Genomic DNA, 57,671 nt, shown 5'->3' on the forward strand with positions numbered 1-57,671 from the left:
TTTGGCCACAGCCAACGGAGCGCAGGCAGTGAGGGGCACAAAGCCGATCTCCAAGTTGATCTTTTCCAAGCCATGCCTGGCCACCACAGTGCTGCGGCGAGCACGCCATTGCTTAATCCGTTTTTGTTGGTTCAAAAAGTAGATGATCTCGCTGCGGTAGCTGTAGTAGCTGGGATGGTTGACCACCTCCAGCCGACGGCGGGGCCGAGGAATATCAATGGTCAAAATGTTCCCAATTCGGGATCCCGGCCCGTTGGTGAGCATAACCACACGATCTGACAGAAGAACCGCTTCGTCCACATCGTGGGTGACCATGAGGGTGGTCATCTGATGTTCTTCGCAGATGCGCATTAACTGCTCTTGCAAGTTCCCGCGCGTGAGCGCGTCCAAAGCGCCAAACGGCTCATCCAGCAGCAACACTTTGGGCCGCAAAGCCAGGGCACGGGCAATGGCCACCCGCTGCTTCATACCCCCGGACAATTGGGCTGGGGGCTTATCTGCTGCGTGGCGCAAGCCCACCAGATCGATGTGCTCTTCCACGATCTGCTGACGCTCGGCTGGAGAATGCTTTTTAAGAACGGCATTCACCGCTAGCGCAATGTTTTGCCGAACCGTTAGCCAAGGCAAAAGCGAGTAATGCTGAAACACCACCATGCGATCGGGGCCGGGAGCCGTAATGGTATGTCCATCCAAAGCTACGATCCCCCCCGTAGGCAAAGACAGCCCCGCCACCATGTTCAATAGGGTGGATTTGCCACAGCCGGAGTGGCCGATTAAGGAGACAAACTCCCCTCGATGGATTTGCAGATCGATCCCTTTCAGAGCAAGGTATTCCTGCCCTCCGGGCAGAGGAAAAGATTTTTCCACCTGCTCTACACTGACCAATACAGACACAGAAAGCCTCCCAACCTATCACTCATCTAGCCTTAAGCCAACCAAGCACTGACAACACATCATTGGTTGGCTATCTTGTTTTGCAAAACAGACATCAGGCGATCCAAAAGCAATCCCACCGCTCCGATGTAGATGACGGCAACGATGATCTCCGTAACGTAGTTCTGCTGGTAGGCATCCCAGATGAAAAAGCCGATCCCCGGCACACCCGACATCACAATCTCTGCGGCAATAATGGCCAGCCAAGACAGGCCGATGCCGATGCGCAGACCTGTGAACATGTAGGGCAGGGCTGAGGGCAGCAACACCTTAAAAAAGAAGTCCACTTTGGAGAGCTTGAGCACTTTGGAGACGTTGATGTAGTCTTCCGGGATCTGTCTCACCCCCACAGCCGTGTTGATGAGAATGGGCCAAATTGAGGTAATAAAAATAACGAACAGGGCAGCCGGCTCATTGCGTTGCAAAGCAGCCAAAGATATGGGCACCCAAGCCAAGGGAGCTACCATGCGCAAAAATTGGAAAATGGGATCCAAAGCTCGGTTGATCCACACACTGCTTCCCACCAAAATGCCCAACGTGATGCCCACCAAAGCGGCACTGCAATAGCCGATGGCCACCCTTTGTAGGCTGGCCAAGGTTTGGCGCAGCAGCCCTTGGTCGAGGTCGCTGTTGCGATACAAAGGATGCAGGATCAGATATCGGCTGCGCTCGTCCATCCACACATCCCAGGGCCCCGGCAGCCGAATAAGGTTGGCACTGGCCAAGAGCTGCCAGATGAGCAGGAATCCAACAATACCCACCACAGGGGGGAGAATCTGATCTCGGTACTTCGCCAAATCGAGCTTCGCTGCCGAAGACTTTGCCGGAGAAGAAAGTGTCGTCGTCATAGCTCCTAGAGGAGGATAGGGTTTTACAAGGTTCTCTGTTGTCGCGCTCTCAGAACATTCCAGCCGCAGGGTTCTACAACGTGTTGGAAACAGAGCATGAACTGGGATTGGCCTTGCCTTTTCCTTGGAGGGGCAAACACAGGGATTGCAAACTCAACAAAACTCTCACGACAATTAGAAAGCTCAGCGCCTCCACGGCTATCGAGAGAATGAGCTTGTCCCAGCGGGGCTGGGCCGGCCTCTCAAAAGGAGGATCCCTGAAGAGTTCGCGCGGAACGTGAAGTAGAGCCAACATAGCCGATCCTCAACATAGCATTCAAAGTTATTCAAAAAGTGCGAGGCTCATAGCATCCATCAACTTTTCATCATTTGGGCAGAAAGCTCGGCACAGCTTTTTTCGACCTCGTGGGATCCCGCAGGTAGGCAGGATCCCTGTTGTGCAAGAGATGCGTCTGTGTTGGCCGGGGTTGATATTAGACCCTTTTGATTTTCAGGCTGTTCAGGTAAGCCTGCGGATCCTGTGGGTCAAACACCACACCGTCAAAGAAACGCTCTGTTCCCCGCGAGGTGTTGTTGGGGATGTTCTTCACCCCCAGTGCCTGGGCGGCCTCACGCCAGAGATCTTCACGGTTCACTTCATCCACCAGACGACGGGCGGTATCCAGATCGGTCAGGAAGCGAGCGTGAAAGCCCCAACGCAGGGATTCCGTCAGGAACCAAAGGTCATGGCTCTTGTAGGGATAAGAGACGCTGCCCCGACCATCTTCCCAGTACAAGGGCCCGGCGTTGAAATCCTGGACAGCCGACTTGCCGTCTCCCAGTTCGTACTTGCCCTGAAAAGGAGGCGTGAGAATTTCAACCGGCACATTTAGGTAGGCACGGCCTGAGAGAATGCGGGCCAATTCTTCTCGGTTGGCCGGATCGTCGCACCATTGCTGCGCTTCCATCACCGCCATCAAAGTGGCTTGTGTGGCCCTGGGGTTTTGCTCTACCCAATCGGCGCGAATGGCCAAGTATTCTTCGGGGTGAAAGGGCCAAATCTGTTGGGTAAGGGCCGCGATGAACCCAATTCCATCCGCCACAATTCGGTAGGGCCAGGGATCCCCAGTGCTGAAAGCGTCCATGGTGCCATTGCGCATCCCCTGCACCGTCTCGGCAGAGGGCACCGTCAGGAGGTCAATGTCTTGATCCGGATCCACTCCCCCGGCGGCAAGCCAGTAGCGGATCCAAAAATCTTGATTGGCGTTGGGGAAGGTATAGGCAGCTTTGAACTTGCGCCCGTTGCTGGCGCTGAAATTTTTGATGTAATCCGCGGCTCCCGAGATATCCAGCCCCAAACCCTTGCCAACATGCATTCCAGCAATGGCAATTCCGTTGCCTTGGGTGATCAACTGACACAGAACTGCCATGCGCACCGGCTGATTGTTGGTGATGGCGCCAATGTGGATCATGTGAGGCATCGGCATCTGCCACATGCCGCCGTCAATGCCCCCACCTGCTGAGCCGATGACCACGTTGTCACGGGCTGCCGGCCAACTGGCCTGCTTTAACACCTCTACACCGGTCATGCCGTGCTTGTCGAAAAAGCCCTTCTCCTTGGCGATGATCAGGGGGGCAGACTCCACAATCGGTATAAAGCCTAACCTGAGATTGGGGGTTTCTGGGCCGCTGGCCTGGGCAACCCAGTAGCCTGTGCTGGCCCGTGCTAAGCTGCCACTCACGAGCCCACCCACTGTGGCCGCACCCGCAGACAGCAAAAAGTTACGACGTGATGTCATGCTCACCTCATCGAAAGAGTATCTAAAGGCAAGAAGGAAGCTTTCCAGTTCAAGTCGCCTGACCCATGGATTTCCTTGGTGAAATCTCAAGAAATCCTTAAGCCTCAGCTCGGTTGATATCCTAAGAGCAAATGAACATAGAAACAATACAATTGTTGTTTTGGTAATCATAAACTTCCATCTATCATTGTTGCGATGGCTTAGGTCTCAATGGCGCTTCCTTCGACGACGGCTTGCTCTGGGCAAAACAGCTCAACAGATTGGGGATCCCTGCCCCATGCCGGCTACCACTGGGATGGCTGCACAGAGCGGTTTTTTGAGGGTTGGTATAGCCGGGTAACGTTGCCCGGGGATCCGCCCATCAGCTTTGCCTTCATGTACGCCATCGATCCCAAGCGCGGGGGCATGGCGCAGGTGTTGGGGCCGGAGGAGGAGTTGCATTGGCGCACCTTCCCCAATCCCCGCCGCTTTTGGGCCAGCTCAACCCATCTGGCCTTGGGGCACTCAGGGATCCCAGGCCCCGGCTGTCGCGGCCTTCAGGATCCCTTCACCTTCTTCCAGCGCACCGCCAGCGGCTACCAATACACCGCCCACCTCAACCAGGGGATTTTGCCGGATCCCTTGGTCTCTGAGCCTATTCGCTGGCTCTACCGCATTCAACCTCGTTTTGCCTATGGGATCCCACCCCGAGCCACCATGGGAGCCTGGTCTTATCTGCCCATCTTTGAGCCGGGCTGGCAGATCCTCATGAGCCATGGCTTGGCCACCGGCTGGGTGGAGTGGAGAGGCAGGCGCTATGCATTTCAGCAGGCTCCCGCCTACGCCGAAAAAAATTGGGGCCAAAGCTTTCCTCGCCGCTGGTTTTGGATCCAGTGCAACGCCTTTCCCCAACATCCCGGCCTTAGCCTCACCTGTGCCGGAGCTGAGCGGCAGGTGCTCACCCGCCCCGAAGAAGTGGCCCTGATCAGCTTGCATGGGTGGGGATCCCAGCCCTTTTTGGAATGGCGGCCTGGGCAAGCTCATCTGACTTGGCAAGTGGATCCCTGGGGATCCTGGCGAATCTGGGGAGAAAGTGCCCTCTGGTGTATTCAGCTAGAAGGGCACACGCGGCGGCCTGGCCAAACTGTATTCGCCCCTGGCCCAGAAGGGATGCAGCGCAACTGTCGGGATACCCTGGCAGGACATCTGCACCTGCAGCTTTGGCAGCGCAACGGCCAAGTCTGGACGCCGGTGATCAAGGCCACCAGCCCCCAAGCCGGCCTGGAAGTGGGGGGAGAAGTCCGGCAACCTTGGCAAGGGCAATGTTAACGCTGGCGGATATCTACACCCCCGTTGGACTTTCCAAAAAACGCTCTTGTGCTAGAATGCCTAAGCCACATTGATAGATGTCCATCTCTGTCTCTGGATAGTACTGGATAGTATCTGAGTAACTATGGACAGATAGTATGGACAGACAGTCAACCGTGGTTGGCCCGCCCCTTTTGCGCCTGTAGCTCAGTGGACTAGAGCACGTGGCTACGGACCACGGTGTCGGGAGTTCAAATCTCTCCAGGCGCGTTTTGGCCCCAGACAGCTTCCGTCTGGGGTATTTACCGTCCCTTGGTTTCGCCAGAACTTGTGCTAGGATTACCCCTATCAAGTCCGCCTTGATGCAGGCGTAGGGAGCCCGAGGATCATGTTTGAACGCTTTACAGAAAAAGCCATCAAGGTGATCATGCTGGCCCAAGAAGAAGCCAGACGGTTAGGTCACAATTTCGTTGGCACCGAGCAAATTTTGTTGGGGTTAATCGGCGAGGGCACTGGGGTCGCCGCCAAAGTTCTCAAGTCCATGGGAGTGAACTTGAAGGACGCCCGCATTGAAGTCGAGAAAATTATCGGTCGGGGATCCGGTTTTGTGGCCGTCGAGATCCCTTTCACTCCCCGCGCCAAGCGAGTGCTGGAACTCTCCCTAGAAGAGGCCCGCCAGCTCGGCCACAACTACATTGGCACTGAGCACCTGCTCCTGGGCCTGATCCGAGAAGGGGAAGGGGTGGCAGCCCGCGTCTTGGAAAACCTGGGGGTGGATCTGTCCAAGGTGCGCACCCAGGTGATCCGCATGTTGGGCGAGACTGCCGAAGTGACGGCAGGGGGGGGATCCTCCAGTCGCACCAAAACGCCCACCCTGGACGAATTCGGCTCCAACCTCACCCAACTGGCCCAGGAGGGCAAGCTGGATCCGGTGGTCGGTCGGACGCGGGAGATCGAGCGGGTGATCCAGATCCTGGGCCGCCGCACCAAGAACAACCCCGTCCTCATTGGCGAGCCGGGGGTAGGCAAAACTGCCATTGCCGAAGGCTTGGCCCAGCGCATTGTGCAGGGGGATGTGCCGGATATTTTGGCCGACAAGCGGGTGATCAGCCTGGATATTGGTTTGCTGGTGGCCGGCACCAAGTACCGCGGCGAGTTTGAAGAGCGCCTCAAGAAAATCATGGATGAGATCCGCAATGCCGGCAACATCATCCTGGTCATCGACGAGGTACATACCCTGATCGGGGCCGGGGCTGCCGAAGGGGCGATTGATGCCGCCAACATCCTCAAGCCTGCTTTGGCCCGCGGCGAGCTGCAGTGCATCGGCGCCACCACCCTGGATGAGTACCGCAAGCACATCGAGCGGGATGCTGCTCTGGAGCGCCGCTTCCAGCCCATCATGGTGGGCGAGCCGACGGTCTCCGAGACCATCGAGATCCTGTTTGGCTTGCGGGAGCGCTACGAGCAGCACCACAAGCTGAAGATCTCCGATGCCGCCTTGGATGCGGCAGCCAAGCTGGCCGACCAGTACATCTCCGACCGGTTCTTGCCAGATAAGGCCATCGATTTGATCGACGAGGCTGCTTCGCGGGTGCGCCTGATCAACTCTCAACTGCCCCCGGCGGCCCGGGAGCTGGATCAAGAGTTGCGGCGAGTGCTCAAGGAGAAAGACGCTGCGGTGCGGGCCCAGAACTTCGACAAGGCTGGTGAGCTGCGGGATCGGGAGATGGAGATCAAGCAGCAGATCCGCGCCATTGCCGCTGCTAAGAAGGCGGAAGAAAGCAGCCGCAGCGAGATGCCCGAAGTAACCGAAGAGGACGTGGCCCAAGTGGTCAGCGCCTGGACGGGGGTGCCGGTGGCCAAGCTGACCGAGAGCGAGTCAGTGAAGCTGCTGAACATGGAAGAAACCCTGCACCAGCGCATCATCGGCCAAGACGAAGCGGTGCGGGCGATCTCCCGGGCCATCCGCCGCGCTCGGGTGGGGCTGAAAAATCCCAACCGCCCCATCGCCAGCTTCATCTTCTCCGGCCCAACAGGGGTGGGCAAAACCGAGCTGACCAAGGCTTTGGCAGCCTACTTCTTCGGCTCCGAGTCAGCCATGATCCGCCTCGACATGTCGGAATACATGGAGCGGCACACGGTCAGCAAGCTGATCGGATCCCCGCCGGGGTATGTGGGCTACAACGAGGGAGGTCAGCTCACCGAGGCGGTACGCCGTCGCCCCTACACGGTGGTGCTCTTCGACGAGATCGAGAAGGCGCACCCGGATGTGTTTAACCTGTTGTTGCAGATCCTGGAGGATGGCCGCCTGACCGATGCCAAAGGCCGCACGGTGGACTTCAAGAACACCTTGTTGGTGATGACCTCCAACATCGGCTCGAAGGTGATCGAGAAGGGCGGTGGCAGCCTCGGCTTCGAGTTCAACACCAACGACGAGGATGCCAACTACAACCGCATCCGCAACCTGGTGAACGAGGAGCTGAAGCAGTACTTCCGTCCGGAGTTCCTCAACCGCGTGGACGAGATCATCGTCTTCCGGCAACTGACCAAGGATGAGGTGAAGCAGATTGCCGACATCCTGCTCAAGGAAGTGTTTGACCGCATGACGGAGAAGAAAATCCGCCTTACGGTCAGCGACCGCTTCAAAGACTTGGTGGTGGAGGAGGGGTATAACCCCAGCTATGGGGCACGCCCGCTGCGCCGCGCCATCCAACGCTTGCTGGAAGACATCCTGGCGGAAGAAATCCTGACCGGGCACGTCCGAGAGGGATCGGAGGTGCTCATCGATGTGGATGAGGAGCGCAAGCCCAAGGTGTTGGTCACGGAGCCGGAGCGGGTTCTCTTGCCTCAAGGGGCGGAGTAAAGCTGGCCTTGGGATCCCCAGGTTCCGGTTGCCCAGACTGCAAGGGATCCGTTGGGATGCTGCGGATCCCTTGTGGTCCTCAAGTGTTGTTTTTCTGGTGTTTTTCAGTTGAACAGACCCAGGCGTAGGAGATCTCTGGCATGGTGCAATCGACCTACTACTACTATGGCGGCGCTCCGGTTCGTACCCCACCCCCAGATTTGGCTTCGCTGCTGCTGCAGGAGCGCATTGTCTACCTGGGCTTGCCCCTTGCAGAGGAGTCGAATGCCAACGTCACCAAGCTGATCATCGAGCAACTGCTGTATCTGCAGTACGAGGATCGGGAAAAGCCGATCAAGATGTACATCAACTCGACGGGCACCTATAACTACGACACAGCGGCCTTTGCCATTCTGGACACCATGAACTACATCAAGCCGCCTGTGCATACTATCTGCATCGGCAATGCCATTGGGATGGCGGCCATGTTATTGGCAGCAGGAGCCAAAGGATTTCGGGCCAGTCTGCCCAATGCCACCATCGTGCTCCATCAACCCTACGGTGGCACCCGCGGACAGGCCAGCGACATTGAAATTCGCACCCGCGAGATTCTGACTTTGCGCAACATGATGCTGGAGCAACTGTCCCGCAGCACGGGCCAGCCTATGGAGCGCATCAAGAAGGACACGGAGCGGCTATTTTTCATGACACCAGAGGAAGCCAAAGCCTACGGCCTCATCGATCAGGTGCTGACCAGTTCCAAAGTCTTGCCGAGGTTGGCAGCAGCCAAAAACTGAAGCAGAGGGATCCGTCGATGGTTCAAGTTCCCGTACAGCCTTTGACGGTGGGGGAGTACCTACGCCTCACGGACGGGCTTTATGAAGGACGGGTTGAACCTGAAGACGGGTCCATTCGGGAAGCCGAGGAGCGTATGAACACCCTCATTGAGCTGTTTCTGGTTGCGGAATTGCCCAAGTTTTTGCCCATCCAACGCCTGAGCTTGGGCCAAGTTGAGGTCGAAGTGCCCGCAGCCAAGGCTCGGTTTCGCAACCCAGATGTGATGGTTTTGCATCCCGCTCATGTGAGCTTGCTGGGAAACGGTCGCGGAACCATTCGGCTGCCCATGCCCCCGCCGCTGCTGGTGGAGGAGGTGGTTTGCCCCGGAGTGGACCATGAAAAACGCGATGATCAAGACAAGCGCAAAGATTATGCTGCCCGTGGGATCCCAGTGGATCCAGCCAAGCAGTCCGTTTCCGCGGTGCGCTGGGTTGGCGGAGAATACGAAGGCGAGGTCAAAACTGGATCTGGACGCATTGTTTCCTCGGTTTTGCCCCAGCTGGATTTGAGCGCGGAAGATATCTTACAAGCGCGTCGTTCTGTGTTTCATACTTTGCCAGGAGAAACTTATGCCGATTGGAGTGCCTCGGGTTCCCTACCGTTTGCCCGGCGAGCCCTATAGCCAGTGGATTAGCCTTGACGATCGCCTGTACCAAGAGCGGATTTTGTTTATCGGCGAGCCCATTGACGATAGCTTGGCCAATACCATCGTGGGGGTGATGCTCTACCTCAACTCGCAGGATCCGCAAAAGGACATTGTGATGTACATCAATTCTCCCGGTGGCTCTGTGACGGCGGGCATGGCCATCTACGACACCATGAACCACATCAAGCCAGATATCGTTACGGTTTGCGTGGGCCAAGCGGCTTCAATGGGAGCCTTTTTGCTGGCTGCCGGCACTAAGGGAAAACGGTTTGCCCTGCCCCACTCCCGTATCATGCTTCACCAACCTTCCCTGGGCACAATCCAAGGCCAAGCCAGCGACATTGAAATTCGCGCCCGCGAAACGCTGCGGGTCAAACGGCGCATGAACGAGATCTTGGCACAAACCACCGGCCAGCCGCTGGAGAAAATCGAGCGGGATGTGGAGCGAGACTTTTACCTCTCGGCCACAGAAGCTCAGGCATACGGCATAGTAGACCGGGTGATCCAGGAGCGCTCAGAAGCAATCGCCAGCTAGGATGGCTGGATCCAAAAAATAGCCTGGGCAAGCTCCTGAGTCGGATGTTGAAGAATTGAACCCGCGAGGAATACACCTGGGATCCTTTCATGATCTCACCGTGCCGGTTCTGCGGTGCCGAGAGACGGGCTGAGGTCTTTGGGGTGGCTAGGATTAGGGTGGAGTTAGCCGGGAGATCCGACCAGGTGAACCGACAGCATTGGGCCAGAAGGAGCGGTGGATGGGCCAGTCTGCTGGTGTTCCTGCTGTATCCCCCAGATCAGGCTTTGGCTCTGCCCCCCGCTTCTGAGATCCCTGAGGAGGTGCTGCGGGCGCAGCCAGATTTGCGGGCTCGCTCTCCGGTCGATAATCAGCCCCTCACCGCCGACGAAGCTCTAGAACTCCAGGAAGCCTTGGCAGCTCGGCCCGAAACCGGATCTGTCTCTCCAGAGGTGGAGCGGCTGATCTTTTTGCTCAGGCTGCGCAAAGGGTTTCGAGATCTGTTTCCCTTCCTGTTTTGAAGGTTCAGACCTGAAGAGGAGCCGGTGGGATCCCTTTTTGGTAGCGGTAGGGGCCGGCGCGGGATCCCCAGGTTTGTTGGCCAGTGGCGGCGTCAAAGCCCCGATCCCAGGTGATGAATTCGCTGGGGGTGAGGTCGAACTCGATGTGGATATAGGTGCTATCCCCGGGGTTCAGACGACATTCTCCACCTGGCAGCATTTCGCCGTGGTAGCAGTCTGGGCGCTTTTCCACCAAAATGCGACAGCCGGGCAAATGCTCCAGGTCGGCCAAGGAGAGCTGCGCCAAGCGCTGCGGATCCTGAGAGGCACCTGCCCAAGCTGCTTGATCCCGCAATTTGTAGTTCTCGATCCGCAAGGGATCCCCCAATACCTGGAGCACCCGGCTGCGATAAAACTGGCCCGGCGTGTGCTGGTTAAATTGCTCGGTAAAAAAGCCGATCCCCTCCGAGAACAGGTGGGGAAGGCGCACGTACCAAAGGCTGACCGGCACAAACCACACCGGCTCTGCCATCGCCTGGGCGCGGTTGCTGTAGTAACCCTCCAGCCAATCGGCCAAGGTGTACAAGTCGGAATTGGATTTTTCGTCTACCATAGGGAGCTATGACAAAACTTACCCCCAGCTCTAGCTATAGCATTGCCCTGCGCATTCGCCTGCTCAACCAGCCGGGAGCCCTAGCCCGCGTCACCCAGGCCATTGCGGAAGTGGGAGGCAGCCTCAGCCAGATCGATCTCATCCACCAATCGGCAGCAGAAACGGTGCGAGAAATCTGTGTAGATGCCGTCAGCAGCGAGCATGCTCAGCAAATTTACGCCGCCGTTGCCTCCTTGGCCAATGTGAAGGTGGAGCGGGTGGTGGACCGCACCTTTGAGCTGCACCGCGGGGGAAAGCTGCAGGTGGTGGCCAAAAGCCCCCTGGAGAGCGCCGCCGATCTGGCCATGGCCTACACGCCGGGGGTGGGGCGGGTTTCCCTAGAAATTGCTGCCAACCCCGCCGCGGTCTATGAGTACACCATCAAGGGCAACAGTGTAGGCATTGTAACCGATGGCAGTGCGGTGCTGGGCTTGGGGAATGTCGGCCCGGAGGCAGCTTTGCCGGTGATGGAGGGGAAGGCGGCGCTGTTCAAGCGCTTTGCCGATATCGATGCCTTTCCTCTGTGCCTGGCCACTCAGGAGGTGGGGGAAATTGTAGAGACGGTGGTGCGCCTGGCGCCGGGATTTGGCGGCTTTAACCTGGAAGACATCAGCGCCCCTCGCTGCTTTGCCATTGAGTCTCAGCTCAAGGCCCGCCTCAACCTGCCGGTGTTTCACGACGATCAGCACGGCACCGCCATTGTGGTGCTGGCGGCGCTGCTGAATGCCCTGAAAGTGGTGAAAAAGAGCCTAGACGAGGTGCGCATTGTCCTCAACGGGGCCGGGGCAGCCGGCATTGCCGTGACGCAACTGCTGCGGCGGGCCGGGGCAGCCCACATCCTGGTCTGCGACCGCCAAGGGATCCTCAGCCGCTCCCGTTCCGATCTCACCCCCGAGAAGGCGGCCATTGCCGTCGAGGAGAAGGGATCCCTGGCGGAAGCCTTGGTGGGAGCGGATGTGTTTATTGGGGTGAGCGTGGCCAATGCCCTGACAGTGGAGATGGTAGAAAAAATGGCACCGGATCCCATCCTGTTTGCTTTGGCCAATCCGGTGCCGGAGATTCAGCCCGAGCTGGTGAGCGATCAGGTGGCGGTGATGGCCACTGGGCGGAGCGACTACCCCAACCAGATCAACAACGTGCTGGCCTTTCCCGGCGTGTTTCGGGGAGCGCTCGATTGCCGGGCCAAGCAGATCAACACCGAGATGTGTGTGGCTGCCGCTCAAGCCATTGCGGCTTTGATCCCTGCCGAAGAGTTGGATCCCCAGTGGATCATCCCCTCGGTCTTCGACGGGCGGGTGGTTCCTCAGGTGGCCGCTGCGGTAATCCAGGCTGCCCGCCAAACCGGCGTGGCCGGGATCCCTTGAGGGCTACCTAGGGCACCAGGTGACAAGCCACAAAATGCCCCGCGCTCACCTCGCGAAATGCCGGGGGTGGATCTTGACGGCACGCCTCTGTTACCCAAGGGCAGCGGGTGTGGAAGTTGCATCCTTTGGGCGGGTTGACCGGGCTAGGCACATCGCCCTTGAGGATGATCCGCTTGCGCCTGGCTTCCACTTCCGGGTCGGGAATGGGAACTGCCGAGAGCAGTGCCTGGGTATAGGGATGGAGAGGATTTTGGTAAATCTCGTCGCGATCCGCCAGCTCCACCACCTTGCCCAAGTACATCACCGCCACCCGGTCGGAAATGTGGCGCACCACGCTCAGGTCATGGGCGATGAACAGATAGGTGAGGCCGAACTGCTCTTGCAAAGACTGCAGCAAGTTAATCACCTGGGCCTGAATCGACACGTCCAAAGCCGAGATCGGCTCATCACAGACAATAAAATCCGGCTTCAAAGCCAAGGCACGGGCAATGACAATCCGCTGCCGTTGCCCGCCCGAAAACTCGTGGGGATAGCGGTTGACAAAGTTGGCATTGAGGCCGACCACCTCCAGCAGCTCCCTGACTCGCTCCTGCTGCGCTTTGCCCCCGGCCACCCTAAAGACTGTCAGGGGCTCCCCCACAATTGCCCCCACCGTCTGGCGGGGATTCAGAGCGGCATAGGGATCCTGAAACACCATCTGCATGCGTTGCCGCATGCGGCGCAGCTCTTCCGGGCTGAGCTGGGTCAGATCGACACCCCCAAAATACACGTTCCCGGCGGTGGGCCGATATAACTGCAAAATGGCTCGCCCAAGGGTGCTCTTGCCACAGCCCGATTCTCCCACCAGCCCCAGGGTTTCTCCCCGCCGCACCGCAAAACTCACCCCATCCACCGCCTTGACGGATCCCACCTGTCGTTGCAGGATTAGCCCCCGCCGAATGGGAAAATGCACTTTTAGGTTTTCGACGCGCACCAAGGTGGCTTGGCCGGTCTCAGGTGGGCAAGCATCGACAGAGGCGCTGGCCGGGAAAGAAGGGGGGTCAACCATGGGCCGTCCTCTCCAGCGATTCACCGTTCCCACCGACACCGGCCACTGACCGCAGATGGGCTTTTCCTTCCGGCTTTACCCAGCAAGCCACCGCATGCTGGGATCCAACGGACTCCAGCTCTGGATTTTCGCTCCAGCAGCGGTCGATGACGAAGCGACAACGGGCCGTAAACGGACAACCCTTGGGATAGTTGACCAAATCCGGGGGCATGCCCTCAATGGGCTGCAGCTTTTCGCGGCGGCGCTCATCCAGGCGGGGGATGCTCTGCAGCAGGCCGATGGTGTAGGGATGACGGGGATTTTTGTAAAGCTGGTGCAACGGAGCTTCTTCCACAATCTGGCCGGCGTACATAACCAAGATCCGGTCGGCCAGGCCCGCCAAAAAGGCCAAATCATGGGTAATCCAGATAATCGCCATGCCGATCTCCTCGCGCAAGGCTTTGATCAACTCCACAATCTGGGCTTGGATCGTCACATCCAAGGCGGTGGTGGGCTCATCGGCAATCAACAGCTTTGGGCCGCAGGACAGGCCCATGGCAATCATCACCCGCTGCCGCATCCCCCCGGAGAATTGGTGGGGATAGTGATCCACCCGCTCGGCTGCTGCCGGGATCCCAACCATTTGTAACAGTTCAATAGTCCGCTGCCGTGCTTGGGCAGGAGTCATGCCCAGGTGCAACTGCAGAGCCTCGGCAATTTGTTGGCCCACTCGCAAGACAGGGTTCAAGGAGGTCATGGGGTCTTGAAAGATCATGGCGATCTGGTTGCCCCGGATGCGCCGCATTTCCGATTCTTTCAGCTTGAGCAGGTCTTGGCCGGCAAACAGCACCTCGCCCCCCACAATTTTGCCCGGCGGTGTTGGGATCAGCCGCATCACCGAGAGCATGGTGACACTTTTGCCGGATCCCGATTCCCCCACAATGCCCAGAGTTTCCCCCTCGTCCACGTGAAAGCTGGAACCGTTGACGGCCTTCACCACTCCATCCTGGGTATAGAACCGCGTTTCCAGCCGCCATACTTCTAACAATCGCGCCATGCTCCTGGGATCCTTGTCACCGCTACAGCAAAGGAAAAGGATTTCCCCTTATATGGCGAATTTTTCCAGAAAAATCCAGCATCCCTTAGAACCATTTAGACACAAACCAATTCAAGCTCAATCCCGACCGAGTTCAAGTCCAACCCTAAAGAGGAGCAGCACCTAAGGGTTGACGAAACCCTGCCACCATTCTTGCTCATCTCTACAGACATTTGCGTATCCATTTGCACCAAACGGGGGAACCCCATTCCCAGCAATCCAACCCTCTAGGGCTCTGCAAGCGGGATCTGGCAATACTGTGTAACGAATTACAGAAAAATCCCGTCCATCTGCTACCTTGCTGAAACCTAAACCTAAAAGAGGTCTTGATTGAGGCAAACCCTCATCCAACAAAGTTGACCTCAATCGGACCGCCGGGGGGGAACCTTACCCGGTTCTTGCCAGTCAAAGGCTGAAAATCTCTGGGATGACTTGGAGGCCATAGCGCCAGTCCCCTAGCTGAGTCTGTTTACAAGAGGTAAGTGTAAATGTCTTTTCATCCTTTCCAACGTCTGAGACTGCGGTTGGTCAAGCTGCGGCTGTGGTTGGTTCCCCTGTTTGTGGTGGGAGGGTTGCTGGTTCACCAGCATTGGATACCCGTCCAGGCCCAAGCCGACGACACCCTGCGGTTGCTGTACTGGCAAGCGCCAACTCTGCTTAACCCTCACCTCTCCACAGGAACCAAAGACTTTGAAGCCAGCCGCTTGGTCTATGAGCCTCTGGCCAGCTTTGATGCCCGTGGTGAAATGGTGCCTTTTTTGGCAGCAGAAATCCCCAGCATTGAAAACGGCGGCGTTGCCAAAGATCTGACCTCTGTCACCTGGAAGTTGAAGAGCGGGGTCACTTGGGCGGATGGAGAACCCTTCACCGCTGAAGATGTGGTCTTCACCTACGAGTACGTTTCCAACCCAGAAGTGGGGGCGATTACCTCCGAATACTATGCCGATGTTGCCTCGGTGGAAGCTGTGGATCCGACCACGGTGAAAATCACCTTCAAAAAGCCGACGGTGGCTTGGTTTGTGCCCTTTGTCGGCAGCAACGGCATGATCATTCCCAAACATATCTTCAAAGACTACAACGGCCCTAACTCCCGCGAGGCCCCTGCCAACCTGGCCCCCATTGGCACTGGCCCCTACATTACCGAAGAGGTGAGGCCAGAGGATGTGATCGTCTATGTGGCCAACAAGAACTTTCGGGAAGAGGGCAAGCCCTTCTTCAAGCGCGTGGAATTGAAGGGAGGTGGAGATGCCACCTCTGCGGCACGGGCGGTGCTGCAAACCGGCGATGCCGACTATGCCTGGAACACCCAGGTAGAAGCTGCAGTGCTCGCTCAGCTAGAGGCTACAGGCATTGGTCGGGTCATTCCCAAGCCTGGCCCGAGCATGGAGCGGATCGTTATCAATTTCTCCGACCCCAACGTAGAGAAAGAGTAGAGAAAGACGGGCAACGCTCCCACAAGGATGTGCCCCATCCGTTCCTGACGGACTTGAACGTGCGCAAAGCCCTGAGCCTGGCTGTGGATCGGCAAACCATCGCCGATCAGATCTACGGCGTGGCCGGTACCCCCACCAATGACTACGTGTTATCTCCCGAAAACCTGCGGGCCAACGCTCCCTGGGAATTCAACCTGGAGAAAGCTGCAGCGCTGCTGGATGAAGCCGGTTGGGTAGATAGCAACAACAACGGCATTCGGGACAAAGGTGGTGTAGAGATGCGCATGGTTTTCCAAACCTCTGTTAACCCGGTGCGCCAGAAAACTCAGGAGATCATCAAGCAAGACTTCAGCAAGATCGGCATCGACCTGGAGCTGAAGAGCATCGATGCCAGCATCTTCTTCGACAGCGAACCCAACAACCCCGACAACCTGGGCCACTTCTACGCTGACCTACAGATGTACACCACTGGCAACGATAACCCGGATCCGACGAGTTACCTGCGCCGTTACCTTTGCGAGGAGATTGCCCAGAAAGAAAACAACTGGGCCAAGTCCAACGACTCCCGCTATTGCAACCCCACCTACGACGCCATGTTTGCCGAGCTGGTGGCGATGACCGATGCCAAAGAACGGGAGGAGCAGATCAAGAAAATGAACAACTTCCTGACAGTAGAAGATGTGGCGGTGATTCCTTTGATCGACCGCTCCAGCCCGGCGGCAGCGGCCAACAGCCTGGAAGGGATCGATCTCACCCCCTGGGATCTGGAACCTTGGAACATCAAAGATTGGACTCGCAAGTCCTAGGGGATCCTGTCGGGGAGGGGCGGGGGTGAGGGAGGGATCCCTTGCCTCTTTTTTTCCTCTCTGGGCAAGAAAGGCTTTCCCCTAACATTTTGCTGCCAACATCCCTACCATGATGGCATTGCTTTCATTTTTGTCTCTTTGTTTTTATGACGCGCTACTTGATTAATCGCCTGTTGATCTCCATTCCCACCTTGCTGGCCATCAGCATCGTGGTGTTTGCCATCTTGGCTTTGGCACCTGGGGATCCCATGGCAGAATTTGCCACCAATCCTGCCATCACTGCGGAAGTACGGGAGAACATTCGCCGTTCTTTGGGGCTAGATCAGCCGATTTACATCCGCTATGTGAAGTGGCTGTGGGCTTTTATGCAGGGGGATATGGGCTTTTCTTTTACCAGCCGCAGCCCCGTGTTGAACTTGATTTTGCAACGGTTGCCCACCACTCTTTGGATAGTTGGCACTGCATATATTATTGGCGCATTGCTGGCGGTGCCTTTGGGCGTGATCTCTGCCCTGAAGCGCTACACCCTCTTCGACCAAGTGGTGACGACGCTGGCTTTTGTTGGCTTTTCCTTGCCCACCTTTTTTACGGGTATTTTGTTCATCATCATTTTCAGTGTGCAACTGCGCTGGTTCCCCTTCATCTACAACAGCACGCTGCGGGTAACCGATTGGGCAAGTTTTGTGGCCCAGGTGCGCCAATCGATCATGCCTGTGACAGTCTTGGTGTTGTTCCAGGCAGCGGTGCTGATGCGCTTTGTGCGAGCCTCAATGCTGGAGCAAATGAACCGGGATTACGTGCGGACGGCCAGGGCCAAAGGCTTGCAAGAATGGGTGGTGGTGAATCGGCACATTTTGCGCAATGCCTTGATCCCGGTGGTAACCCTGGTGGCCCTGGATATTCCATCCGTGTTTACCGGAGCGCTGGTTACAGAGCAGATTTTTCGCGTACCTGGGATCGGCGCTTTGTTGGTGGATTCCATCTTCCGGGGCGATACGCCGGTGGTGATGGCCATCACCTTTATCTACGCCATCTTGATCGTGATTTTCAATTTGGTGGCGGATATTCTCTACAGCATTTTGGATCCGCGGGTGCAGTATACCCGCTAGGGATCCGGCTCTTCAACAATCTTTCACCCTCAAACTTCTAGAGGTGTCCGATGTCTGCTTCGATCCCTGCTCCCCCTCAAGCCAACGTTCAGGAACGCCCCCCGCGTACCCTGTGGGGGGATGCCTGGCAGCGCTTTCGTCGGGATAGGCTGGCCCTGTTTGGGACGGCCACCTTGCTGCTCATCATCTTGGGATGTGTGGTGGGCCCGCTGATCTACACAGCTTCCCCCAGCCAGATCGACTTTTCTCGTTCTCAACTGCCCCCCAGTTGGGCCCATCCCTTTGGCACCAACGACCTGGGACAAGATGTCTTGGCGCGGGTGTTGCGCGGCGGGCGAGTATCGCTTTCAGTGGGCATTACCTCAATGCTGGTGGCCATTACGATGGGCACCTTGATCGGGGCGATATCGGGGTTTTATGGGGGTTGGATCGATGTGGCCCTGATGCGGTTTACGGATTTGTTTCTCTCCTTGCCGCAATTGCCGCTGTTGTTGTTGGTGATCTTTCTGTTTCGAGAGAGCTTGCGACGCTTGGCAGGGCCAGAAACGGGGATTTTTATCCTGGTGGTGCTGGTGATCGGCAGCTTGAATTGGATGTCGGTGGCGCGGCTGGTACGGGCCAGCTTCTTGAGCGTGCGGGAAATGGATTTTGTCTTGGCGGCTCGCGCCATTGGGGCTCCGGCCCGTCGGCTGATCTGGGTGCATATTTTCCCCAATGTGCTCAGCCCTGTGATTGTGGCGGCGACGCTATCAGTAGGGACGGCGATCATCACCGAGTCAACGCTGAGCTTCTTGGGGCTGGGGTTCCCGCCGGATGTGCCCACTTGGGGCAGATTGCTCTTCGATGCCCGCAATTACCTGGAGCAAGCGCCCCACATGGCCTTCTTCCCCGGACTGATGATTTTTTTGACCGTGCTGAGCATCAATTTTGTCGGGGATGGATTGCGAGATGCCTTGGATCCGCAAATGCGGCAACGGTGAAGTTCGTTGTTTTTCCTTCTGATTTTTTGAAACTTAACAAAGCTCCAAAGGACTCCTCCTCAAAATATTATACCATATAGAATTTTTGTATTTCTTTCACGGTTCTGGCATCAGCGGTTATCCTTAGTTCCAACTCCTTCTCGCCCAACGCTCTCTGTTGTCATGGCTAAGCCCTTTAACGTCCACATCGTTACTGCTCTCGCGGCTGCCGCCATTGCCTCTCTGCCTCAGCCAGCTTTTAGGAGAGCTCTCACGGTGGCTCTTGTAGCAGGAGCTGGCAGTGTAGCGGCTCAGAAAGTAGAGCGTAACAAATCACTGGCAGGATCCCAGGCTCAAAGAGGTCAGGTTGTCTTAGAGCTGCCTCGTCCTTCCTTTGAGCAATTTCAGGAAACGGAGGATCAGCTTCTACAGAAGGATGAGGAAACCCAGAGACAGGCACCAGAGCAGCTACGAAGCGCTCAGGCAGAGAACCTGGAACCGGGGAATCAAGCTGCACAAAAAGAGGAAGAGATCCAAAGACTGTTAGTGGATCTGCAAAAATGGCGGCAGTCCGCTACAAATTTGTCTCAGCAAGTTCAGGAAAAAGAGCATCTGCTGCGTAGTAAGCAAGACGAACTTGCACAGCTACAAGCTCGGCTTCAGCAGAGCAATGAGCAAATCCAGGCTCTGAAAGCGCAACTGGCTCAGCAGGCTCATTCGATTGAAAAGCTTCAGCTCCAGGAGCAGAGAATCAGGGATCTCTCTCAGCAAATAGAAGAAAGGAAGCAGCAACTACGCAATTACGAAAGCCAGCTCTCTGAACTACAAGCTCAGCTCCAGCGGAAGAACGAGCAAGTCACAAGCCTGGAAGCTCGGGTAGCTGAGCAAAACTGCCTGATTGAGAAGCTCCAACTCCAAGAGCAAAGAGCCAGGGATCTCTTTCAGCAAATTGAGGAGAAAGAACAGTGGCGGCAAAGTTACGAAAGGCAGCTTTCAGATCTGCGACGCCAGCTTCAACAGAAAGATGAAAAACTACAAGAATTAGAGATAGAACTAGAAGACCGGAACCAAAAGATCAAGAGTCTTGAAGAGGAGAGAGATTTTCTTAATTTAAGTGTAGAAGGTTTTCAAAAGACTCTGTCTGTGCAGTACCAATGCAAAGGGGATAAACGTTACAGAGAGCAGATCTTATCAGAATGTGATATAGTATTAAGGCTAGAAAATGAGAGAGACTTTTACCCACAAGAGGCTAAGAGCTTTATCCTGGAAATTCTACGCAGGGCAATTAACCAAGTGCACCAAGAAAGTCGAGTTCAGCATATCCTTAAAGACTTAATCCAGAGTAACGATGCATGTGAGGGCGACAGTTGCCGCCAAAGCATTAGAGAATTTGTAGACCACTGGTTTTGTGACTACCGAAAATGGAGTAATCGTGCCGAAAAAGAGCTTCAGAATTTTGGTTTTGAGCTTGTTTCAGAATCCCCTCACATCAAGATTTGCTTTTATGGGGATCGACGTTATTTGATTACCCTGTCTAAGACTGCTGGAGATTGGCGTGCCGGTCTTGAAATCGCTCATGATATTCGCAACAAAATCTTCGGCCTATAGACTGAGTAAAGCCGATTGCAGACTTATTTCTCATTCAAAGGATAGAGATCCCACTGGTTACAGACCTTGCCCGAAAAAATCACACTCAGTCTTGATAGGCTGGAGCTGACACCCGAGCGCCAGGGATCCCTGCCATGTTCTACTTACCGGTCTCGCTGTTGTTGTTTGTAGTGCTGTTGCTGCTGCTGCCGCTGGTTTGGTTGGGGTTGGCGGTGGATGTGGTGGCGCTGGCAGTGGGGAAATTGGGCTTTTCCCGAGATGGGGCGTTGTTGCTGCTCTTGGCAGTGCTTGTGGGCAGCTCGGTCAACATTCCCCTCTATCGAGTGAAATGCGAGGTGACGCTGGTGGAGGACTTAGCCAGCCTGTGGATGCGGCAATTCTGGGGGATCCCTTTGGCGAAAATCCCTCAGGAGACGGTAATTGCCTTGAACGTGGGCGGGGGGTTGATCCCGGTGCTCTTGGCCCTATATCAATTTGGGCGGGCCGACAGCGTGCTGATCCTGGCGGTGACTGCGCTGGTAACCTTGGTCAGCTACTATGCTTCCCACGTGGTGCCGGGGATCGGCATTCAAATGAACCCCTTGATTGCCCCGGCTACGGCAGCCTTAGCCGCTCTGTTTTGGGCAGGGGACCAGGCACCGGCAGTGGCCTTTGCTGGTGGAGTTTTGGGCACGGTGATCGGGGCAGATCTCCTGCATCTGCCAGAAGTCCTGCGGCGCAATTGCTCAGGCATTCTCAGCATTGGCGGGGCCGGGGTTTTCGATGGTATTGCCCTCTGTGGCTTGTTTGCCCTGCTGCTGAGCTAAACCAGCAAATAGGTAAGGGAAAGGGTGATGGATTGGGCAGGATCCAGCCAACGCAAGTCGGGATCCCCTTCGGGGGCACGCTGAGTCAACTCCTCGAGGAGCGTTTGCGTCCATTCCAGCGGCCCATTGAGCAACATCGGCGAACGGGCTACCCCCAGCCTGCGGGCCATGGCTTTGAGGGCTTCCAAGCTGGCCGACAGGGGGCGAGTGCTGGCCACAAACAGCAGTTCCGTCAGCCCTTGGGCATGACAGGTGAGCAGGTCGGAGCTCACAGCAGAGCGCAGCTCCCCATCGACTTCCGGCAAGGGTGGCAAAGTTAAACTGCCCTTGGCTTCCAGGCGAAGAGGTGCGGCCAAGTTGTCCTGAGGCGTGGGGGCAAGCAGGTGCAGTTGTCCGGTCGGATCGATCAGCAACAGGTAGCCGTAGAGATCCTGCTCGCTGTTGTTGCGAAGGGTGAGATGCAAGGGATCCCCCCGCATAAACCGCTGCATACCCACCTCAGCAGGAGCAGAGGCTACAGACTGGACAAGGCGTGCTGCCAACGGGGGAGCTTTGGCAGCTTTACCTTTGACGGCCAACTCCGCCACCACTGCCAAGGAAGAGGAAACAGCATTGAGAGTGGTGCGCAAACGTTTGGCAGCCAGCAGATGGGCAAGACGGGGAGCTAACCGCTGGACGGCCATTGCTGCAGCCTCTCCTGCTGGGCCACAGGAATTCAGGAGCAATTCTCGCCCCGGCCAGAACAGGCTGTAGCTGTTCACTTCCAGGGGTTTGAGCAGGGTATCCGACCGAAAAGCAGTGGCCATTTCCGGGGTGATGCGGCCCAACAAACAGTCCACCTGTCGCTCGCGGGGGTTGGCCGTTTCCATCCAGCTGTAGCCGGCAATGGCATTGGTCAGATCCACCTTTTCAATGCGGCCCAGGTTCTCCTCTAGGCCAACCAAAAGCTTGAGCGTGCTGGAGAGGCCGCGCAGCTGCTCCCGCAAAGGTGTGCCCACAGGGGGAAGCTGCCCTTCCGGACTGGCCATCTGAACCTGAGCCAACAGCCCACTGCGAGAACGCATGAGCAGCGGCGTCGGCGAAGAGGCGGAAGGATCGGCGGGAATGGGAACCAAAAGAGTACCCGGCTGCAAACCACACAGGGCCGCCGATGGGATCCCGCCTAACCACACCTGAGCCCGATTTCCCTTCACTTCTTGAACTACCCCGCTGACCCCTGCCGGTGTGGGCATGAGAAAATAGGGGTGGATGTGTCGAGCAGTGTCTTTGCCTTCCAAGGTGGGGCGTTGGCAGGCGAAGAGGCCCAGCTCTCGCCGGCTAACCACTTGGTTAAAGGCCACCAGCAGACGAGTGGCAGGCGTGGTTTCCCACAGGTACTGCGTCAGCAGATAGGTGAGTACCCCAGCATAGAATCCTGGCCAAGCGGCTTCTGCTGCCAAGTCTTGCGGGGTGGTGGCCGAAATCAGCAAGCCCTTGGGCGGAGACGGCCAAACCCGCTGCGGCTCCGAGGAGTCCGAGATCGCGGCTGGGGGACGGGAACGCAGTTGCAAGTTGCCTCGCACCGACGGCGAGACATAGGTAAAGCCACAGTCCAGAAGGGTGGTGATCTGGGCAGTGCCCAAGCCTTCCAAAAGCCGGAAAAAGCTGTCTAGCTCCATTGCTGCCACTCCCTCAGAGCCAGACAACAGCAGCACCGGCTGCCAACAGTTGGGCGCGGATCCCAGCCGCCACTGGCCATAGCCGCTAAACTGCACCACTACCGTTTCAGCCGTGTGACCTTGACCCCCCAAGTGCTCTGCAAAGGCCGATTGGATCCCAGCCGGCGTGGCTGCCCCATCGGTAAGGGTGAGAATGTCTGCCGGGTCAAAACCAAAGCGATAGAGGAGTAGCTCCCGCTGCAACTCCACATCTGTCAAACACCCTTGTAGCGCGGATCCCTCGCCAAGGTAGCGGTTAATACCGATGAGAACAGCCAGCTTGCGGGAGCCAGCCGCCAAAGCTTGCCCATATCGCTCAGCCCGGCCCCTCAACCAGCCAGGGGATAGGCCAAGACCGGCAGCAACCAGGAGGAGTTTTTGCAGAAAAGACCGCCTTTCCATGTTGACCCTCTGGGCTGACCCCCGGCCCAACGACTACCCCATCGGCCAGCGAGCCACAGCTAAACTTTGCACTGGAATCTGTTGCTGCCTATTTCAGGATATCCCCATCCACACAGCTTTTTCCCGAGATCGAGTGACAGTTTTTGGCGTTTTCTTTGCATTCCTTATCAATCAAACCTCCGCTACTTCCCATGGGGATCCCACGGCAGCGCTCTTCTGTCAGACAAGTCCGTCAGACAGGAGGGAAAGTGTGAGGAAGTCAATACTCAGCGGTTCAGGAAATAGGGCAAGCAAGCCCCACGCTCCGGCCAATGGAAGCGGACGAAGGGAACCAAAATGAACCCAGCTATCCCCAGACAGAACAGGCCAAAGTAGAGGTGAAAGACCCCAATCGGAGCGGCTGGTTCTGGGCTTCCTCCTGCCAGGGATCCCAGCGCTAAGGCCAAGAGATTGTTCAAGGCATGAGCCAAGACAGGCAAGGTCAGGGAGCGAGTCTGCAAGTAGAACAGGCCCATCACCAAGCCGAACACCGTCAACCCGACTGGGTTGGGGTGCAGCAGGCCGAACACCACAGAAGAAGCCAGTAGCCCTCTGGAGAGGCCCCACTTGAGGCCCCAGCGGTGTAGCAAGATGCCGCGAAACAGCCACTCCTCCGTTATGGGGGCCACCACCCCAATCGAGAGCCAGCGCAACCCCTGATACACCTGCGGCCAGGCCATTTCTCCATCCTCTTCCCCCAGTGAGTGCAGCATCGACTCCGCCAGCTCCGGCGCAGGCAGGGATACCAGGTAGAGCATCAACAAAGTTGTGCCCAGGGAGAGCACCAGCAAAGCCGGCACCACCCGCAGCAGGGATCCCCAGGGAATAGCAGCCCGCCAGTTGCCCCACAGCCGCCTCATCTGCAGATGGGCTTGCTGCCCCCGCCGCCAGCTCCAAATACAGGTGAGGACAAAAGTGGAGCAATAGACCAGGTAGGCCAGCAGTGGATCATCCGGTGGGAGATGCAACATCTGGGCCAAAGCCACGGCTCCCAAACCCACGCCCAGGTTGATCACCAAGAAGGCCAACAGCACGTGGCGCGCCTTAAGGGCTGCAAATCCGGTCGAACTCGGCTCGGCAGGCGGCAGAGGGGGGGATCCAGACACAAAGGCAGAGATCGCGGTTTTCCCATTTTAGGTTTGGCGGGGATCCCCGTAGGTGGGCTGCTGTCACCTTCTCCGGGAGAGGATGAAGATCCTTTTCTGAAGGTTTGGCCGGCCTTTTCAAGCCCAATCGAGCAGGCCGGTGGCCGCCTCCAAGAGTCGCCAGGCTGAGCCAGCAAGTTAAGATGTGTTACGGAATCCGTTGGGGCATCTATGGGCGCAACACCGGTAGTGACAACAGCAGCGAGGCAGGATGGCTTGGGTTCTGGGGCTGTCTCCATCCCTCCGGCAGATCTGGGGGTGGTTCCTGAGCCAAGCTTGCGTTACGACCCAGAGCAGTTGGCCAAGCAATATCGAGGGCGCTGGGATCTGGTGGTGCGGCGCCTGTTTCAGTTGATCACCCCCTTTTTGGGCTTGTTGGCCTGGGTGTTTTGGGATCGCTGGCGGGGAGTAGAACTGAAGAATCGCCCGAAACATGCGGCCCGGCTACGGGAGATCCTCACGGAATTGGGGCCGACAGCCATCAAAATCGGCCAAGCCCTCTCCACCCGTCCCGATCTGGTTTCGCCCCTGTTTCTGGAGGAACTGGCCAAACTGCAGGATGAGCTGCCCCCCTTTGACAATGCCATCGCTTTTGCCCTCATCGAGTCGGAAATCGGCAAACCCGTAGACAAAATCTTTCGAGAAATCAGCCCCGAGCCGATTGCCGCCGCCAGCTTGGGGCAAGTGTACCAGGCCTACTTGCACAGCGGGGAGAAAGTCGCCGTCAAGGTGCAGCGGCCCGATTTGATCGGGCGCATCTCTCTCGACATGTACATTGTTCGCAGCTTGGCGCTGTGGGCCAAAAAAACTTTCCGCCGCATCCGCAGCGACCTGGTGGGCATCGTCGATGAGTTTGCCGGGCGCCTCTACGAAGAAATGGACTACACGCAGGAGGGCCGCAATGCCGAGCGGTTCCTGGCGCTGTACCGTCACCCCTCCATCTACGCTCCCAAAATTTACTGGGAGTACACCCGCACCAAGGTGCTGACGATGGAGTGGATTGATGGCATCAAGCTGACTCAGGTTGACAAAATCGCTGCTGCGGGGCTGGATGGACGGCACTTGATCGAGATCGGCGTCAATTGCTCCCTCAAGCAGCTTTTGGAAAATGGCTTTTTCCACGCCGATCCCCACCCGGGCAACCTCTTGGCGATGCCGGATGGACGGTTGGCCTATATCGATTTCGGCATGATGAGCACCATCGCGCCCCATCAGCGCTACGGCCTGATCAAGGCGATTGTGCATTTGGTAAACCGAGACTTTGCCGGGCTGGCCCAAGACTACGTGGACTTGGAGTTCCTGGATCCAGATACCGACCTGACTCCCATCATCCCTGCTCTGGAAGCTGTCTTCGCCGAAGCGATGGGCAAATCGGTCTCCGAACTGAATTTCAAGAGCATCACCGATCGGCTCTCGGGGGTGATGTACGACTTTCCCTTTCGAGTTCCCGCCTACTACGCCTTGATCATCCGCTCTTTGCTCACCCTGGAAGGGATCGCCATCGGCCTGGATCCCAACTTTAAGGTGTTGAGCGTGGCCTATCCCTACGTGGCTCAGCGCCTGCTCACCGACCCGGCCCCGGAGCTGCGCGTATCTCTGCGGGAGCTGCTGTTTAACCAGGGGCAATTTCGCTGGAACCGCCTGGAGAACCTGCTGCGCAACGCCGTCAACAGCGAGGATTTTGACCTGCAGGGATCCCTGGAAAAGGCCGTTGATTTTATCTTTTCTGAGCGGGGCGCTTTCCTGCGGGAGCGCCTAGTGGATGTGCTCTTTTCCAGCTCGGGATCCCAGGGTGGCTCAGATGGCTTGGCTCATTTGCAGCGTCTGTGGGAACTCCTCAGCAGCAACCCGAGCTTTCAGCCGCTGCAGCTTCTGCCGATTGTTGCCAAGGTGGCTGCCAAACCGGAAGCTCAACAACTGGGCCGTCAATTGGCCTCCCGCTGGTTGCAACGCTCGGCAGCTCGCCTCATCCGCGACCTGCTATTGCCGGATACAGAAAAGCCCAGTTCACCCTCTTCCCTCAACGGGCGTGGCGGGATCCCTGGGCCAGCAACCTCTGCTTCTACCGCTCAACTTCCCCTTCCGGCCTAGCTCAGGTGCTCTTGGGGGGCAGTATCGCTGTTGGGGTTAACAGAGGCCAGAGCCAGCGTAATCCACTCGGAAAATTCATCGCGGCGGAAAACCTGGGGGCGGGAGCGGGGGCCAAAACGCAGCAGGCTGGGCATGCCGTGCTCCTTGAGTCGAGACTGTAGCCAGGTGCCCACACCGGTTTTGCCATCGTTGGGCATTTCGGTTTGGAAGTCACTGTACATCAACAACAACTGGCTGCGAGATTGGAGCACCGCATTCTCTTGAATTAACTTCGGCAAGGAGAGATGGGTGGCTGAGACTGCCCCTTTGCTCCCTTTGGCCGATTCACGACGACGGTCGCGCGGGCGCGGGTTAGTGCTTTCACGGCTCTTGCGGGTTTTGGGTTCACTAGGCATAGAATCTCCTAAACGACAGAGTGCTCCCCAACGGGGGTTAAAGCGGGAACTCGCAGGCCAAAAGCCGAGCCCGCTGTGAAAGTGGCTCGATGGGTACAGTTCTGGAGAATCGCTGAGAAGAGGGACACCTGCTCTTGAGTAAGCGAAGAAGAACTGCGCTGAGCCGGCACGAAAGGCTGGGATCCCTTCGGCGCAACAGCAGTCCACAGCGGGCCGAGCTCCTGCCAATACATCCAAGGCCTGCCCTTGTTTTTCCTGTCGGAGGCCAGTTTGGCTACCACGAATCCGCAGGGCAAGCAAGCCCGGATATTACCCCTATATTGACTTAAAAATGGACAAGTGGACAGTCCCTGGCCGAGAATTTAGCTGCTGCGGCGGGAGCTTCGGAAGGAACTAGGCTTGCCCGCCGGTGGCGAGTATCGCTGAGCTACGGGAGCAGCCTCCTACTACACCTGGAAGCGGTTGTTGGTGGTGTCCAAAAAGGAGTTTCACTGGCTTACTGAGATACTATGCGCATTGCCATTGTCGGGTTGGGGTTGATTGGCGGATCCCTGGCCCTCAAACTGACCGAAAAGGGATATCCCGTCTGGGGGATAAGCCGCAACCCGGCCACCTGCAAACAGGCTCTGGAACGGGGTGCTGTCCAAGGCTGTGGAACCGAGTTGGCCCAGTTGGCTCGCTTTGATCCGCAAATGGTGCTGATCTGTACCCCTCTGGAGCAGGTGTTGGCCACGCTAGCCGCCCTGTTGCCTTATTTGTCGGCAGAAACCGTGGTGAGCGATGTCGGCTCGGTTAAGCAGCCCATCGTTGCTCCGGCAACCGAATTGTGGCCCTGGTTTGTGGGGGGGCACCCCATGGCCGGCAAAAGCCTGCAAGGGATCCAAGCGGCAGAAGCTGACTTGTTTCGGGGGCGGCCTTACGTGCTCACTCCCATCGCCGAGACCCAACCTCAGGCTCTCGATGCGGTGAAAGAACTGATTGCTGCTGTTGGCGCAGAAGCTGTCCTCACGGATCCCGCACGCCATGACCGAGCGGTGGCCTGGATCAGCCATTTGCCAGTTATGGTCAGCGCCAGTTTGATCGCAGCGGTTAGCCAAGAAGGGGATCCCGCGATTCTGGAATTGGCCCGCACTTTGGCCAGCAGCGGATTCCGCGATACCAGCCGTGTTGGCGGAGGGATCCCGCAATTGGGTTTGGAAATGGCCCGCCACAACCGACAGGCGCTGCTGACTGCCCTGAGCAGCTACCAAGCTCAGCTGCGACAGATAGAGCAGTTGATCGCTGGCGAAAGGTGGGACGAATTGCTCCGGGTGCTGCAACGAGCTCAACAGGAATGGCAGCAGTTCCCCGTCAACCATCCTCGCGGAATTCCTCACAACCTGCGCGGTGGGAATGGATAGCAAAGATATCTTGAACGGGCTCGGGGATCCTTCATGCTACCTTGGGCTTATGTGGACAGATCGAGCTTATGTTGAGCACGGCTCAGCTCTGGCTTTACCACCTAGAACAATGGGCAACTGAGCTGGTGCAGTTTCAACTGCAGCACCTTTCTCCCGTTAGTCTGTTGGTGGTGGGTCTGGCGGGCTTGCTCACCAGTCTTTCCCCCTGCACGCTGTCTATGCTGCCAGTGACCATCGGCTACATCGGCGGCTACACCCCCGCTTCTGAGGAAACGGCTGGGGAAGGGCGGCGGCAAGTTTGGGCTCAATCTTTGGGTTTTGCGGCTGGGGTGGCTTTTACCCTGACCCTGCTGGGTTTGTCGGCAGCTTTGCTGGGTCGCGTTTACGGACAAACCGGATCCTTCGGGCCTGTTGTGGCGGGGGGAATTGCTATTTTGATGGGGCTGAACTTGTTAGAGGTGATCCCCCTGCGTTTTCCCGATGGGTTTAACCGCCTCGAGATTCCCGGAGAATGGCCCAGGCTGGGTCGGGCAGTGTTGCTGGGGTTAACTTTTGGCCTGGTGGCCTCTCCCTGCAGTACGCCGGTTTTGGTGGCTTTGCTGGCCTGGGTTTCCACCACAGGGCAACCCTGGGTAGGAGGCGGGCTGCTGCTGGCTTACGGGCTGGGATTGGCCTTTCCTCTGCTCCTGGCGGGGGTGTTTACCGGGTTGGTGAAGCAACTGTTGGCCCTGCGGCGCTGGTCGGGCTGGCTCACTTATGCCAGTGGGGTGGTGTTGGTGGGGTTCGGCAGCGTAACAATCTTGTCGGCTTGGGCCTAAGGGATCCCTGCTGCTGCAGGCTAAGATGGGGCTACACCTACAGCACCCTGTTGGGGACTGCACCTTGCCTGGCAAGAGCAGCGGTCTGAATCTTAAGCCGACAAACTTCTCATGGTCATATACTCTCTCCCGCTTGCCCGCTGGGCTTCCTCGCTGCGGCGCTACTTTCGTCATGAGCTGCTGCCGCTGCTGGCGGATCTGCGCCTGGCCATTGGCCTTTTGTTGGCAATTGCGGTCTTGAGCGCCACCGGCACGGTGATCGAGCAAGAGGAAACGGCGGCTTTTTATCAGGCTCACTATCCAGAGCATCCGGCCCTGTTTGGCTTTCTCACCTGGCGGGTGATCCTGAGCTTGGGATTGGATCACGTCTACCGCACCCCTTGGTTTCTGGCCATTTTGATCCTGTTCGGCAGCAGCCTTGCCGCCTGTTCCCTGACGCGCCAATGGCCGATGTTGAAGGGGGCCCGCCGTTGGAGCTATCTCACCCGCCCGCAGTCTTTTCAGCGCCTGCCGTTTCGGACGTATCTGCCTCAGCAATCTTTACAAGGTCTGCCGGAGCGGTTGCGCCGACAGGGCTACCTGGTGTTTCAGGAGGGCCATCACCTCTACGCCCGCAAAGGGTTGATCGGCAGGATCGGCCCCATCTTGGTGCATGTCAGTATGCTGCTGATCTTGCTGGGGGCCATTTGGGGCAGCATTGGCGGCTTCAAGGCCCAAGAACTCATTCCCAGCGGCAGCGTGGCTTCCATTCAACACTTGACCGGAGCGGGAGATCTGGCTCGTGCTCACTTGCCCACCTGGCAAATTCGGGCCAATCGCTTCTGGATTGACTACGCTGCCGATGGCCGTGTCAAGCAGTTTTATTCCGACCTCTCGATCTTGGATCAGGGTCAGGAGGTCAAACGTCAGACCATTTCCGTCAACCATCCTCTCTCCTACCGGGGTGTGACCCTCTACCAAGCCGATTGGAGCATCGACAGCATCCGCATCCGCATCAACAACAGCCCCACTTTTCAAATCCCGGTGGTGCCGGTGCGTACCGAGGCAGGCAACAAACTCTGGGGCGCTTTTGTGCCCACCCAGCCGGACATGAGCCAGGGACTCACGCTGCTGCTGCCGGATTTGCAGGGGACAGCCCTGCTCTACGACACTGAAGGGCAATGGATGGGATCCCTGCGCCAAGGCATGAGCTTGGCCCTCGACGAAATCGCTCCCCAACGCTTCCCCAACCCGCTCACTCTGCATCTGGATGAGGTGATCGGCGCTACCGGACTGCAAATTAAATCGGATCCGGGGATCCCTGCGGTGTATCTCGGATTTGGGCTGTTGATGGTGGGGGTGGTGATGAGCTACTTCAGCTACAGCCAAGTCTGGGCCTTGCAAACGGAGACGGGGCTCTACTTGGGGGGCAAAACCAACCGGGCCTTGGTTACTTTCGAGCGAGAATTCGACCGCTTGGTGGAGCAACAAAAGGTCGCCTTCTCTCTTTCCCAGATCCTGGCGGAAGCTGAGATTGGATAGGTGCTGCCTTTTCCTCCGAAACTGAGCTCTATCTCCTGCCCAATAGGGATCCCATGAGGTTGAAAGCCCTCATTTGATTTTCCTTGCCACATCCTAAAGTTCTCTGGAAGGATGTATACAATGCAGGGATCCAGTGGCCAGTCAGGGGGATCCCTTGGGTCGGGCTCATGGCTTGAGTTTGAGGGGATGTTCTCGGGTCATCCAAAGTGAGAGGGAACTTGAGAAAAATGCAAACTACTGTTTCAGTTTCCACACACTTCTCCACATCCGGAAAGCTTGCTTAGAGATTGAGTTAGAGTGTTTCCAGTCGGTTCCTGCAGTATGCTGCCTTTTCAGGAGGGCAAGACATGAAAGTTGGAGATCGGGTGCGGGTGCGTACCAGCGTGATTGTCTATCACCACCCGGAACATCGCAATCAACCTTTTGACCTCAAAGGTATGGAAGGGGAACTGAAGGCCGTGCTTCGAGATTGGAATGGCCGCCCGATCAGCGCCAACTTTCCCTTTCAGGTGCAGTTTGACAACAAGTTCCGTGCGCATCTCCAAGCTGATGAGCTAGAGGTGGTTGAGCCGGCCAACTCTGAAGAGCCCGCCGGGACGGCGGCCTAGTTAAGGCCCAGCAGCGTGCGGTTGGTTTCCAGAATCGGCCTGATCAACTTGGCTTCCTCGGGGGTGAGGTAATTGGCTATCACTTCTTGTAGGAAGCGATAGGTGGCCTCGCAACTGCGTTGGGTGCGGAAGGCCCGCATTAAGGTCTGGAACCAGTAGAGAAATCGATCTTTGTAGCGCTGCTCATCATCCAAGAGCATGGCTAAGGCCGAAAGGCGCAAAACCCGCACGGTGTCAGCCTTCCACTTGTTGCTGAAGTCTTCCACCCCTCGCATGAGCAAGTAGGGATCCAGCGCGCGCATTTTCATCTCCACATCCCGGATGATCTGGGCCTCCGCCGCCTGAATCTTGCGATAGGCGCTCAGGCGAAGGTCAAAGGAGGCTAGGTAGGTCTCCATGAACTGCAGCTCTTCATCCCTGAGATACCGTCCGTCGGCAGCGATGCTCAGTTCGCGCAGTTGAGTCAGCATAGGGATCCCTGGGCAAGCTGGAATGAGAATGGAAAAAACACCACCTATCCTGGCTGACGGCACAGCCTTGGTCCCTCAATCCTATCCCCAAACTCCTGGCCAGAAGAGGGGAATTGCAGGGATCCCCGGCAACCCTCTCAGTCAGGTTAATATTAATTAACAGTCTGTTGCTGCAAGAACCCACTCGACCCCAGATTGTTACCCACAAGTCGCCATCTGCGAGTTCGATTCAAAAACACCCTTTGGGAGGAAACACTTCCGTGAGTCAGAAAGGTAAAAACAAGAAATGGAGAAGCGCGGGGTTATATGCGCTACTGGCCATCGTCTTGATCTCTTTAGCCACCACCTTCTTTGGTACTCGCCCGCCTGAGCGTTTGGAGATCAGCTACTCCGACCTAATCAGCCGCGTCGAACGGGGCGAGGTCAGCAAAGTTTTGGTGGAGACGGCCCCGGATGGTCGCCAAGTTGCCATTGCCGAGGCAGAAATCAACAACCGCGCCACCCAAGTGCAGGTGAATCTGCCCCCCCTTACCCCTGAGTTTGAGAACACCCTGGTTGCCAACGGGGTGGAGCTGGCCGTGCGTCCTGTCCAAGAGGAGGGGCTACTCGGGCGCATTCTCAGCACCTTCTTCCTGCCGGTTTTGCTCTTGCTGGGGCTCTTTTTCCTGCTGCGGCGGGCTCAAAATGGCCCAGGCAGCCAAGCTCTCAACTTTGGCAAATCCAGGGCGCGGGTGCAAATGGAGCCGAAAACCCAGATTACCTTCAACGATGTGGCCGGCATCGATCAGGCCAAGCTGGAGCTGGCAGAGGTGGTGGATTTCCTGAAAAACTCAGAGCGCTTCACCGCTTTGGGAGCCAAGATTCCCCGCGGGGTGCTGCTGGTGGGCCCGCCCGGCACCGGTAAGACCCTGTTGGCCCGCGCCGTAGCCGGAGAAGCAGGTGTGCCCTTTTTCTCCATCTCTGGCTCTGAGTTTGTGGAGATGTTTGTCGGGGTCGGCGCTTCTCGCGTACGGGACCTGTTCGAGCAAGCCAAGCAAAATGCTCCCTGTATCGTCTTCATCGACGAAATTGATGCGGTCGGTCGCCAGCGGGGAGCTGGCTTGGGAGGTGGCAACGACGAACGGGAGCAGACTCTGAACCAGCTGCTCACCGAGATGGACGGTTTTGAGGGCAACTCCGGCATTATCGTCATCGCCGCCACCAACCGCCCGGATGTGCTGGATGCAGCGCTGCTACGGCCCGGTCGCTTCGATCGCCAAGTTACGGTGGATCGCCCCGACTTCCAAGGCCGCCTGGAGATCCTCAAGGTGCACGCCCGCGGTAAAACTCTGTCTGCGGATGTGGATCTGGAGAAATTGGCCCGCCGTACTCCTGGGTTTACCGGTGCCGATTTGGCCAACCTCCTGAACGAAGCAGCCATTCTGGCAGCCCGCCGCAACCTCACCGAGATCTCCATGGACGAGATCAACGACGCGGTGGATCGGGTGTTGGCCGGCCCAGAGAAGAAGGATCGGCTGATGAGCGAGCGGCGCAAGGAATTGGTGGCCTACCACGAGGCGGGCCATGCCCTGGTGGGATCCCTCTTGCCCAACTACGATCCCATCCAAAAAGTGACGATCATCCCCCGTGGCCAGGCGGGTGGTCTCACTTGGTTCATGCCCAGCGATGACGACATGGGGCTCACCACCCGTGCCCATCTGAAGAACATGATGACTGTTGCCTTGGGTGGGCGCGTGGCCGAAGAAGTGGTCTATGGAGAGTCGGAGATCACCACAGGGGCAGCCAGTGACCTGCAGCAGGTGGCCCGCATCGCCCGCAACATGGTGACCCGCTTTGGCATGAGCGACCGACTGGGAAATGTAGCCCTAGGTCGCCAGTACACCAACATTTTCCTGGGCCGGGAGATCGCCGCAGAACGGGATTTCTCGGAGGAAACAGCAGCCCTCATCGACGAAGAGGTGCGGCGGCTGGTGAACGAGGCCTACCAACGGGCCACCTACTTGATTCGAGAAAACCGCGCCCTCTTGGATCGGATTGCCCGCCGCCTGGTAGAGGCCGAAACCATCGATGGGGAAGAGCTGCAGGCCATCATCGACAACTCTGAGGTGGTGATGCTGCCCCCCGAAGAGGAGCCAGAGCCGTTGACTCTGCCTATGGCCGTCAACGCCAGCGCCTAGTCTCTTTTCCCCAAGCGCAAACCCGGGATCCCTGCTTTTCCTCATTGAGGAGGGGGGATTCCAATGTTTTGCCTGATGTTATTCCCGCTCTCCCTCTGGGTGAGGGGAGTCCACCCTAGCCGGCAACAGCCGAACCCAACAAAGTCCGGCTCGCCTCTGCTTCCAGGGGCTGAGGCTCGTAGATTTTCAGCACGTACTCCGCTACCATGCGGTCGGTGTTGAAAACGGGGTTGAGGGTGCGGATGGCCTCCTTCATGCGGGCAATCCAACGACGTGGGATCCCTTTCTCATCCCGGTCGTAGAACATGGGGATTACTTCATACTCCAACAAGTCGTAGAGGGAGTTGGCGTCCAAGTCGTCTTGGGCAGCGGGATCCAGACCTTCGATTTCTTGGCCAATAGCCCAGCCATTGCGACCGTTGTAACCCTCCGGCCACCAGCCATCCAGTACCGACAAATTCAATCCCCCACTGAAGCCCACCTTTTGCCCTGAGGTGCCAGAGGCTTCCAGAGGGCGTCGCGGGTTGTTCAGCCACACATCGACCCCCTGCACCAAATTGCGACCGACATAGGCATCGTAGTTTTCGATGAAGGCGACCCGGTTGGCCACCTCAGGCCGGTTCGACCATTCCACCACCCGCTGGATCAGGCGCTTGCCCCCTTCATCCCGGGGATGGGCCTTGCCGGCGAAGATAATTTGCACAGGGTACTCTTTGTTGGTGAAGATGCGGGTAATTCGCTCCAGATCTCGCAGGATCAAATCTCCTCGCTTGTAGGTGCTGAAGCGGCGGGCAAACCCAATCGTCAAGACCTTGGGATCCAGCAACTGGTTGACCGCTTGGATGCGCTCATTGCTTTCGCCGCGATTGCGCCGGGCCCGCAACACCCGGTGACGGGTAAAAGACACCAGCCGCTCCCGCAGAGCCTCTTTGCGCCGCCACAGTTCTTCATCTGGGATCTCTTCCACCTTGGCCCACAGTTCCGGGTCTGACACCCGCTCCGGCCAATCGGGGCCCAAGTACTGGTCGTAGAGGTTCCAAAAAAGAGGGGAAACCCAGGTACGGGCGTGAACCCCATTGGTAATGGAGCTGATGGGCACCTCATCCACCGATCGCTCGGGGTAGAGCACACGCCACATTTCGCGAGAAACCCGTCCGTGGAGCTTGCTTACCCCATTGGCCGCCCGCGCATACCGCAAAGCCAGGACTGTCATGTTAAAGTGCTCCCAGGGATCCCCGGTGCGCCGAGCTCCCAAGGCCAAAAATTGTTCCCGCGTCAGGCCCAGTTGAGGCCAGAAGGAGGCAAAGAACGCATCCATCTCATTGGGGCTAAAGGCATCGTGGCCAGCCGGCACCGGTGTATGGGTAGTAAACACACATTTTTCCCGCACCTTGGCCTCCGCCGTCTCGAAGGGGGTGCCCCGCGCCACTTCCTCCCGCAGCAACTCCAGCGTCAGGAAAGCAGCGTGCCCTTCATTCATGTGATAAACCATGGGATCCAAACCCAACTGGCGCAGCAGGCGCACCCCACCGATACCCAGGATGCACTCTTGGGCAATGCGAGTATCGGTGCTGCCCCCGTAGAGGTGGGCGGTAATCCAGCGATCGATGGGGTCGTTCTCCGGCAGGTCGGTGTCCAGCAGAAAAAGAGGTACCCGGCCCACGTCCGCCCGCCAGGCCCGCGCCTTCACCAACCGCTGCCGCATCGCCACTTCCACCAACAGAGGGCTGCCATCCGGCTGGCGCACCAGAGTCAACGGCAGAGACTCAAACTCAGAGTCTTCGTAAAGCTCCCCCTGCCAGCCATTGTTGTCCAGGCGCTGTTGGAAGTAGCCCTGACGGTAGAGCAACCCGATGGCCACCAGGGGCACTCCCAAATCCGAGGCCGACTTGAGGTGATCGGCAGCCAACATACCCAGCCCGCCAGAGTAGGTGGGCAAAGACTCGTGCAAGCCGTATTCGGCACAGAAATAGGCAATAGGACGCTGCCAGTCGTAGGTTTTCATGGTGCGCTTGGCCCAGGTATCCTCAGCCGCCATGTACTTCCGATAGGACTGCACCATCCGGTTCAACGTGTTGAGGTAGTTCACATCGGTGGCCAAGGCTGCCAACCGCAAGTAGGAAACCTCCTCCAGCATGCGCACCGGGTTGTGGGAGGTTTTTTCCCACAGGGCGGGATCCATTTCCCGGAAAATGGTGAGGTGATCGGGGTTCCAGGTCCACCAATAGTTGCGGGCGATCTCGCACAGGGGCGTGAGCGCTTCCGGCAGCACCGGACAACGTTCGGGAAAAGCAGGAGCTAAGGTGGCAATGGACATAGGACAGATACCTGGGGTTAAAGTTATGGGCTCGAAAAAGAAGAGGTAGAGGTCGATCCTGGTAAACGTATCTCAATTATTATTGAGCCTATTATTGAGCCGATCCTGAGGATTCTGAGGGGGGAATTCAAGATCTCTACAAAATCTTCAGGGGACGTAACCCAAATTTTCCAGGGCTTCTCCCGATCTTGCCACAGCAGCGCGGAGCCTTCAAAAACAGGGGTCGCAGGCAGGCCAGCTTTCGATTCCGGCAGAAGCTGCCCGTCTAGAAGCTGCCCGTCTATCGTAAGAGATGGTGCAACATTAGAGTTAACTCAAAGTTAACAAAATCTACAGAACCCCAACGAACCCTTGGGAAACCCCTCCAGATCTGTATAGAATGCTCAGAATGCTGCTTTCCATAAGCTCTTAAAAACTGCAGCTACTTTTGCTACCAATCGATGATTTTGTTGGCTTCTCCCTGAAGTTGAGCCCTAACGTCCTTCCACCACTGCCAAGGTGGTGTTGCGGTAGTAGTGGCTGAGGATCTGTTGGTAAGAGTAGTTTTGGCTGGCCAGGGCGGCAGCTCCCCACTGGCTCATGCCCACCCCGTGCCCGTAGCCCCGCCCATGAATCTCAAAGAAAGCTGGGAATGTCCCTGCCACAGGAGCCAGGCTGGCCGTAGTGGTGGCCTCCCCGCGCGGGCTAATGGCAATCTTTGTGCTGCGCAACCCAAGAGCCCGACGAAAATCGCCGGCATTGAGATCTTTGATCCCTTGGGATCCCGTCAAGCGCACCGTGATTGCCCGTCCCCACGGGGAGCTGCGCAGTACCTCCACAGAACGAATGGCACCGATCCCGGCAGCCAATTGCTGAATCTGTTGGGCAGGAACGGTGGCCGTCCAGCTAAACACCGGTGAGTGGTGATCGAAATCGGGCACCCCCTGCAAGTAGGGCCGCGATTCTAACCAGACATTGCCTGCATCATCTGTATGTCCCCCCGCAGAGGAGTGGAAAACCGCATTGATCAACTGCCCCTGGTGGATGAGAACCTGCCCGGCGGTCTCACGGGCAGCCGCTTGGGTACGGCTGGATTCGGCAGCTACCCCCTTGTAAACCTGCCAATCAATCCCGTTTCCTAAGTCAAAAGGCTGCTGGGAACGGCGACTGCGGTGGTAGAGGGCATAGGTGCGGGAGGCCACGGCTTGGGCTTTGAGAGCCTCCATGGGAAAACGGTGTCCCATCTCGCTGCCCACTACGCTGGAAACGTAGTCTTCCAAGCCAACTTGGTTGATGGCAATCACCCCACGCTCGCCGGGGATCAACTCCACCAAGCCACGGTACCAATTCTGGTCGATAAACACTAACCCATCGGAGGTGGTGGGCTGTAGGTAAAGACGTTCTCCCTGTTGGCCGGCCAAACTGACTGCTGAACCCGAACGGCTGGCCTGCAGCGGTTGCATGGCCTGCACCTCTGCCAGCGGCTGTCCCTGGGCATTCAATAGGCGGGCTCCGGTAGAGCTGCCGACGGTGACCTGGGGCTTGTTGACGGCAATACCTACCCGCAGCAGCACCCGTGCCTGCACCGGAAAAGTTAAGCACAGCCAAGCCCAAACCAGGAGGGCAATACCTCTAATCGAGGCTGATGGCGGAGGAGAGAAGGAGAGGGTAATAGTCACACACCAATCCTCTGGGAAAGAGTATCACAGCCGGCGAGGGATCCCGGACAAGTCGGGTTTTGAGAATCCAGGCATAGGGCCGACGCACCCTCAACAACCCAAGCGGCCACCGTTGGGCTCAAGAGATCCCGCACTCGGAAAGCCTTTTTTGAGGCTGGTGCGGGATCCCGGGCAAGGGCCAGCCGAACCCGTTATGACAGTATCAAAAACATCCTGCAGATGCACGACTTCAACCCAGAATTTTCCGCCCCCAGTCCCTCGGTCAGGATTCAGCCGGCTCAGAGGGGATCCCGCGCCGGTGGCAAAACCACTGCTGCAATAGGCGGCGACACTCGGCCTCGCAGACTCCGCCGATGACCTCCGGGCAATGGAAGCTGGCGGCAGAAGCTGGCAAATTGAGCACGCTGCGCAGTGCTCCGGCCTTGGGATCATCGGCGCCGTAGATTACCTGGGCCAGCCGCGATTGGCTGATTGCCCCCGCACACATGGGGCAAGGCTCAAGCGTGACGTACAGCCGACAGCCCTGCAGCTGCCAATCGCCCAAGCGCTGCCCTGCCTGCCGTAGGGCCAGAATCTCCGCATGGGCCGTGGGATCCCGATCCCGTTCCCGCCGGTTACTGCTCAGGGCCAACAGCTCTTCCCCTGGCCCGACCACCAGAGCTGCCACCGGAACCTCTCCGGCTTCTCCCGCTTGCTCAGCTTCTCGCAAGGCCAACTGCATCCAGGCGCGGTGGCGCTGCCACAGATCCCACCCTTGCGGCTCGGAGGAATGGAGCTCGCTCGGATCCCCGATCATTTTGGGTGTTTCGAGCACTGCCTTTGCCCGCAAGATTTGCTAAGGTGAACACACATACCCCGAAATCCGAAAGGAAGAGTAAAAATAGGTAGAATAGGCCAGGAGTGAACTGAGTTTCGACGGCGTAAGTCAGGGAGCTGGTTCACGCCTTTTGAGTCTTGGCGATACGGCTTAGCTTTGGGAGGGATCATGGCGCGGATTCTACGGCACACACTTTTGGCGATGGCTCTGTTTGGTGGAGGCGTCGCGGGTGGGGTCTGGCTATCGTCTCGATCGGGGCAGGAGTGGTTACAGCAAACTCCTCTGGTCACTTGGACGCAACGGGCCGGTGAGGGAGTAGGATCCCTTTTGCCCTGGTCTGAGCCCCGCCCTGAGGCTGCGAATTCTGCCCCTCCCGCCGATGCCGTCCGGCCTTCTAATTTTATTGCTGCAGTCGCCCAAAAGGTCGGCCCAGCGGTGGTGCGCATCGATGCCACCCGCACCGTGTCGAGGGGGGTCAACCCAGAACTGTTCAACCAGCCCCTGTTTCGCCGCTTCTTTGGGGATCAACTACCGCAGTTGCCGCAGGAGTTTCGGCAAGAAGGCACCGGATCGGGCTTTATCATCGACGCCAGTGGCCTGATCCTCACCAACGCCCATGTGGTGGAAGGCAGCGAGCGAGTCAGGGTTCATCTGCTGGATGGGCGCACCTTTGAAGGAGAGGTGAAGGGCTCAGATCCGGTTACCGATATCGCAGTGATCAAAATTGAGGGGGAGAATCTGCCCACGGTTACCCTGGGTAACTCTGACTTGGTGCGACCAGGGGATTGGGCTATTGCCATTGGCAACCCGCTGGGCCTAGACAATACCGTGACTGCCGGGATCATCAGTGCTGTTGGGCGCTCCTCCGGGCAAATTGGGGCTGTCAACAAGCGGGTGACTTTCCTGCAAACGGATGCGGCCATTAACCCCGGCAACTCGGGTGGCCCACTGCTGGATGCGGAAGGCCGCGTGATTGGGGTGAATACGGCCATCTTCCAGCGGGCCCAGAGTGTGGGCTTTGCCATCCCCATCAACCGCGCCATGGACATTGCCGAGCAACTGATCCGTGACGGTCGGGTAGAACACGCCTTCTTGGGCATTCGCATGATCACCCTCAACCCTGACATTGTGGCGCGCCTCAACCGCGACCCCGCTCGTCCCACCACGCTGACAGTGGAAGAAGGGGTCTTGATCGGGCAGGTGATTTCGGGATCCCCGGCTGAGGAGATTGGCTTGCGGGAGGGGGATGTGATCACTGAAATCAATGGGCAGGCCATCCGCGATGCCGAGCAGGTGCAGCAGTTGGTGGAAGCCGCTGGGGTGGGCAATACGCTGACGCTGCGGGTCATCCGAAATGGACAGGCACGCACCTTCCAGGTGAAGACGGGAGTGCTGCCCGTAGACTTCTAAGCAGTTTTATGTGCCGTCAATTTACTGATCCCCGTGACACAATGGCCCTAGAGGCGGGGGTCAGGTATGGCTTGGGCAGTCGGCGAAAGACTACAGGGGGGGCGCTACCGCATTGAGGCCATCTTAGGAGAGGGGGGCTTCGGCATTACCTACCGGGCCTGGGATAACGTCCGTGCCGACCAGGTGGTCATCAAAGTTTTAAGCGACAGCATCAGTCGGGATCCCGAATATCCCCGCTTCCAGCAGAACTTCATGAACGAGGCGCTGCAACTGGCCCGCTGCCACCATCCCCATGTGGTGAAGGTGGAAGAAGTGATCTGGGAGCAGGAGCGCTGGTGTATTGTGATGGAGTACATCCGCGGCCAGACTCTGCACCAGCTTCTGCGGCAAAAAGGGCCGTTGCCCCTGCCGGAAGCCCTGCGCCTGACGCGGGAGGTGGGATCTGCCCTGATGGCCTTGCACGAACAGGGGATCCTGCATCGGGATGTGAAGCCATCCAACATCATGGTGCGGGAGGGATCCGGGCAGGCAGTTTTGATCGACTTTGGCCTAGCTCGCGGCTACACCCAAGGTCTGATCCAACGCCACACCTCCTACGGCACCGATGGCTATGCTCCTCTAGAGCAATACGACAGCTTGCGCCGCCGCGGCGCCTTCACCGATGTCTACGCCTTGGCAGCAACCCTCTACACGGCGCTGACGGGGATGGTGCCTATGTGTGCGCCAGTGCGGGCCACAGGCCGCCAGTTGGATACCCCTCGCAGCCTTAACCCCAACATTCCCGAGGTTGTGGAGGCTGCCATTCTCAAAGGGATGGCTCTCCACCCAGAAGAGCGCCCGCAAACCATGGCCGAGTGGCTGGCACTGTTACCGGCAGAAGCCTCTCAACAAGGGAGGAAGCCGGTTGCTTTTGAGCCAGCCATCCGCACCCAAGAGCTGAGGGAGCTGGAGCAGATCTTGGCCCAGCCTCCACAACCCCAAGACGAGCTGGAACAGCTCCTGTCCCGGCACTCGGCGGAAGAGCTAGAGCAACTGGTGGCACCTCCCACCCCTGCCACTGCCAAAAAAGCTGGAAGAGAAGAGGGATCCGGATCCCTGATTTTTCCTGAGGTCTGTCCAGAGGAGAGAGGGAAGGGGGGATCCCTGCCCGGAACTCTCTCTTGGCCAGAGTGGGTGGGGGAAGCAGCCCCTGCCTTGCAAGGTCTGTGGGATCGGCTGCGAGCGGGGCAGTGGGGGGAGGCGGATCGCTGGACGACAGCCCTGATGCTGAAGCTTGCTGGGCGCTCGCAAGTGGGCTTTTTTGATCCCAAGGATGTTCAGGCCTTCCCCTGCCCCATGCTGCGGCTGATTGACCAACTGTGGGTGCGGGCCAGCCATGGGCGCTTTGGCTTTACCGTCCAGAAGCAGCTTTGGCAGGAGTGTGACCCGGAGGGAAGAGGAGGGATCCGTTCGGGCTCCTTCTTAGCCTTGCCCCGCGAAGACTGCATGGGGGAAAGAGTCGGCTGGCAGGTGCAGGGCCGCTGGCTGGGGTATGGGGAGCTCACAACCCGTCTGGCAGCGCCCAAGGGTCATCTGCCAGTGGGCTTTTTTTGGGGCTACTCAGGTGGCCTACGTGCGGCGCTGCTGATGCTGGATCGGGCGGTATTGAAAAAGTTCAAAGCTTGCCTGTAAAAAACTCCCCCCTCCCAAAGGGAGAGGGGCTGGGGAGTGAGGGGATAGAAAGCCCTAGTAGCGGTGCACCAGCTTGTTGATGGGCTTGAAGATGTCTGCCTCAAACTTTTTGCCCTTGAGCATGCGGTTCCAATAGAGCCAGGGTAATAGATGCACCTTGGCTAGGTACATGGAGTAGCGCTCCCGCGTTGGGTCCAGGGGGAAGGAGGGAGCTAGCTTTGCATTGTAGGCAAACTCAGCCATGATCAGGGAGTTGTAGCCCGTAATCAAGGGGCAGCAGGTGTAGCCGTCGTAGCGGGCCACTAGCGGCTTCGACTGCATGGCGGCCAAGAGGTTTTCCGCCAGTACCGGCGCTTGCTTGCGGGCGGCAGCCGCCGTTTTGGACGTTGGCAGAGAAGAGGCATCTCCCAAGGAAAACACGTTGGGGTAGCGGGTGTGCTGCAGCGTTGCCTTATCCACATCCACCCATCCTCCCGGCCCGGCCAGGGGGCTGCGCTTGACAAAGTCCGGAGCGCTCATGGGCGGAGCCACGTGGATCATGTCGTAGTGCAGGCTCACCTCTTCTTTGCCATTGTCGGTGGTGACTTCAAAGATGGCTTCCTGAGTCTCAGGCCGGATGGCTTTGAGGTTGTGCTTGAATTTCACCTGGATCCCTCGCCGCTCTACCACCTTCTCCAGGGCGGCGCTGTACTCCGGCACGGCAAAGAGAGTGGGAGTGGCTGTGCAGAAGAGAACCTTGGTGTTGACCCCGACGCCGCTCTTGCTTTTGAAAACATCGTCGGCCAGGTACATGATTTTTTGGGGGGCGCCACCGCACTTGATTGGGGTAGCCGGGTACGTGAAGATGGCTGTTCCCCCCTTGAAGTTGCGGATGGTCTCCCAAGTGTAGGGGGCGTAGTCCTTGGAGTAGTTGCTGGTTACTCCTCCTTTGCCCAGCGCCTCCGGCAAGCCCTCGATCAAGTGCCAGTCGATTTGGATCCCTGGGGCAACGATGAGGTAATCATATTCGATGATCTGCCCGCTCTCCGTGATCACGCGGTTGTGATCCGGATCTAGCTCCGCGACTCGCGCTTGGATCCACTTAGCTCCTTTGGGGATCACGGTTTTTTCATCGCGAACAAACTTAGCTAGCGGTGCAATGCCCCCGCCCACCAGCGTCCAGCCCGGCTGATAGTCATGCTTGTCGGATGGCTCGATGATCGCGATGTCGAGGTTACGCTTGCGCTCCAGCAACTGGGCCGCTGCGCTGATGCCGGCAGCCCCTCCTCCCACTACAACAATTTGATGGTGAATGACAGGTTGCGAAGTTCTGGAGATGGATCCCTCGACGCCAGGGCGCCCGTTCGTTTGGGTGGAGGCGGGTGGGGATTGGGTTTTGAGTTCCATTGGCTTAGTAGTCGTTGACACAGCAGTTTCCTCAAACAGAACTGAACTTGAGCTCAAGAAGCTGTTTAGTTTAATGCGGAAGAACCTGTTAAATGACAGCCAACAACCCCGAACTGGCAATCCGTAGAAGACTCTGCAGATTGCCAGCCTTCAGGAGCTGCAGCTGGGAAACAAGCGTAATCATAACACCCGATAAGAATATAGCCATTTTTTCAAGCTGTCGAGAATTTGAGGCAAATCTTAGCCTGGGACTTAGGCTTTGTTGACGCTGGTGGCAGCAGTGGCATCTCGGAGGATGAGCAGCATCCGCTAGGCTGTGGACTGTACGAAGGATTTGCCGCTGGGTTCACGGCTGGCCTTCAAGTTCTGTTGCGATTCAACTGGAGACCTTCATCACGATGGCAAAATCCATCCCTGCTGGCTCATTGCCGGTTGCTCCCTGGCACGCTCTGCCCGAAGAGGATGTTGCCCGCCAAATTGTTGCAGAGGAACTGCCTCTGGCAGCGCTTTTGGAGCGGGGTCTATCTCAGGCTGAGGTGATCCAGCGGCAGAAGCAATATGGCCCCAACGAGCTAAAGGCCAAGGCAGCTACCCCGGCCTGGGTGAAGTTTCTGCAGCAGTTCAACCAATCCTTGCTCTACATCTTGATGGTTGCCGGGGCGGTCAAGGCGTTCTTGGGATCCTGGCGCAATGCCATCGTGATCTGGGCGGTGGTGGTGATCAACGCCCTCATCGGCTACATCCAAGAGTCCAAAGCGGAGGAAGCGATTGCCGCTCTGGCTCGGTCGGTGGTGACGGAGGTTACTGTCATCCGGGAGGGGCAAAAACTGCGGGTGCCCTCGCGGGAGCTGGTGCCGGGGGATGTGGTGCTCTTGAGCTCGGGAGATAAGGTGCCCGCCGACCTGCGCTTGCTAAGCGTGCGCAACTTAACAGGTGGATGAATCGGCCCTGACAGGGGAGTCGGTGCCGGTGGAAAAACGGCTGGGATCCCTGCCAGAGGAGACTTCTCTTGCGGACCGCCAGAACATGGCCTACGCCGGCAGCTTCGTCACCTTCGGCCAAGGGGCAGGAGTGGTGGTGGCCATCGGCAACCAAACCCAGACGGGCCGCATTTCTGAGCTGATCGAGGAAAGGGGATCCCTGCAAACTCCCCTAACACGCAAGTTCGAGGAATTCAGCCTCATGCTGCTCAGGATCATCCTCAGCTTGGCCGGGCTCACCTTTTTGGTGGGATTGGCTCAGGGACAGGGGGCGGCCAGTGTCTTTGAGGCGGCAGTGGCGCTGGCGGTGAGTGCTATCCCCGAAGGCTTGCCGGCGGTAGTCACTGTAACCTTGGCGATTGGGGTTTCCCGCATGGCAAAACGCCACGCCATTATCCGCAAGCTGCCGGCGGTGGAGACCCTGGGCAGCGCTACGGTAATTTGCTCTGACAAAACCGGCACCCTCACGGAAAACCAGATGACGGTGCAGGCCATCTACGCCGGATCCCAGCTCTACCAAGTTACGGGCAGTGGCTACAGTCCTCAGGGACAAATCCTGGCCCAGGAGGGGGGTGATCCAGTGGAAGTGGAGCGGCTGCTGGCGTTACAGGCTTGTCTCTTGGCCGGCTGCCTCTGCAATGACACCCGTCTGCAACCCAAAGACAACGGCCAGTGGGAGGTGGTAGGGGATCCCACCGAGGCGGCTCTGCTTGTGGCGGCTCAGAAAGGGGGCTTGGATCGAGAAGATCTGCAGCGCTGCCGCCCTCGCCTAGATACCCTCCCCTTTGAATCCCAGTTTCAGTACATGGCTACCTTACACAGATTGGGGCCGGAGGAGCATTGCATTTACGTCAAGGGATCCGCAGAAGCTCTCTTGCTGCGCTGCTGCAGCCAGATGGGATCCCAAGGGGAGATCCAGCCCTTGGAAGCAGAGCCGATTCGCCAGCAGGTAGGCCTTGGCGCTGCAGGGGCTGCGAGTTCTGGCCTTTGCCCAATTGACCGGGTGCAGGGATCATGTAGCCGTGGCGATAGGCTCCTACAAGTTCTAGGCCTGCCGCTTCTGCTTTGGAAAACAGAGTCGGGAGCACCACGTAGTTTGGCGCCCAACTTGGGATGGGGATGTAGAGCCTTTTTAGCTTGTATCTTCTCTCTCTCTCTGCTCCTTCCCCTTCTCCTCCTTGTTGTTGCCCCCCTTCTTCTCCTCCCGACTCCTCTATGTACTTCTTATAGACCAGTATTATCCTATCGGCCCTCCAGCTCCCAAGCCGGTAATAGATAATCTCGCGGGTTTCAGTTTCTCCCCCTTCCTCACCTTCTTCTGGTGGGGGTTGACCTCCTTCTTCCTCGGATGCTTCTCCACCTACCTTAATTTGCTTAACTACCTTTATGTCGTCCTCAGTTGCCCGGTCTAAGCCGAGAAGCCTACCAGTCCGCTCTAGGCAACGGCTTAGAATCGGTATCGATTTATACATCCGCCTCCTTGAGCCTTTCTCAGGGTTGATGACCAACACCTTGAGGCGGTGTTCACCTAGTTTATAGACCAACCTTCCGGGCATAGTCCCCTTCTTGCAAGCCGATAGTCCGCGCCAGGGTAGCACGCTTGACCTAACTGAGTCAACTACCCGGCCCATTGAAGTAAATAATAAGGCGCAATCAAAAAGTCCTTGCGGTAAAACCGTCCCCAGCAGCCAAACTCAGGTGGATCACTCAGATCTAGAGGAAGGGCTGATTTTCTTGGGCTTGCAGGGGATGATTGACTCGCCGCGGCCAGAGGCCATTGCCGCCGTGCGTTCCTGTCAAACGGCTGGGATGCAGGTGAAGATGATCACCGGCGACCACATGCTCACGGCTCAGGCCATTGCCGAGCAGATGGGCTTGGGCGGTGGCAAACCAGTCAAAGCCTATAGCGGCCAGGATCTGGAGCGGCTCAGCCCCGAGAAGTTTGTTACAGCCGCCAATGAGGGATCCGTCTTCGCACGGGTGGTGCCAGAGCAAAAGCTGCGCCTGGTGGAAGCTCTGCAAGCGCGGGGGCAGATCGTGGCCATGACCGGCGATGGCGTCAACGACGCTCCGGCCCCAAAGCAAGCAGATGTGGGGATTGCCATGGGGCGAGGCGGCACCGAAGTGGCCAAAGCTGCTGCCGACATGATCCTGACCGATGACAACTTCGCCTCCATTGAGGCAGCCGTTGAGGAGGGGCGCACGGTTTACAACAACCTGCTCAAAGCCATTGCCTTCATCCTGCCGGTGAACGGGGGGGGAATCGATGACGATTCTCCTCAGCGTGCTGCTCAACCGCGAGCTCCCCATTCTGGCCATTCAAGTGCTGTGGCTAAACATGATCAACTCCATCACCATGACGGTGCCTCTTGCCTTTGAGCCGAGCACAGGCCGAGAGATGACTCGCCCACCGCGGGATCCGGAGGCCAACTTGCTCTCTCCTAGGCTGCTGCAGCGCATCCTGCTGGTGTCCGTGTTCAACTGGATCTTGATCTTCGGGGTTTTTGAATACATCGAACAAACCACCGGCAACCTTAACCTGGCCCGCACCATGGCCATCCAAGCGTTGGTGATCGGGCGCATCTTCTACTTGCTCAGCCTCAGCCAGGCCATTCCTACCCTGTTGGGCCGTGGACGTGCCAGCCAATTGGAGCGCCATGAGCGCCTCATGGATACAGCAGCCATTGCCATCGGCATTGGGGCGGCCATCCTGCTGCAGATCCTCTTCAGCCAGTGGAGCCTGTTCAACATTATCTTCGACACAGCACCCCTGTCTTGGGAGCAATGGGGCTTTTGTTTGCTGGTGAGCTTGCCACTCATCGTTGTCTCAGCGGCAGCCAATCGAGTGGATCCTGAATGAATAACTTGCTTTGGGCAACTCGCGCTCACTGCGCTCCCATCTGAAGAAGTGCCGAAGAGGGGATCCCTCAGCCATTACTCAGATGTAGCCGGCCTCTGCCAAGAGATAAAAATGCCTGCTGGCCTAGGTCTGATGGCATCCAGCTTCACACCGCTCTGGCTGTCTTTTCGACCGATTTGCGCAAGGCAATCACCATCTCAGCGGCGGTTTTTTGGAAAGTCGAGCCTGTTTTCTGGCTGTGATCAGAGTTTGGGGCAGCCGACGAGTGGGGATGAGGCTGTAGAAAGCGGTGAGTCGGATCTACACCGCGGTACTACCCCCAAGGCGATCTTTTGTCAGCTCCATCCACAAAAGCCCCAGCACTCTTCAGGGCTTGAGTTCTTTTTGCCCCCATCACCTTTTGGCAAGGGCAGGAACACCTCTTGAGGGAGACGAGGTTTTTCCTTCGGAGCTGCTGGCTCAAGGAACAAGAGAAAAACCTGTCTTCAAAAAAGTCTCAGACTTTCGGTTGCAGGAGTACATCACAAGGGTATGATCTTAAGAGAAGGATGTAGGACATTAAAAAATGTCAGATATACCACCACAACCTTTAACCGGGAAGGCTCTGCTCCAGAAGGTCGAAGCGTTGGGTCATCTTCCACGCCGAGAAACGGCAAAGCGATGTGGCTATGTAACCATGACCAAGACCAACAAGCTTCGCGTCAACTTGAATGAGTTCTATGACGCGGTGCTGGCGGCAAAAGGTCTGAGTCTCAGCCCAAGTTCCAGCCGGGACAAGCGCGGTCGTGAGCCAACCTTTCGGGTCAGCGTTCACAAAAATGGGCAGTTGATCATTGGGTCGGCCTACACCGAAAAAATGAATCTCAAACCCGGGGATGAGTTCGAGATTCAGCTAGGTTACAAGCACATTCACCTCAAGCAAGTGCTAAACGGCCAGGTGGTGGAGGAGTCAACCCCAAGTAAAGAAGCTTCCCCCAAAGCGACTCGCGGTCGCCGGAAAAAAACTGCTGGGGCTTGAGCCGCTGCCGGGCCGGGAGTGAGGAGAAGGGATCCAGTTGACGAACTGTCACTGCGCAGCTTTCTTCCCGCTTTGCCCTCTTTAAGATGGGATCCAAAGCCTAGGTTCACCCTCTTTCTGACCCTAGATAAGGATCCCTATGCAACAGAAGGTTCAGCCACCCCTCAAGTTTTTGCCACCGCGATTGACGCCTTGGGTCGTTCGTTTTGCTCAAGCAGGCTTGCCCTTTTGGTTGCGATGGACCAAAGGGATCCCTCGCGTTGAAGTGGAGGGGGGAGAGCGTTTGGCTCAGCTTTATCAGCAGTTTGAGGCGGGCAAGATTCGCCTGTTGGTGGCGTTTCGACACCCGACCCTCGATGATCCCCCCTGCTTGATGTACTTGTTCGCCCATCTCCTGCCGCAGGTGGCCCAACGCCAGGGGATCCGCTTTCGGGGCCGGCCCCACGTTTTGTTTGTCTACGACCGCGGCCTACCTCTGTGGCTGGGATCCGTTGCCCGTTGGGGCTTGCCGCGCTTGGGCGGGATCCCGATTTTGCGAGGCCGTCTGGATCGGGCAGGGCTAAAAAGTTCTCGTGAGCAGTTTGTATCGGGCCAATATCCGCTGGCGGTAGCTCCAGAAGGGACGATCAACGGCATGAGCAGTCTTCTCAACCCGTTGGAGCCGGGGGTAGCCCAGATGAGCTTTTGGGCGGTGGAGGATCTGCACAAGGCGGGACGGCCAGAGCAGGTGCTGATCCTGCCGGTGGGCCTTCGCTATTCTTACCTGAGGGATCCCAGTGCCGCTCTGAATAGATTGCTCAGCCGCATGGAGGCCGATTGTAAGCTGCCGCCCACGCGCTCGGCTCACGCCGGTCAAGCCTTTTTGCTGGCCCGTATCCTTCGCTTGGGAGAACACCTGCTCCAGGTCATGCAGACCTTCTATGAGCGCTTCTATGCCCCTGCTCTTCCTGCTGCAGATAGAGCCCAAGTTAAAGAGGGGGATCTGTTGGCGCGTCTTCAAAGCTTGTCAGATCTGGCCCTGCGGGTGGCCGAGCAACATTTCGGCCTAGAGCCTCAAGGAGACTTCATCGAGCGGCGGCACCGCATCGAACAGGCGGGCTGGGCCTGGATCTACCGCGAAGATATTGCCGATATTGCTGCTCTCTCGGCTTTGGAAAGGGGGCTGGCCAATCGAGTGGCTGCTGAGGCCAGTTTTCACCTCTGGCACATGCGCTTGGCGGAAACCTTGATGGTGTTTGCGGTGCGCCCCATGCCCGAGCAGCCCAGTCTAAGTCTAGACGAGTTGGCGGAAACCGCCCTGCGCCTCTGGAGTCTGCTGGCTTGGATCAAAGGAGAAAATCCCGTCGGAACTGCTCCCCCCCGCTTGGGCCCCCGCCTGGCGCGTTTCAGCATTGGGGATCCCCTCTCGGTTTCCGAACGCTGGCCCGCCTACCAGGCCAACCGCCGACAAGCCGTACAAGCCCTCACCCAAGATTTGCAAGCGGAAATGGAGCGGCTTATCCAAGGGATCCCGTGCTCTCCTGTGGCTCTTCCTGCTGCCTAACATGCCTGGTCGGCTCAGGGGCAAAAAGTATAACAATTCCTAAGACATTTTGTGAGATATTTCGTGAGAGTAAGACGAACTTTTGCATTATCTGACAAGCAGGTGAAGGAAAAGGGAAATTTTTGGCTCTTGGGGTAGAAAGGGGGCAGAAAGGAAGTGAGGCTCGTTGACTTGGTCTATGTCTGATGAGCTGCTCCGCGCCATCCGCAGACGCGACCTAGAGGCCGCCACTTCAGCCGTGCAGCACTTGCGTTCTCGCCATTTAAGTGAAGCTGTAATCACCTCGATGGTGATGGTGGCCGTGGAGCGGTTGGCGTGGGATGAAGGCGACCGGGCCGCCGCCAGTTGGTTACTGCGTCGCTGCTCCAGACGACGGCGCTGAAGGGATCCCCCCTGGCCCAGAGGTCATTGCGATACTTCCCCTTTCCCTGGATCCGAGGGGCTTCCCGTGTCAACCTGCCCACAAAGCCCTATCCGCAGAGGGATTAGCTTTCTTCCTTGCCCTTGTTCGGATCGTCGGGATGCTGTCGGTCTTCATCAAGGAACATAAGCCTCTGGCGAACAGCCAATCGGTACTCGGAGGTGCGCCGAGAGAGAGAAGTCCACGCTCCTGCGCTGCCCAATTTAGACTTCTGATATAGCAAGGACGCGCTGGGAGCGAAGCCAACGGTTTGGGCATCCCCAATGGCAGCCAGATCGGCGCTTAAGAAGACAAACTGCCAGCTCTCCTTCTCGGTTTTTTCCTTGATCATCTTCTCAATTTGCTCTTTGCGGAACTCGCGACTGGCATTCTCTTGCCCATCGGTTACCACAACCATCACAACCTTGGCCGGGCGATCTGCCTCGCTGAGTTCGCTGAGGCTCTTTTCTAGGTCGATGATGCCGCGCCCCATGGCATCCAGCAAGGGAGTAGAAGCTCGCGGCACGTAGGTCTCGCGGGTCAGCTCAGGGACCTCGGCAATTGGCTTGAAGCGGTGAATGACTTCATAGGGATCCTGGGAGTCGAACTGAACCAAGGTAAGGGTGGCACTTCCCGGTTCTGCTTTTTGCTGCTGCAGAAAGGTATTGAATCCGCCAATGGTGTCGTCTCGGATGACTGCCATCGAGCCGGTGCGGTCGAGGATGACGGCAATGTGGGTGTAGTCTTGTCTCATAGTCACTCGCCTCCTGTAGAAAATCTAACTCTGGCTCAGGTGCAGTGATCTGTTTGTGAAGGTTTGCTTGCAATCTGTTACAAAGGGTATGAATGCTTATGAACGCTTTTTGAGTTCGCCTTGGTAGCTGGGAGCGCCAGAGCATTGTCTCGAATATTCAGCTCGACTACGGGTTAGCATTTTCTCTTAATTTTTAAGTGCTTCATATCCTAAGTACTAACAATGGTTCGTAAACTAACACACTAAAAGAAAGGTTTGCCCTTAATCCCTTTGCATTTCTGAGCTAAGCTTCTAGGCATTGGCCCCGTAAAGATTTTGGAAAAACTAGGGAGTGGCTATGTCTTTTCGCGCAGATTTACAGCGTTTTGCCTTCGCTGTGCTAACAGCGCTGCTTGTCCAGGCGGGGCCAGCTCGGGCCGATCTGCCAGGGACAGCGGATCCCCCAGGGCTTAAGCGCTTCGCAGGATCCAGCATTGTGTTTCAATCGCGGGCCGATTACGACCGCTTTAAGTTAGCCCTTGAAAAAATCGTCTTCAGTGGCGCGATGGGAGCTGTGCAGCCCTATCGGTCTCAAACTGTCGAGGGGCGTCGTATCACGACCTATTACCGACTGCCGGAGCGGGTTGTCCCTCTCGAGGCACTGCTCAACTACGAAACCGAACTGAAAGAGTCTGGCTTTGAGATCCTCTTCTCCGGCTTGGGGGAGGAGATTGAGACCCTCGGCTACAACAACCAGATTGCTGACGAGATCCTGGATATGAAGGGCACCTACAGCACGCCGGAAGAACGGGCCCAGTGGCCGTTTCAAAACGCCAGAGAAAACACTGCTGCCTATTTAGCCGCACGTGGCAAGTCCCCCGAAGGCGATGAGCGATTCGTGAGCGCCTACTTTGTGGTCAATACCGATGACTGGGAGATCACCCGCGGCAGTGGGCAGATCCCGACCGGGATTACTCTGGGGCGAGTGGATGTCGTCGATGTCAAGCCCCGCCAGCAACGCCTGGAGCTGGTTGAAAGCATCACAAGCGGCGAGATCAATCAAGCCATCAGCCGCGATGGCCGGATCGCCCTCTACGGCATTCTCTTTGCCTATGACTCGGATCAGATTGAAGCGGCTGCCGAGCCCACCCTTGCCGAGATCGCCAAGCTGATGCGCGAGCGCACCGACCTCAGCATCCTCGTGGTCGGTCATACCGATGCAACCGGTAGCTTCGACTACAACCTAGGTCTCTCGCGGCGCCGGGCTGAAGCTGTGGTCAACCGCTTGGTTCAGCTTGGCATCGAGCAACGTCGACTCTATCCGGTTGGTGTGGGGTTCTCTGCTCCTGTGGCCAGCAACACCACTGAGGAAGGCCGGGCGAAGAATCGCCGCGTGGAGTTGGTGGATCTGGCGGGTGGCAGAATCCCCTAGGGGAGAGTTTCTGAGTTTTGGCTCAGGGCAAGCATCGCCGAAACTCTGGACACTGCGGCTGCGGCGAACTAGTTTAGAGGCAACTCTTTACTTCTAAGCTATTTCAAGGGGTGGGATCCATGCTTAAGCCCAGTCTTTTGTTCTCCGGCTCGGCTTTGTTGGGTTTGCTGTCATTGCCGTTTTTGATTGGCGAAGGTGGCTGGTTGACCTCATCTCGTAAGAGCCAGAGTCCTGTCACTGAGGTTTCTCTACAAGCTTGGGAGCACTCCCTGCCCTCATCCCAGGCCTTGTTTGAAGATGAACCAGGTTCTGAATCTTGGCTCAGGCGGCAAGCCCAACTGCAAGAACGGGTACAACAGCTTGAGCAGCGCTCTCTCGCTCACCAGCAGCAGGTCTATCAATGGCTTGCGCAACAGGCAGATCCCCAGCCCGCCGGGGTTGTTGGCCGTTCCAGCTCAAGCCCTGCCCTGTCGGCACGGCCTCGGCGTCAGGATCCTACCCTTTCTCCATTCTCTGCTCAGGCGGATGTTCCCAATGAGCTGGCGCTGCTAACCCAATTCATCCAGCAGGAGCCGGGAAATGCGCAACTTTATCTGCAACGGGCGCAATACTTCTGGCGTCAGTCTCAGGAGGATCCTGCTGCTTTACCGCAGCCGGAGCATGCTTCTGCCATTGCTTACCTGATGCGCTCCGCTCTGCGGGATCTGGATATTGCTATTGCTTTGGATCCCTATCTGGCTGAAGCCTATTTGCTCAAGGCCAAAATCCAACACGAGCGTTTGCAAGAACCTGAGCAGGCTCTGGCAACCTTGTCTCCCCTGGATCGGATTGCCTATCACAACCCGCAACTGCACTTGATCCGCTCTCGCATCTGGGCCGAACAAGGCCATCTGGAATCGGCGTTTGATGTGTCGCATCTGGCGATTGAGCTGGCCAAGCAAAATCAAAGTGCTGCCGATCTTTTCGAGGCCTATGTCCATCGCGGCCTGATGTGGGCCAGCATCTGCGACTTCAATTTGGCCGTTCAGGATTTCAGCCGGGCTATCGAGGTGCAGCCCCAGCGGGCTGAAGGTTACTACCACCGCGGTATGGCGCGCGCTTACCAGGGAGAGGATAGGGCTGGTGCCGCTTCCGATTTGGGTAGCGCTTTGATGTTGTGGCAGGTTTCGGGCGGGGGATCCCCGGGGCTGCTGGAATATGTAGAAGCGGTGCGGAGGGAACTGTTGCGGTAGCTCAGCTCTGGCGGGGTTTTTGCTGAGGATCTGAAGCGCTGGGTTTGGGGTCTTTGCCCAGGAGCATTTGGCAAGTTCGTCCAAGCCAGGCCAGGATGGTAGAGCCATCTGTTACCTAGGGGGGCTTGAACGCCCCCCTGAAGAGAACCCAGCCAAGTGATGAGCCGAAGACAACTGACCATCTCCGTATCCTCTGTAGCCCTGGTGGTGGCCACAGGGATGCTGTTGTTGCTGCTGTGGCAACTGCGCAGCTTGGTGCTGACGGTGATGATCGCGGTGGTGGTGGCGGCAGCGCTGGCTCCCCTGGTGGATCTGGCCGAGCGATTACGCATCCCCCGCTGGCTGGGGGTTGTGCTGGTGTATTTGAGCTTAATTGCCGGGATTGCCGGCTTGGCTCTGCTCATTGGCCCAACGGTGGTAACTCAGACCCAGCGGTTGCTAGCGAGGTTGCCCTTCTATCTGGAGCGACTACAACTGCTGGTGGACACCTGGATTGCTGATCTGGCGGGGGTGGATCCGGCGGCGCTGGACTACTTAAACCAGTTGCTCGATCCTCAGTCGTTGATGAGCTGGGCAGTTCGCTCGGGACAACGGGTGCTGGTGCAGTCTTTCGACTTCACCCGCGGTTTGCTGGGTGGTCTGCTAACCACGGTGCTGACCCTCTTCATTTCCGGCTACATGCTGGTGAGCGGCTCTGACTTGGTGCGAGGCTTGGTGGAGTTGTTTCCTTATCCCTGGAATGAGCGGCTTGCTGAGCAGGTACACCCGATGGCCCAGCGCATGGGGGGCTACATTCAGGGGCGGGTGCTGGTCTCTGCCATTTTGGGTGTGATGATCACCGTCTCGCTTCGCTTTCTGGGCCTGTCGGAGTTCGCTCTGGCGCTGGGGGTGATCGCCGGGTTTACCAACCTTATCCCCTTCATTGGGCCAGTACTGGGATCCCTGCCCGCCTTGGTGGTGGCAATCGTGCAGGGGGGCTGGACTTTTTTGTGGGTGCTGATCCTATATGTTGCCGTTCACAACCTGGAAACCTATGTGTTGGATCCTCTGTTGGTGGGATCCTCGGTGCGGGTGAAGCCCTTGTATCAGTTGCTGGCGGTGCTGGGGGGCACCCAGTTGTTGGGTATTGTTGGGGCGGTGATCGCCCCCCCGTGGGTGGCGGGTATGGCGGTGCTGCTGGAGAACCTCTATCTGAAGCCCAAGCAGGAGGCAGAGGTTCGAGCCAGGCTGTATGCTCGGGCCACCGAGGCTGCTGGTTCTTTGGCTTTGCCGGGGATGGATCCTGCCGACGCGAGCAGCCCAGAGCCATCTTTTTCCTCTCGTCCGAATGACTCGTCAAACGAGCCGGAAGGGTTGCCACAGAAAGAAAGTCTCTCGCCTGCGGATCCCGTAGCCGGAAGAAGTCCTTATTAGCAAGCTTCTCATCTGATTCGCCTCTGTTGCTCTCGGAGAAGGGCTGCTGTGGTTTTGGGTAGGGTGCACATCTCAGCGGTGACGGGCATCGAGGATGAACAGAGCACTACCTACGACGAACAGGAGGCTGGCTCCTATCCCCAGCAGGGTTTGGACAACCTTGAGATTGAGAAAGGCTGGAGCTGCTGGATCCCACAGAGAGGGGTCACTGCCCAAGGTCATCACCTCGCTCACCGCAAACAGGCCACTCCCCAGCAAAAACAACCAACTGGCCAACTCGTAGCGGTGGCTGCCTCTCATGTCTGCTCCGACTGCAAGTGTTTGTAGGCTTGGGCAGCGGCGGCCATTTCCGCAGCCTTTTTTGAGCGACCTTCACCGCGACCCCAGCACCGTCCTTGCCCCCAGACTTCCATGGTGAAATGGGGGGGATGTTCCTGGGCGGCCACCAGGCGGTATTCCGGCAGGCTGCCCCAAAGGCGTTGGGTGAGTTCTTGCAGGGCTGCTTTGGGGTTGCGCCGAGTGGGGTCTTGGAACCATTGCTCCACTCGTCGGTGTAAGTAGGGATCCAGCCAGGGATGCAGCCTGGGCAGCGTGTAAATACCCCAACTGAGATAAAAGGCTCCCAGGAGAGCCTCGAAAGCATCCGCCAGCCGCCGACCCCGCCCGGCCAAGTCGTTTTGCGAGCTGGATCCCACCTCCAGGTAGCGATCCAGGCCCTGCAGATCCGCCAGTTCTGCCAGGTAAGCATCGCTGGTCAGGTCGGAGCGAATCGCGGTCAGCTCTCCCACCGACAGATGGGGATAGGACTGAAACAAGAATTCCGTAACCAAAATCCGCAGGACAGAATCCCCCAACAACTCCAGCCGATCGTTGTTCCGCTGGCCATCCAGAGAAGGGTGAATCAAGGCCTGATCCAGCAGATCCCAGCGCAGCTGCTCCAGCAAAGCCGGATCCCTGAATCCAAGACGAGCCAGCAAATGCTCCAAGGCACGACGGCGGGACGGGATCAACTCAACCATACACTCAGGTGCTGACGTTGCCTTAGCGGTCAGAACTGCACAGCTTGCAACCATTTTGACCTGAGCCATCTCACCCAGGCCGGGATCCCCGCTCAGGCGGTAAGCCAGCTATGCTACAGGAGTAGTATAGGCTTTTCGAGGGAGGATCCCTGCATGCCCATCCGCGCCCATTCCCCCATTCCCACGACCCAGATGGAAGTGACCAGCATTCGGCTGGAACGTGAGCTGAAGCAGCGACTGAAGGCGTTGGCCGGAAATCAGGGTTACCAGGCCCTCATACGGGAAATTCTTTGGAGTTATGTCCTGCGTCACTCTCAAGGGGCTGCCACCCTCAGTCCTGAGGATATTCGGGCCAGCTTCCCGGCCACGGCCCACCAAGCCCAATGCTGTGCTCTCACCGGACGGGCCATTCAACCGCAGGAGCCAATGTTGCTGGGGTGGACCACCAATGGAAAGTTCGTCGCCCTTAGCTCCTCCTGCTTTTAATCTTTGTTTTGGGGTCTCTCTCCAGTTTGCGAAGGGATCCAACCGGCACGAGTGCCCATCCGTTTAGATGCCACGAAGTTCTCGATATTTTCTGGCCCGTTCCTCGGCTGGATCGGGGGCTTGAGCTTTGGCAACTGCCTCCTCCAGTTGGGCCATCACCGTCTCTGCCGGTTCAGCGGAGCGGACGACGTAAAACATTAGGTTAATGGCTTCGTTGGCCGTCAGTTTGAGGGTTTCTTTTCCCTTGGGCACCAGCGCGATCTTGCCATCTGTGGTTGTGATGGCTGTGTGGGATCCCTTAGCCAGAATCTCCCCAGCTTTTTCCAGAGTGACAAGCATATCCGTAGCTCACGGCAGCAGGACATCTACTATCCTATCGAATGTCTTGGGGCAAACGTTCCAGAAGGGTCTAAGCCATTTGGCGGATTGGGTGGGTTCATCATGGGTTGCCATGCTCTGCCAGCCAAGCATACAAGTGGGGAAACAACTTTTGATTGGCCCCTGGGAAGGGAAATTCCGACAGCTCCGCCGGGCTAACCCAGCGCACCTCACTACATTGCAGGGCTTGGGCTTCTCCGCCCAGGTAGCGGCAGATAAAAGCAATAAGAGTAACGGTGAAATGGGTGTAGGCATGTTCGATGGTGGCCAGCGGTGCGACCACCTCGATGTCGATGCCGATTTCTTCCTTCACCTCCCGCACTACACACTCAGCAGCCGTTTCTCCCGGCTCGATTTTCCCTCCGGGAAACTCCCACAGCCCACTGAGCATCGAGCTTTCCAACCGTCGATCGATAAGGATTTCTTTCCCCCGCAGAACAATGGCAACCGCGATTTGCTTGTGAGGACGAGAGGCACGGGGTGCAGACATAGGCAATTGTTGGTGTTGACCTCGATTGTAGGCGCTGCAATCCGCTTGCCAAGGGCACCGGCCACAGTGAGGCTTTTTGGGACGACAGACGGTAGCCCCCAAATCCATCAGGGCTTGGTTAAAAGCCCGCGGCTGCACGGGATCCAACAATTGCTGGGAAAGCTGCCACAACAGGGGCAGACACTGGGCCGGAGGCTGTTGCAAAGCCACCAAGCGAGCCAGCACCCGCTTGACGTTGCCATCCAAAATGGGCAAAGGCTGATCGAAGGCAGCGCTGAGAATGCCGCCAGCCGTGGTGCGCCCGATCCCCGGCAGAGCCAACACCTGCTCCAGATCCCTGGGGAACTCACCGTTTCGCTCCCGCATCAAAATTTGGGCAGCTTTGTGCAAGTTCAGGGCCCGCCGATAGTAGCCCAGGCCCTCCCACAGTTTCAGCACCTGCTGCTGGGGGGCTGCCGCCAATGCTGGGATCCCGGGCAGGGTTTGCATCCAGCGCTGAAAGTAGGGGATAACTGTTGCCACCTGGGTTTGCTGTAACATCACTTCCGAAACCCAAATGGCGTAGGGATCCCGGGTGCGGCGCCAGGGCAGATCCCGCCCGTGTTCACGGTACCAACGCT

Annotated in this window: 47 protein-coding genes, 1 tRNA gene and 2 pseudogenes (2 of these 50 cut by a window edge); 31 read left to right on the forward strand and 19 right to left on the reverse strand. The window is 57.6% G+C overall.

Annotated elements, in window-relative coordinates; translation table 11 throughout:
• The 3 genes from NW816_RS00230 to NW816_RS00240 all read right to left on the reverse strand — a co-directional run.
• A protein-coding gene (locus NW816_RS00230; protein ID WP_414407829.1) for a nitrate ABC transporter ATP-binding protein crosses the window boundary here: on the reverse strand, positions 1-894 show its 5' end (the start). Its footprint begins 1,104 nt before the window's first position; the window shows 894 of its 1,998 coding nt (coding positions 1-894); its start codon is at positions 892-894; its stop codon lies beyond the left edge, outside the window.
• 59 nt (positions 895-953) lie between these two features.
• Positions 954-1,781 carry a nitrate ABC transporter permease gene (gene ntrB, locus NW816_RS00235; RefSeq protein ID WP_414407830.1) on the reverse strand — a complete coding sequence of 276 codons (828 nt, stop codon included), beginning with the start codon at positions 1,779-1,781 and terminating at the stop codon, positions 954-956.
• 473 nt (positions 1,782-2,254) lie between these two features.
• Positions 2,255-3,559 carry a CmpA/NrtA family ABC transporter substrate-binding protein gene (locus tag NW816_RS00240; protein ID WP_414407831.1) on the reverse strand — a complete coding sequence of 435 codons (1,305 nt, stop codon included), beginning with the start codon at positions 3,557-3,559 and terminating at the stop codon, positions 2,255-2,257.
• A 210-nt stretch (positions 3,560-3,769) separates the two neighbouring features.
• Between NW816_RS00240 and NW816_RS00245 the strand changes: the two genes are divergently transcribed.
• The 7 genes from NW816_RS00245 to NW816_RS00275 all read left to right on the forward strand — a co-directional run bounded on the left by NW816_RS00245 (position 3,770) and on the right by NW816_RS00275 (position 10,206).
• The gene (locus tag NW816_RS00245) at positions 3,770-4,867 is read left to right on the forward strand and encodes a tocopherol cyclase family protein (RefSeq protein ID WP_414407832.1); all 1,098 of its coding nucleotides are present in this window, start codon (positions 3,770-3,772) and stop codon (positions 4,865-4,867) included.
• A gap of 175 nt (positions 4,868-5,042) precedes the next feature.
• Positions 5,043-5,116, forward strand: a tRNA-Arg gene (locus NW816_RS00250).
• 118 nt (positions 5,117-5,234) lie between these two features.
• On the forward strand, positions 5,235-7,709 hold the full coding sequence (locus tag NW816_RS00255; protein ID WP_414407833.1) for an ATP-dependent Clp protease ATP-binding subunit: 2,475 nt from the start codon (positions 5,235-5,237) through the stop codon (positions 7,707-7,709).
• Between the two features lie 140 nt (positions 7,710-7,849).
• Positions 7,850-8,485 (forward strand): ATP-dependent Clp protease proteolytic subunit, encoded by a 636-nt coding sequence (locus NW816_RS00260; RefSeq protein WP_414381174.1) that lies wholly within the window; start codon positions 7,850-7,852, stop codon positions 8,483-8,485.
• A gap of 17 nt (positions 8,486-8,502) precedes the next feature.
• The gene (locus NW816_RS00265) at positions 8,503-9,147 is read left to right on the forward strand and encodes a Uma2 family endonuclease (RefSeq protein WP_414407834.1); all 645 of its coding nucleotides are present in this window, start codon (positions 8,503-8,505) and stop codon (positions 9,145-9,147) included.
• Complete coding sequence (locus NW816_RS00270; protein WP_414381170.1) at positions 9,095-9,706, forward strand: ATP-dependent Clp protease proteolytic subunit; 612 nt, start codon at positions 9,095-9,097, stop codon at positions 9,704-9,706. Before NW816_RS00265 ends, NW816_RS00270 begins: the two co-directional genes overlap by 53 nt.
• Before the next feature lie 89 nt (positions 9,707-9,795).
• Positions 9,796-10,206: a hypothetical protein gene (locus NW816_RS00275; RefSeq protein ID WP_414407835.1), complete on the forward strand. Its 411-nt coding sequence runs from the start codon at positions 9,796-9,798 to the stop codon at positions 10,204-10,206.
• A 4-nt stretch (positions 10,207-10,210) separates the two neighbouring features.
• Here NW816_RS00275 and NW816_RS00280 read toward each other — a convergent pair whose 3' ends face one another.
• Positions 10,211-10,798 (reverse strand): chromophore lyase CpcT/CpeT, encoded by a 588-nt coding sequence (locus NW816_RS00280; protein ID WP_414381167.1) that lies wholly within the window; start codon positions 10,796-10,798, stop codon positions 10,211-10,213.
• An 8-nt stretch (positions 10,799-10,806) separates the two neighbouring features.
• Between NW816_RS00280 and NW816_RS00285 the strand changes: the two genes are divergently transcribed.
• Positions 10,807-12,201, forward strand: a complete 1,395-nt coding sequence (locus NW816_RS00285; protein ID WP_414407836.1) for a malic enzyme-like NAD(P)-binding protein — start codon at positions 10,807-10,809, stop codon at positions 12,199-12,201.
• A gap of 7 nt (positions 12,202-12,208) precedes the next feature.
• On the opposite strand, the gene NW816_RS00290 is transcribed toward NW816_RS00285, so the two are convergent.
• The gene (locus tag NW816_RS00290; RefSeq protein WP_414358327.1) at positions 12,209-13,249 is read right to left on the reverse strand and encodes an ABC transporter ATP-binding protein; all 1,041 of its coding nucleotides are present in this window, start codon (positions 13,247-13,249) and stop codon (positions 12,209-12,211) included.
• Positions 13,242-14,285: an ABC transporter ATP-binding protein gene (locus NW816_RS00295; protein ID WP_414407837.1), complete on the reverse strand. Its 1,044-nt coding sequence runs from the start codon at positions 14,283-14,285 to the stop codon at positions 13,242-13,244. The genes NW816_RS00290 and NW816_RS00295 overlap by 8 nt, the downstream gene beginning before the upstream one ends.
• A gap of 527 nt (positions 14,286-14,812) precedes the next feature.
• Between NW816_RS00295 and NW816_RS00300 the strand changes: the two genes are divergently transcribed.
• From NW816_RS00300 to NW816_RS00325, 6 genes are all read left to right on the forward strand, one after another.
• On the forward strand, positions 14,813-15,757 hold the full coding sequence (locus NW816_RS00300; protein WP_414407838.1) for a peptide ABC transporter substrate-binding protein: 945 nt from the start codon (positions 14,813-14,815) through the stop codon (positions 15,755-15,757).
• 29 nt (positions 15,758-15,786) lie between these two features.
• Positions 15,787-16,563: an ABC transporter substrate-binding protein gene (locus NW816_RS00305; RefSeq protein WP_414407839.1), complete on the forward strand. Its 777-nt coding sequence runs from the start codon at positions 15,787-15,789 to the stop codon at positions 16,561-16,563.
• Between the two features lie 146 nt (positions 16,564-16,709).
• Complete coding sequence (locus NW816_RS00310; protein ID WP_414358333.1) at positions 16,710-17,672, forward strand: ABC transporter permease; 963 nt, start codon at positions 16,710-16,712, stop codon at positions 17,670-17,672.
• A gap of 50 nt (positions 17,673-17,722) precedes the next feature.
• Positions 17,723-18,652 carry an ABC transporter permease gene (locus NW816_RS00315; protein WP_414407840.1) on the forward strand — a complete coding sequence of 310 codons (930 nt, stop codon included), beginning with the start codon at positions 17,723-17,725 and terminating at the stop codon, positions 18,650-18,652.
• A 162-nt stretch (positions 18,653-18,814) separates the two neighbouring features.
• Entirely contained in the window at positions 18,815-20,239 is a 1,425-nt protein-coding gene (locus NW816_RS00320) for a hypothetical protein (protein ID WP_414374240.1), read from the forward strand.
• A gap of 134 nt (positions 20,240-20,373) precedes the next feature.
• On the forward strand, positions 20,374-21,045 hold the full coding sequence (locus NW816_RS00325) for a DUF1614 domain-containing protein (protein ID WP_414358440.1): 672 nt from the start codon (positions 20,374-20,376) through the stop codon (positions 21,043-21,045).
• Here NW816_RS00325 and NW816_RS00330 read toward each other — a convergent pair.
• Positions 21,042-23,144, reverse strand: a complete 2,103-nt coding sequence (locus tag NW816_RS00330; protein WP_414407841.1) for a caspase family protein — start codon at positions 23,142-23,144, stop codon at positions 21,042-21,044. The genes NW816_RS00325 and NW816_RS00330 overlap by 4 nt on opposite strands.
• A 266-nt stretch (positions 23,145-23,410) precedes the next feature.
• The gene (locus NW816_RS00335; RefSeq protein ID WP_414407842.1) at positions 23,411-24,289 is read right to left on the reverse strand and encodes a lysostaphin resistance A-like protein; all 879 of its coding nucleotides are present in this window, start codon (positions 24,287-24,289) and stop codon (positions 23,411-23,413) included.
• Between the two features lie 210 nt (positions 24,290-24,499).
• On the opposite strand from NW816_RS00335, the gene NW816_RS00340 reads away from it, so the two are divergent.
• Positions 24,500-26,419 carry an ABC1 kinase family protein gene (locus NW816_RS00340; RefSeq protein WP_414407843.1) on the forward strand — a complete coding sequence of 640 codons (1,920 nt, stop codon included), beginning with the start codon at positions 24,500-24,502 and terminating at the stop codon, positions 26,417-26,419.
• Here NW816_RS00340 and NW816_RS00345 read toward each other — a convergent pair.
• On the reverse strand, positions 26,416-26,814 hold the full coding sequence (locus NW816_RS00345; RefSeq protein WP_414330450.1) for a hypothetical protein: 399 nt from the start codon (positions 26,812-26,814) through the stop codon (positions 26,416-26,418). The two genes, NW816_RS00340 and NW816_RS00345, sit on opposite strands and share 4 nt — an antisense overlap.
• A gap of 509 nt (positions 26,815-27,323) precedes the next feature.
• Between NW816_RS00345 and NW816_RS00350 the strand changes: the two genes are divergently transcribed.
• The 4 genes from NW816_RS00350 (at position 27,324) to NW816_RS00365 (ending at position 31,161) form a co-directional block, all read left to right on the forward strand.
• Complete coding sequence (locus NW816_RS00350; protein WP_414407844.1) at positions 27,324-28,214, forward strand: prephenate/arogenate dehydrogenase; 891 nt, start codon at positions 27,324-27,326, stop codon at positions 28,212-28,214.
• 68 nt (positions 28,215-28,282) lie between these two features.
• A complete protein-coding gene (locus NW816_RS00355; RefSeq protein ID WP_414407845.1) occupies positions 28,283-29,032 on the forward strand; it encodes a cytochrome c biogenesis protein CcdA in 750 nt (249 codons plus the stop codon).
• A 111-nt stretch (positions 29,033-29,143) separates the two neighbouring features.
• On the forward strand, positions 29,144-30,553 hold the full coding sequence (locus tag NW816_RS00360; RefSeq protein ID WP_414407846.1) for a cytochrome c biogenesis protein: 1,410 nt from the start codon (positions 29,144-29,146) through the stop codon (positions 30,551-30,553).
• Positions 30,554-30,900: 347 nt separating this feature from the next.
• Positions 30,901-31,161 carry a ferredoxin-thioredoxin reductase variable chain gene (locus NW816_RS00365; protein ID WP_414332109.1) on the forward strand — a complete coding sequence of 87 codons (261 nt, stop codon included), beginning with the start codon at positions 30,901-30,903 and terminating at the stop codon, positions 31,159-31,161.
• Here NW816_RS00365 and NW816_RS00370 read toward each other — a convergent pair.
• Entirely contained in the window at positions 31,158-31,631 is a 474-nt protein-coding gene (locus tag NW816_RS00370; protein ID WP_414407847.1) for a phycobilisome protein, read from the reverse strand. The two genes, NW816_RS00365 and NW816_RS00370, sit on opposite strands and share 4 nt — an antisense overlap.
• A gap of 260 nt (positions 31,632-31,891) precedes the next feature.
• On the opposite strand from NW816_RS00370, the gene ftsH reads away from it, so the two are divergent.
• Positions 31,892-33,808 (forward strand): ATP-dependent zinc metalloprotease FtsH, encoded by a 1,917-nt coding sequence (gene ftsH / locus NW816_RS00375; RefSeq protein WP_414407848.1) that lies wholly within the window; start codon positions 31,892-31,894, stop codon positions 33,806-33,808.
• Positions 33,809-33,923: 115 nt separating this feature from the next.
• Here the strand turns inward: ftsH and glgP are convergent, their stop codons facing one another.
• The 3 genes from glgP to NW816_RS00390 form a co-directional block, all read right to left on the reverse strand.
• On the reverse strand, positions 33,924-36,125 hold the full coding sequence (gene glgP, locus NW816_RS00380; RefSeq protein WP_414407849.1) for an alpha-glucan family phosphorylase: 2,202 nt from the start codon (positions 36,123-36,125) through the stop codon (positions 33,924-33,926).
• A gap of 473 nt (positions 36,126-36,598) precedes the next feature.
• Entirely contained in the window at positions 36,599-37,783 is a 1,185-nt protein-coding gene (locus NW816_RS00385) for a SpoIID/LytB domain-containing protein (protein WP_414407850.1), read from the reverse strand.
• A 262-nt stretch (positions 37,784-38,045) separates the two neighbouring features.
• Positions 38,046-38,579 carry a nucleoside deaminase gene (locus NW816_RS00390; protein ID WP_414407955.1) on the reverse strand — a complete coding sequence of 178 codons (534 nt, stop codon included), beginning with the start codon at positions 38,577-38,579 and terminating at the stop codon, positions 38,046-38,048.
• Between the two features lie 189 nt (positions 38,580-38,768).
• On the opposite strand from NW816_RS00390, the gene NW816_RS00395 reads away from it, so the two are divergent.
• Both NW816_RS00395 and NW816_RS00400 read left to right on the forward strand, forming a co-directional pair.
• Positions 38,769-40,010, forward strand: a complete 1,242-nt coding sequence (locus NW816_RS00395; protein WP_414407851.1) for an HhoA/HhoB/HtrA family serine endopeptidase — start codon at positions 38,769-38,771, stop codon at positions 40,008-40,010.
• Between the two features lie 66 nt (positions 40,011-40,076).
• On the forward strand, positions 40,077-41,681 hold the full coding sequence (locus NW816_RS00400) for a serine/threonine-protein kinase (protein WP_414407852.1): 1,605 nt from the start codon (positions 40,077-40,079) through the stop codon (positions 41,679-41,681).
• Between the two features lie 54 nt (positions 41,682-41,735).
• On the opposite strand, the gene NW816_RS00405 is transcribed toward NW816_RS00400, so the two are convergent.
• A complete protein-coding gene (locus tag NW816_RS00405) occupies positions 41,736-43,088 on the reverse strand; it encodes an FAD/NAD(P)-binding oxidoreductase (RefSeq protein ID WP_414407853.1) in 1,353 nt (450 codons plus the stop codon).
• 377 nt (positions 43,089-43,465) lie between these two features.
• Here NW816_RS00405 and NW816_RS00410 point away from each other — a divergent pair.
• The 5 genes and pseudogenes from NW816_RS00410 to NW816_RS00430 all read left to right on the forward strand — a co-directional run.
• Positions 43,466-45,081 (forward strand): annotated as a pseudogene (locus NW816_RS00410) (cation-translocating P-type ATPase); the annotation flags it as partial.
• 637 nt (positions 45,082-45,718) lie between these two features.
• Positions 45,719-46,907, forward strand: a pseudogene (locus NW816_RS00415) (HAD-IC family P-type ATPase); the annotation flags it as partial.
• A 565-nt stretch (positions 46,908-47,472) separates the two neighbouring features.
• On the forward strand, positions 47,473-47,925 hold the full coding sequence (locus NW816_RS00420) for an AbrB family transcriptional regulator (protein WP_414407854.1): 453 nt from the start codon (positions 47,473-47,475) through the stop codon (positions 47,923-47,925).
• A gap of 139 nt (positions 47,926-48,064) precedes the next feature.
• Positions 48,065-49,468 (forward strand): 1-acyl-sn-glycerol-3-phosphate acyltransferase, encoded by a 1,404-nt coding sequence (locus NW816_RS00425; RefSeq protein WP_414407855.1) that lies wholly within the window; start codon positions 48,065-48,067, stop codon positions 49,466-49,468.
• A 178-nt stretch (positions 49,469-49,646) separates the two neighbouring features.
• Positions 49,647-49,850 carry a hypothetical protein gene (locus tag NW816_RS00430; protein ID WP_041436260.1) on the forward strand — a complete coding sequence of 68 codons (204 nt, stop codon included), beginning with the start codon at positions 49,647-49,649 and terminating at the stop codon, positions 49,848-49,850.
• A 103-nt stretch (positions 49,851-49,953) separates the two neighbouring features.
• On the opposite strand, the gene NW816_RS00435 is transcribed toward NW816_RS00430, so the two are convergent.
• A complete protein-coding gene (locus tag NW816_RS00435) occupies positions 49,954-50,628 on the reverse strand; it encodes a hypothetical protein (RefSeq protein WP_414407856.1) in 675 nt (224 codons plus the stop codon).
• A gap of 331 nt (positions 50,629-50,959) precedes the next feature.
• Here NW816_RS00435 and NW816_RS00440 point away from each other — a divergent pair, with 331 nt between their 5' ends.
• The 3 genes from NW816_RS00440 (at position 50,960) to NW816_RS00450 (ending at position 54,678) form a co-directional block, all read left to right on the forward strand.
• Positions 50,960-52,033: an OmpA family protein gene (locus NW816_RS00440; protein WP_414407857.1), complete on the forward strand. Its 1,074-nt coding sequence runs from the start codon at positions 50,960-50,962 to the stop codon at positions 52,031-52,033.
• 119 nt (positions 52,034-52,152) lie between these two features.
• The gene (locus tag NW816_RS00445) at positions 52,153-53,265 is read left to right on the forward strand and encodes a hypothetical protein (RefSeq protein WP_414407858.1); all 1,113 of its coding nucleotides are present in this window, start codon (positions 52,153-52,155) and stop codon (positions 53,263-53,265) included.
• A gap of 159 nt (positions 53,266-53,424) precedes the next feature.
• Entirely contained in the window at positions 53,425-54,678 is a 1,254-nt protein-coding gene (locus NW816_RS00450) for an AI-2E family transporter (protein WP_414407859.1), read from the forward strand.
• Positions 54,679-54,750: 72 nt separating this feature from the next.
• On the opposite strand, the gene NW816_RS00455 is transcribed toward NW816_RS00450, so the two are convergent.
• The gene (locus NW816_RS00455; RefSeq protein ID WP_414399535.1) at positions 54,751-54,978 is read right to left on the reverse strand and encodes a hypothetical protein; all 228 of its coding nucleotides are present in this window, start codon (positions 54,976-54,978) and stop codon (positions 54,751-54,753) included.
• Positions 54,975-55,697, reverse strand: coding sequence for a ribonuclease III (gene rnc / locus NW816_RS00460; RefSeq protein WP_414407860.1), 723 nt, complete (start codon positions 55,695-55,697; stop codon positions 54,975-54,977). The genes NW816_RS00455 and rnc overlap by 4 nt, the downstream gene beginning before the upstream one ends.
• Positions 55,698-55,850: 153 nt before the next feature.
• Between rnc and NW816_RS00465 the strand changes: the two genes are divergently transcribed.
• The gene (locus NW816_RS00465; protein WP_414407861.1) at positions 55,851-56,183 is read left to right on the forward strand and encodes a hypothetical protein; all 333 of its coding nucleotides are present in this window, start codon (positions 55,851-55,853) and stop codon (positions 56,181-56,183) included.
• Positions 56,184-56,246: 63 nt separating this feature from the next.
• Here the strand turns inward: NW816_RS00465 and NW816_RS00470 are convergent, their stop codons facing one another.
• Both NW816_RS00470 and mutY read right to left on the reverse strand, forming a co-directional pair.
• Entirely contained in the window at positions 56,247-56,522 is a 276-nt protein-coding gene (locus NW816_RS00470; RefSeq protein WP_011432394.1) for a hypothetical protein, read from the reverse strand.
• A gap of 100 nt (positions 56,523-56,622) precedes the next feature.
• Positions 56,623-57,671, reverse strand: partial view of an A/G-specific adenine glycosylase gene (mutY, locus tag NW816_RS00475; protein WP_414407956.1) — the 3' portion only. Its footprint extends 25 nt past the window's final position; the window shows 1,049 of its 1,074 coding nt (coding positions 26-1,074); its start codon lies beyond the right edge, outside the window; the stop codon is at positions 56,623-56,625.

The organism is Synechococcus sp. W55.1 (assembly GCF_047461655.1).
Lineage (GTDB): Bacteria > Cyanobacteriota > Cyanobacteriia > Thermostichales > Thermostichaceae > Thermostichus.

Excerpts from the sequence above, each read along its gene's own strand:
- NW816_RS00255 (WP_414407833.1), top strand. The coding sequence starts at position 5,235 with ATGTTTGAACGCTTTACAGAAAAAGCCATCAAGGTGATCATGCTGGCC.
- NW816_RS00420 (WP_414407854.1), top strand. The coding sequence starts at position 47,473 with ATGTCAGATATACCACCACAACCTTTAACCGGGAAGGCTCTGCTCCAG.
- NW816_RS00440 (WP_414407857.1), top strand. The coding sequence starts at position 50,960 with ATGTCTTTTCGCGCAGATTTACAGCGTTTTGCCTTCGCTGTGCTAACA.
- NW816_RS00320 (WP_414374240.1), top strand. The coding sequence starts at position 18,815 with ATGGCTAAGCCCTTTAACGTCCACATCGTTACTGCTCTCGCGGCTGCC.
- NW816_RS00240 (WP_414407831.1), bottom strand. The coding sequence starts at position 3,559 with ATGACATCACGTCGTAACTTTTTGCTGTCTGCGGGTGCGGCCACAGTG.
- NW816_RS00245 (WP_414407832.1), top strand. The coding sequence starts at position 3,770 with ATGGCGCTTCCTTCGACGACGGCTTGCTCTGGGCAAAACAGCTCAACA.
- NW816_RS00330 (WP_414407841.1), bottom strand. The coding sequence starts at position 23,144 with ATGGAAAGGCGGTCTTTTCTGCAAAAACTCCTCCTGGTTGCTGCCGGT.
- NW816_RS00445 (WP_414407858.1), top strand. The coding sequence starts at position 52,153 with ATGCTTAAGCCCAGTCTTTTGTTCTCCGGCTCGGCTTTGTTGGGTTTG.
- NW816_RS00355 (WP_414407845.1), top strand. The coding sequence starts at position 28,283 with ATGTTGAGCACGGCTCAGCTCTGGCTTTACCACCTAGAACAATGGGCA.
- NW816_RS00350 (WP_414407844.1), top strand. The coding sequence starts at position 27,324 with ATGCGCATTGCCATTGTCGGGTTGGGGTTGATTGGCGGATCCCTGGCC.
- NW816_RS00260 (WP_414381174.1), top strand. The coding sequence starts at position 7,850 with ATGGTGCAATCGACCTACTACTACTATGGCGGCGCTCCGGTTCGTACC.
- glgP (WP_414407849.1), bottom strand. The coding sequence starts at position 36,125 with ATGTCCATTGCCACCTTAGCTCCTGCTTTTCCCGAACGTTGTCCGGTG.
- NW816_RS00300 (WP_414407838.1), top strand. The coding sequence starts at position 14,813 with ATGTCTTTTCATCCTTTCCAACGTCTGAGACTGCGGTTGGTCAAGCTG.
- NW816_RS00290 (WP_414358327.1), bottom strand. The coding sequence starts at position 13,249 with ATGGTTGACCCCCCTTCTTTCCCGGCCAGCGCCTCTGTCGATGCTTGC.
- NW816_RS00470 (WP_011432394.1), bottom strand. The coding sequence starts at position 56,522 with ATGCTTGTCACTCTGGAAAAAGCTGGGGAGATTCTGGCTAAGGGATCC.
- NW816_RS00315 (WP_414407840.1), top strand. The coding sequence starts at position 17,723 with ATGTCTGCTTCGATCCCTGCTCCCCCTCAAGCCAACGTTCAGGAACGC.
- NW816_RS00390 (WP_414407955.1), bottom strand. The coding sequence starts at position 38,579 with ATGATCGGGGATCCGAGCGAGCTCCATTCCTCCGAGCCGCAAGGGTGG.
- NW816_RS00395 (WP_414407851.1), top strand. The coding sequence starts at position 38,769 with ATGGCGCGGATTCTACGGCACACACTTTTGGCGATGGCTCTGTTTGGT.
- NW816_RS00285 (WP_414407836.1), top strand. The coding sequence starts at position 10,807 with ATGACAAAACTTACCCCCAGCTCTAGCTATAGCATTGCCCTGCGCATT.
- NW816_RS00265 (WP_414407834.1), top strand. The coding sequence starts at position 8,503 with ATGGTTCAAGTTCCCGTACAGCCTTTGACGGTGGGGGAGTACCTACGC.
- NW816_RS00345 (WP_414330450.1), bottom strand. The coding sequence starts at position 26,814 with ATGCCTAGTGAACCCAAAACCCGCAAGAGCCGTGAAAGCACTAACCCG.
- rnc (WP_414407860.1), bottom strand. The coding sequence starts at position 55,697 with ATGGTTGAGTTGATCCCGTCCCGCCGTCGTGCCTTGGAGCATTTGCTG.
- NW816_RS00340 (WP_414407843.1), top strand. The coding sequence starts at position 24,500 with ATGGGCGCAACACCGGTAGTGACAACAGCAGCGAGGCAGGATGGCTTG.
- NW816_RS00400 (WP_414407852.1), top strand. The coding sequence starts at position 40,077 with ATGGCTTGGGCAGTCGGCGAAAGACTACAGGGGGGGCGCTACCGCATT.
- NW816_RS00425 (WP_414407855.1), top strand. The coding sequence starts at position 48,065 with ATGCAACAGAAGGTTCAGCCACCCCTCAAGTTTTTGCCACCGCGATTG.
- NW816_RS00455 (WP_414399535.1), bottom strand. The coding sequence starts at position 54,978 with ATGAGAGGCAGCCACCGCTACGAGTTGGCCAGTTGGTTGTTTTTGCTG.
- NW816_RS00360 (WP_414407846.1), top strand. The coding sequence starts at position 29,144 with ATGGTCATATACTCTCTCCCGCTTGCCCGCTGGGCTTCCTCGCTGCGG.
- NW816_RS00295 (WP_414407837.1), bottom strand. The coding sequence starts at position 14,285 with ATGGCGCGATTGTTAGAAGTATGGCGGCTGGAAACGCGGTTCTATACC.
- NW816_RS00370 (WP_414407847.1), bottom strand. The coding sequence starts at position 31,631 with ATGCTGACTCAACTGCGCGAACTGAGCATCGCTGCCGACGGACGGTAT.
- NW816_RS00325 (WP_414358440.1), top strand. The coding sequence starts at position 20,374 with ATGTTCTACTTACCGGTCTCGCTGTTGTTGTTTGTAGTGCTGTTGCTG.
- NW816_RS00310 (WP_414358333.1), top strand. The coding sequence starts at position 16,710 with ATGACGCGCTACTTGATTAATCGCCTGTTGATCTCCATTCCCACCTTG.
- NW816_RS00365 (WP_414332109.1), top strand. The coding sequence starts at position 30,901 with ATGAAAGTTGGAGATCGGGTGCGGGTGCGTACCAGCGTGATTGTCTAT.
- NW816_RS00280 (WP_414381167.1), bottom strand. The coding sequence starts at position 10,798 with ATGGTAGACGAAAAATCCAATTCCGACTTGTACACCTTGGCCGATTGG.
- NW816_RS00465 (WP_414407861.1), top strand. The coding sequence starts at position 55,851 with ATGCCCATCCGCGCCCATTCCCCCATTCCCACGACCCAGATGGAAGTG.
- NW816_RS00270 (WP_414381170.1), top strand. The coding sequence starts at position 9,095 with ATGCCGATTGGAGTGCCTCGGGTTCCCTACCGTTTGCCCGGCGAGCCC.
- ntrB (WP_414407830.1), bottom strand. The coding sequence starts at position 1,781 with ATGACGACGACACTTTCTTCTCCGGCAAAGTCTTCGGCAGCGAAGCTC.
- NW816_RS00275 (WP_414407835.1), top strand. The coding sequence starts at position 9,796 with ATGATCTCACCGTGCCGGTTCTGCGGTGCCGAGAGACGGGCTGAGGTC.
- NW816_RS00450 (WP_414407859.1), top strand. The coding sequence starts at position 53,425 with ATGAGCCGAAGACAACTGACCATCTCCGTATCCTCTGTAGCCCTGGTG.
- NW816_RS00430 (WP_041436260.1), top strand. The coding sequence starts at position 49,647 with ATGTCTGATGAGCTGCTCCGCGCCATCCGCAGACGCGACCTAGAGGCC.